At 60.6% G+C, this 55,911-nt stretch carries 57 protein-coding genes (1 of these 57 only partly in view); 24 read left to right on the forward strand and 33 right to left on the reverse strand.

Features of this window, described 5'->3' with window-relative positions; all coding sequences use genetic code 11:
* Window positions 1-178: 178 nt before the first annotated feature.
* The 4 genes from B0E51_RS11275 to B0E51_RS11290 form a co-directional block, all read right to left on the reverse strand.
* The gene (locus tag B0E51_RS11275; RefSeq protein ID WP_168172627.1) at window positions 179-637 is read right to left on the reverse strand and encodes a DUF3617 family protein; all 459 of its coding nucleotides are present in this window, start codon (window positions 635-637) and stop codon (window positions 179-181) included.
* Window positions 638-737: 100 nt separating this feature from the next.
* Window positions 738-2,003 carry a DUF6596 domain-containing protein gene (locus B0E51_RS11280; RefSeq protein WP_254424505.1) on the reverse strand — a complete coding sequence of 422 codons (1,266 nt, stop codon included), beginning with the start codon at window positions 2,001-2,003 and terminating at the stop codon, window positions 738-740.
* Window positions 1,991-2,338 carry a YciI family protein gene (locus tag B0E51_RS11285; protein WP_077445020.1) on the reverse strand — a complete coding sequence of 116 codons (348 nt, stop codon included), beginning with the start codon at window positions 2,336-2,338 and terminating at the stop codon, window positions 1,991-1,993. Before B0E51_RS11285 ends, B0E51_RS11280 begins: the two co-directional genes overlap by 13 nt.
* 403 nt (window positions 2,339-2,741) lie before the next feature.
* Entirely contained in the window at window positions 2,742-3,848 is a 1,107-nt protein-coding gene (locus B0E51_RS11290) for a twin-arginine translocation signal domain-containing protein (protein ID WP_077445021.1), read from the reverse strand.
* 100 nt (window positions 3,849-3,948) lie between these two features.
* Here B0E51_RS11290 and B0E51_RS11295 point away from each other — a divergent pair, with 100 nt between their 5' ends.
* Window positions 3,949-4,887 carry a LysR substrate-binding domain-containing protein gene (locus B0E51_RS11295; protein WP_077445022.1) on the forward strand — a complete coding sequence of 313 codons (939 nt, stop codon included), beginning with the start codon at window positions 3,949-3,951 and terminating at the stop codon, window positions 4,885-4,887.
* Between the two features lie 143 nt (window positions 4,888-5,030).
* Here B0E51_RS11295 and B0E51_RS11300 read toward each other — a convergent pair whose 3' ends face one another.
* Window positions 5,031-6,425 carry a M20/M25/M40 family metallo-hydrolase gene (locus tag B0E51_RS11300; protein WP_077445023.1) on the reverse strand — a complete coding sequence of 465 codons (1,395 nt, stop codon included), beginning with the start codon at window positions 6,423-6,425 and terminating at the stop codon, window positions 5,031-5,033.
* A gap of 432 nt (window positions 6,426-6,857) precedes the next feature.
* Here B0E51_RS11300 and B0E51_RS11305 point away from each other — a divergent pair, with 432 nt between their 5' ends.
* On the forward strand, window positions 6,858-8,135 hold the full coding sequence (locus tag B0E51_RS11305) for an MFS transporter (protein WP_168172628.1): 1,278 nt from the start codon (window positions 6,858-6,860) through the stop codon (window positions 8,133-8,135).
* Between the two features lie 30 nt (window positions 8,136-8,165).
* On the opposite strand, the gene B0E51_RS11310 is transcribed toward B0E51_RS11305, so the two are convergent.
* Window positions 8,166-8,513, reverse strand: coding sequence for a hypothetical protein (locus B0E51_RS11310; protein ID WP_077445025.1), 348 nt, complete (start codon window positions 8,511-8,513; stop codon window positions 8,166-8,168).
* Window positions 8,514-8,928: 415 nt separating this feature from the next.
* Here B0E51_RS11310 and B0E51_RS11315 point away from each other — a divergent pair, with 415 nt between their 5' ends.
* Together B0E51_RS11315 and B0E51_RS11320 are read left to right on the forward strand one after the other, a co-directional pair.
* Window positions 8,929-9,693, forward strand: a complete 765-nt coding sequence (locus tag B0E51_RS11315; protein WP_077445026.1) for a hypothetical protein — start codon at window positions 8,929-8,931, stop codon at window positions 9,691-9,693.
* Window positions 9,694-9,722: 29 nt separating this feature from the next.
* Window positions 9,723-10,769, forward strand: a complete 1,047-nt coding sequence (locus tag B0E51_RS11320) for a sulfotransferase (RefSeq protein WP_077445027.1) — start codon at window positions 9,723-9,725, stop codon at window positions 10,767-10,769.
* 28 nt (window positions 10,770-10,797) lie between these two features.
* Here the strand turns inward: B0E51_RS11320 and B0E51_RS11325 are convergent, their stop codons facing one another.
* The 3 genes from B0E51_RS11325 to B0E51_RS11335 all read right to left on the reverse strand — a co-directional run bounded on the left by B0E51_RS11325 (window position 10,798) and on the right by B0E51_RS11335 (window position 12,297).
* Entirely contained in the window at window positions 10,798-11,208 is a 411-nt protein-coding gene (locus B0E51_RS11325; RefSeq protein ID WP_217333100.1) for a DUF1801 domain-containing protein, read from the reverse strand.
* A gap of 199 nt (window positions 11,209-11,407) precedes the next feature.
* Entirely contained in the window at window positions 11,408-11,818 is a 411-nt protein-coding gene (locus tag B0E51_RS11330; RefSeq protein ID WP_077445029.1) for a VOC family protein, read from the reverse strand.
* A gap of 29 nt (window positions 11,819-11,847) precedes the next feature.
* Window positions 11,848-12,297 (reverse strand): helix-turn-helix transcriptional regulator, encoded by a 450-nt coding sequence (locus B0E51_RS11335; RefSeq protein WP_077445030.1) that lies wholly within the window; start codon window positions 12,295-12,297, stop codon window positions 11,848-11,850.
* A gap of 273 nt (window positions 12,298-12,570) precedes the next feature.
* Here B0E51_RS11335 and B0E51_RS11340 point away from each other — a divergent pair, with 273 nt between their 5' ends.
* The 4 genes from B0E51_RS11340 (at window position 12,571) to B0E51_RS11355 (ending at window position 15,000) form a co-directional block, all read left to right on the forward strand.
* The gene (locus B0E51_RS11340) at window positions 12,571-13,116 is read left to right on the forward strand and encodes a hypothetical protein (protein ID WP_143525890.1); all 546 of its coding nucleotides are present in this window, start codon (window positions 12,571-12,573) and stop codon (window positions 13,114-13,116) included.
* Entirely contained in the window at window positions 13,113-13,727 is a 615-nt protein-coding gene (locus tag B0E51_RS11345; protein WP_077445032.1) for a hypothetical protein, read from the forward strand. Before B0E51_RS11340 ends, B0E51_RS11345 begins: the two co-directional genes overlap by 4 nt.
* A gap of 431 nt (window positions 13,728-14,158) precedes the next feature.
* Window positions 14,159-14,641: a polymer-forming cytoskeletal protein gene (locus B0E51_RS11350; RefSeq protein WP_254424514.1), complete on the forward strand. Its 483-nt coding sequence runs from the start codon at window positions 14,159-14,161 to the stop codon at window positions 14,639-14,641.
* Window positions 14,638-15,000: a hypothetical protein gene (locus B0E51_RS11355; RefSeq protein WP_077445034.1), complete on the forward strand. Its 363-nt coding sequence runs from the start codon at window positions 14,638-14,640 to the stop codon at window positions 14,998-15,000. The genes B0E51_RS11350 and B0E51_RS11355 overlap by 4 nt, the downstream gene beginning before the upstream one ends.
* Before the next feature lie 43 nt (window positions 15,001-15,043).
* On the opposite strand, the gene B0E51_RS11360 is transcribed toward B0E51_RS11355, so the two are convergent.
* Window positions 15,044-16,393, reverse strand: coding sequence for an SGNH/GDSL hydrolase family protein (locus tag B0E51_RS11360; protein WP_168172629.1), 1,350 nt, complete (start codon window positions 16,391-16,393; stop codon window positions 15,044-15,046).
* Between the two features lie 95 nt (window positions 16,394-16,488).
* A complete protein-coding gene (locus B0E51_RS11365; RefSeq protein WP_174570649.1) occupies window positions 16,489-17,430 on the reverse strand; it encodes a hypothetical protein in 942 nt (313 codons plus the stop codon).
* A 15-nt stretch (window positions 17,431-17,445) separates the two neighbouring features.
* Between B0E51_RS11365 and B0E51_RS11370 the strand changes: the two genes are divergently transcribed.
* Window positions 17,446-18,375, forward strand: a complete 930-nt coding sequence (locus B0E51_RS11370; protein WP_077445036.1) for a winged helix-turn-helix domain-containing protein — start codon at window positions 17,446-17,448, stop codon at window positions 18,373-18,375.
* Window positions 18,376-18,398: 23 nt separating this feature from the next.
* Here B0E51_RS11370 and B0E51_RS11375 read toward each other — a convergent pair whose 3' ends face one another.
* From B0E51_RS11375 to B0E51_RS11385, 3 genes are all read right to left on the reverse strand, one after another.
* Window positions 18,399-19,040, reverse strand: a complete 642-nt coding sequence (locus tag B0E51_RS11375) for a YceI family protein (protein WP_077445037.1) — start codon at window positions 19,038-19,040, stop codon at window positions 18,399-18,401.
* A 546-nt stretch (window positions 19,041-19,586) separates the two neighbouring features.
* Window positions 19,587-20,264, reverse strand: coding sequence for a thiol:disulfide interchange protein DsbA/DsbL (locus B0E51_RS11380; protein WP_077445038.1), 678 nt, complete (start codon window positions 20,262-20,264; stop codon window positions 19,587-19,589).
* 196 nt (window positions 20,265-20,460) lie between these two features.
* Window positions 20,461-20,976 carry a DinB family protein gene (locus B0E51_RS11385; RefSeq protein WP_077445039.1) on the reverse strand — a complete coding sequence of 172 codons (516 nt, stop codon included), beginning with the start codon at window positions 20,974-20,976 and terminating at the stop codon, window positions 20,461-20,463.
* Window positions 20,977-21,090: 114 nt separating this feature from the next.
* On the opposite strand from B0E51_RS11385, the gene B0E51_RS11390 reads away from it, so the two are divergent.
* Both B0E51_RS11390 and B0E51_RS11395 read left to right on the forward strand, forming a co-directional pair.
* Complete coding sequence (locus tag B0E51_RS11390) at window positions 21,091-21,780, forward strand: TetR/AcrR family transcriptional regulator (protein WP_077445040.1); 690 nt, start codon at window positions 21,091-21,093, stop codon at window positions 21,778-21,780.
* Between the two features lie 57 nt (window positions 21,781-21,837).
* Window positions 21,838-22,593, forward strand: a complete 756-nt coding sequence (locus tag B0E51_RS11395) for a M90 family metallopeptidase (RefSeq protein WP_077445041.1) — start codon at window positions 21,838-21,840, stop codon at window positions 22,591-22,593.
* Between the two features lie 208 nt (window positions 22,594-22,801).
* On the opposite strand, the gene B0E51_RS11400 is transcribed toward B0E51_RS11395, so the two are convergent.
* Both B0E51_RS11400 and B0E51_RS11405 read right to left on the reverse strand, forming a co-directional pair.
* Complete coding sequence (locus B0E51_RS11400) at window positions 22,802-23,023, reverse strand: hypothetical protein (RefSeq protein ID WP_077445254.1); 222 nt, start codon at window positions 23,021-23,023, stop codon at window positions 22,802-22,804.
* Window positions 23,024-23,058: 35 nt separating this feature from the next.
* Window positions 23,059-23,526 carry a hypothetical protein gene (locus B0E51_RS11405; protein ID WP_077445042.1) on the reverse strand — a complete coding sequence of 156 codons (468 nt, stop codon included), beginning with the start codon at window positions 23,524-23,526 and terminating at the stop codon, window positions 23,059-23,061.
* 553 nt (window positions 23,527-24,079) lie between these two features.
* Here B0E51_RS11405 and B0E51_RS11415 point away from each other — a divergent pair.
* Window positions 24,080-25,069 (forward strand): hypothetical protein, encoded by a 990-nt coding sequence (locus B0E51_RS11415; RefSeq protein ID WP_254424506.1) that lies wholly within the window; start codon window positions 24,080-24,082, stop codon window positions 25,067-25,069.
* 54 nt (window positions 25,070-25,123) lie between these two features.
* Here B0E51_RS11415 and B0E51_RS11420 read toward each other — a convergent pair whose 3' ends face one another.
* Together B0E51_RS11420 and B0E51_RS11425 are read right to left on the reverse strand one after the other, a co-directional pair.
* On the reverse strand, window positions 25,124-25,606 hold the full coding sequence (locus B0E51_RS11420) for a DUF3455 domain-containing protein (protein ID WP_143525893.1): 483 nt from the start codon (window positions 25,604-25,606) through the stop codon (window positions 25,124-25,126).
* A gap of 293 nt (window positions 25,607-25,899) precedes the next feature.
* Entirely contained in the window at window positions 25,900-26,154 is a 255-nt protein-coding gene (locus tag B0E51_RS11425; protein ID WP_077445045.1) for a hypothetical protein, read from the reverse strand.
* Between the two features lie 668 nt (window positions 26,155-26,822).
* Between B0E51_RS11425 and B0E51_RS11430 the strand changes: the two genes are divergently transcribed.
* The 3 genes from B0E51_RS11430 to B0E51_RS11440 all read left to right on the forward strand — a co-directional run bounded on the left by B0E51_RS11430 (window position 26,823) and on the right by B0E51_RS11440 (window position 29,545).
* Complete coding sequence (locus B0E51_RS11430) at window positions 26,823-27,179, forward strand: metalloregulator ArsR/SmtB family transcription factor (RefSeq protein ID WP_077445046.1); 357 nt, start codon at window positions 26,823-26,825, stop codon at window positions 27,177-27,179.
* Window positions 27,180-27,258: 79 nt separating this feature from the next.
* Window positions 27,259-27,756, forward strand: a complete 498-nt coding sequence (locus B0E51_RS11435) for an SRPBCC family protein (protein ID WP_077445047.1) — start codon at window positions 27,259-27,261, stop codon at window positions 27,754-27,756.
* Window positions 27,757-27,952: 196 nt separating this feature from the next.
* Window positions 27,953-29,545, forward strand: coding sequence for a tetratricopeptide repeat protein (locus B0E51_RS11440; protein ID WP_168172630.1), 1,593 nt, complete (start codon window positions 27,953-27,955; stop codon window positions 29,543-29,545).
* Between the two features lie 189 nt (window positions 29,546-29,734).
* On the opposite strand, the gene B0E51_RS11445 is transcribed toward B0E51_RS11440, so the two are convergent.
* On the reverse strand, window positions 29,735-30,529 hold the full coding sequence (locus tag B0E51_RS11445) for a hypothetical protein (RefSeq protein ID WP_143525895.1): 795 nt from the start codon (window positions 30,527-30,529) through the stop codon (window positions 29,735-29,737).
* 488 nt (window positions 30,530-31,017) lie between these two features.
* Entirely contained in the window at window positions 31,018-31,509 is a 492-nt protein-coding gene (locus tag B0E51_RS11450) for a hypothetical protein (RefSeq protein WP_143525896.1), read from the reverse strand.
* An 82-nt stretch (window positions 31,510-31,591) separates the two neighbouring features.
* Here B0E51_RS11450 and B0E51_RS11455 point away from each other — a divergent pair, with 82 nt between their 5' ends.
* Entirely contained in the window at window positions 31,592-31,981 is a 390-nt protein-coding gene (locus B0E51_RS11455; protein WP_143525898.1) for a DUF6404 family protein, read from the forward strand.
* Between the two features lie 155 nt (window positions 31,982-32,136).
* A complete protein-coding gene (locus B0E51_RS11460) occupies window positions 32,137-32,781 on the forward strand; it encodes a glutathione S-transferase family protein (RefSeq protein WP_077445052.1) in 645 nt (214 codons plus the stop codon).
* A gap of 18 nt (window positions 32,782-32,799) precedes the next feature.
* On the opposite strand, the gene B0E51_RS19760 is transcribed toward B0E51_RS11460, so the two are convergent.
* From B0E51_RS19760 to B0E51_RS11475, 3 genes are all read right to left on the reverse strand, one after another.
* Complete coding sequence (locus B0E51_RS19760; RefSeq protein WP_077445256.1) at window positions 32,800-32,982, reverse strand: hypothetical protein; 183 nt, start codon at window positions 32,980-32,982, stop codon at window positions 32,800-32,802.
* A gap of 53 nt (window positions 32,983-33,035) precedes the next feature.
* Entirely contained in the window at window positions 33,036-35,015 is a 1,980-nt protein-coding gene (locus B0E51_RS11470; RefSeq protein ID WP_143525900.1) for a patatin-like phospholipase family protein, read from the reverse strand.
* A 383-nt stretch (window positions 35,016-35,398) separates the two neighbouring features.
* The gene (locus tag B0E51_RS11475) at window positions 35,399-35,635 is read right to left on the reverse strand and encodes a hypothetical protein (protein ID WP_077445054.1); all 237 of its coding nucleotides are present in this window, start codon (window positions 35,633-35,635) and stop codon (window positions 35,399-35,401) included.
* Between the two features lie 115 nt (window positions 35,636-35,750).
* On the opposite strand from B0E51_RS11475, the gene B0E51_RS11480 reads away from it, so the two are divergent.
* Window positions 35,751-36,038 carry a helix-turn-helix transcriptional regulator gene (locus B0E51_RS11480; protein WP_077445055.1) on the forward strand — a complete coding sequence of 96 codons (288 nt, stop codon included), beginning with the start codon at window positions 35,751-35,753 and terminating at the stop codon, window positions 36,036-36,038.
* A gap of 74 nt (window positions 36,039-36,112) precedes the next feature.
* Window positions 36,113-36,754 carry a hypothetical protein gene (locus B0E51_RS11485; protein ID WP_077445056.1) on the forward strand — a complete coding sequence of 214 codons (642 nt, stop codon included), beginning with the start codon at window positions 36,113-36,115 and terminating at the stop codon, window positions 36,752-36,754.
* Window positions 36,755-36,810: 56 nt separating this feature from the next.
* Here the strand turns inward: B0E51_RS11485 and B0E51_RS11490 are convergent, their stop codons facing one another.
* The 8 genes from B0E51_RS11490 to B0E51_RS11530 form a co-directional block, all read right to left on the reverse strand.
* On the reverse strand, window positions 36,811-38,151 hold the full coding sequence (locus B0E51_RS11490) for an AAA family ATPase (protein WP_077445057.1): 1,341 nt from the start codon (window positions 38,149-38,151) through the stop codon (window positions 36,811-36,813).
* Window positions 38,148-39,104, reverse strand: coding sequence for a reverse transcriptase family protein (locus B0E51_RS11495; protein ID WP_077445058.1), 957 nt, complete (start codon window positions 39,102-39,104; stop codon window positions 38,148-38,150). Before B0E51_RS11495 ends, B0E51_RS11490 begins: the two co-directional genes overlap by 4 nt.
* A 768-nt stretch (window positions 39,105-39,872) precedes the next feature.
* Window positions 39,873-40,286 carry a hypothetical protein gene (locus tag B0E51_RS11505; RefSeq protein WP_077445060.1) on the reverse strand — a complete coding sequence of 138 codons (414 nt, stop codon included), beginning with the start codon at window positions 40,284-40,286 and terminating at the stop codon, window positions 39,873-39,875.
* 92 nt (window positions 40,287-40,378) lie between these two features.
* On the reverse strand, window positions 40,379-41,326 hold the full coding sequence (locus B0E51_RS11510) for an RDD family protein (RefSeq protein WP_168172632.1): 948 nt from the start codon (window positions 41,324-41,326) through the stop codon (window positions 40,379-40,381).
* 151 nt (window positions 41,327-41,477) lie between these two features.
* Entirely contained in the window at window positions 41,478-42,245 is a 768-nt protein-coding gene (locus B0E51_RS11515; protein WP_077445062.1) for a hypothetical protein, read from the reverse strand.
* 273 nt (window positions 42,246-42,518) lie between these two features.
* A complete protein-coding gene (locus B0E51_RS11520) occupies window positions 42,519-46,190 on the reverse strand; it encodes a methylmalonyl-CoA mutase family protein (protein ID WP_077445063.1) in 3,672 nt (1,223 codons plus the stop codon).
* Window positions 46,191-46,432: 242 nt separating this feature from the next.
* A complete protein-coding gene (locus B0E51_RS11525; RefSeq protein WP_077445064.1) occupies window positions 46,433-47,365 on the reverse strand; it encodes an alpha/beta hydrolase in 933 nt (310 codons plus the stop codon).
* An 11-nt stretch (window positions 47,366-47,376) separates the two neighbouring features.
* Window positions 47,377-47,979 (reverse strand): TetR/AcrR family transcriptional regulator, encoded by a 603-nt coding sequence (locus B0E51_RS11530; protein WP_077445065.1) that lies wholly within the window; start codon window positions 47,977-47,979, stop codon window positions 47,377-47,379.
* 181 nt (window positions 47,980-48,160) lie between these two features.
* Between B0E51_RS11530 and B0E51_RS11535 the strand changes: the two genes are divergently transcribed.
* The 5 genes from B0E51_RS11535 to B0E51_RS11555 all read left to right on the forward strand — a co-directional run bounded on the left by B0E51_RS11535 (window position 48,161) and on the right by B0E51_RS11555 (window position 52,198).
* Window positions 48,161-48,490, forward strand: a complete 330-nt coding sequence (locus B0E51_RS11535) for a YXWGXW repeat-containing protein (protein WP_077445257.1) — start codon at window positions 48,161-48,163, stop codon at window positions 48,488-48,490.
* Window positions 48,491-48,594: 104 nt separating this feature from the next.
* Window positions 48,595-48,939, forward strand: a complete 345-nt coding sequence (locus B0E51_RS11540; protein ID WP_077445066.1) for a YXWGXW repeat-containing protein — start codon at window positions 48,595-48,597, stop codon at window positions 48,937-48,939.
* A 136-nt stretch (window positions 48,940-49,075) separates the two neighbouring features.
* A complete protein-coding gene (locus B0E51_RS11545) occupies window positions 49,076-49,429 on the forward strand; it encodes a YXWGXW repeat-containing protein (RefSeq protein WP_077445067.1) in 354 nt (117 codons plus the stop codon).
* Between the two features lie 252 nt (window positions 49,430-49,681).
* Entirely contained in the window at window positions 49,682-50,785 is a 1,104-nt protein-coding gene (locus B0E51_RS11550) for a Glu/Leu/Phe/Val dehydrogenase dimerization domain-containing protein (protein WP_077445068.1), read from the forward strand.
* Window positions 50,786-51,040: 255 nt separating this feature from the next.
* A complete protein-coding gene (locus B0E51_RS11555; protein WP_077445069.1) occupies window positions 51,041-52,198 on the forward strand; it encodes an isovaleryl-CoA dehydrogenase in 1,158 nt (385 codons plus the stop codon).
* Between the two features lie 4 nt (window positions 52,199-52,202).
* Here B0E51_RS11555 and B0E51_RS11560 read toward each other — a convergent pair whose 3' ends face one another.
* On the reverse strand, window positions 52,203-54,074 hold the full coding sequence (locus tag B0E51_RS11560) for a beta-galactosidase (RefSeq protein WP_077445070.1): 1,872 nt from the start codon (window positions 54,072-54,074) through the stop codon (window positions 52,203-52,205).
* An 85-nt stretch (window positions 54,075-54,159) separates the two neighbouring features.
* Window positions 54,160-55,911: the 3' portion of an enterotoxin gene (locus tag B0E51_RS11565; protein ID WP_254424507.1), read on the reverse strand. 342 nt of this gene lie beyond the right edge of the window; 1,752 of the gene's 2,094 nt are visible here — the last part of the coding sequence; the start codon falls outside the window, past its right edge; the stop codon is at window positions 54,160-54,162.

Consider the following 55,911-nt stretch of genomic DNA (forward strand, 5'->3'; position numbering starts at 1 on the left):
AGACCGATGCACGAACTATCGCATATCCCGGTGCGGGTGACGCCCGGACTATGTTCGCAGGCCGCTGGGGCAAGGTCATGTCGGCCCCGCCAAAATCGGGCACCCCTGCACCTTCGATCTTGGAAATTGCACCCTAGCCCCTGTTTTGCCCCCCTTACGTTTGATGTTGCCTTTGTGGCTAATGCACGATGCCCGGCTTCACCCCTGCCGGGCAGCTGCCCAGGTATGTCTGGTCACTGATCATCGTTTGATCCGTTTCGCCATTCATGGCGGGGGTGTAGCTGACATGGGATTCGGAGTGCACTGCGGTGTCACTCTGGAATGTGGTCGCTCCCTTCGAGTCAATCACCATACCTGCGATGGCACAATGCATGGCGAGGGAATACACATTGCCGCTGAGGCTTTCGTTGCTGATGGTGCAACCCTTCATATTTCTCATCACTGCCTCTCCCGCTTTCTCGGAAGCATGGTCGCGGCAGACCTTCATCGTGTCCTCGGACTTCTTGCCGCCCGGATTACCAACGGTCTGGGTCCGGACCAGCCAGAGTCCTTCCTTGGTTGGCGGGTGATCGATGGCATAGGCGGCCCCAATCGGCATCGCGAGCACAGCCACAACACAAACCATCAGCTTGTTCATCACGATTTCTCTCATCACAGGGCAAGTGCTGCGTACCCTACTACTGATCATGATCAAAGCGGGTCAGCGCCCTTTTCCAATCCAGGGTACAGGGACCGACTCAACGTGGTAATTCAGCCTGACGTCCCTGCAGAAAGCGACGGACGGCCGGATCACTGGCGAGGCCGGTCGCGATGTCGAAGGCAGCACGAGCCTCGGGGTAGGCCTGGGTTCTGGCCAGGAGTGCCGCGCGTGCTGCCCAGTAGGGTTGGTAATCGACGAGCCGGCCATCGGCACCGAGTACATCCACGATCTCGAGTGCAGCGTGCGGCCCTTGCAGCTCCGCGATCGCCAGCGCGCGGTTGAGGGCGACCACCGGCGAACCGGATAGAGCGAGCAACGCATCGTAGATCTGCACCTCGGGCGTCCAGTCCGTGCGCCCGCTGCGGCGGCGCTCGACATGCGCGGACTGCAGCGCCGCTTCAAGCTGATAACGGCCGATGCGGCCCAGCGTGCTCGCACGCAACAGCAGCGCTTCGGCCTCGTCGATCATCGCCCCATCCCATAGCGCGACGTCCTGTTCGGCCAGCGGCACGTAATCGCCGTCTACATTGCGGCGCGCGCGACGCCGTGCCTCTGCGTGCAGCATGCCGGCCAGCAGACCCAGCGCTTCCGGTTCCTGCGGCAACAGTCCGGCCACCAGGCCGGCGAGGAACAACGCCTCTGCGGTGAGATCGCGCCGGATCACATCGGTGCCGCCGGGATCACTCCAGCCTTCCGCAAAGGCGGCGTATATCGCATCCAGCACGCCGGCCAGCCGTCCGGCCAGCTCGTCGCGCGCAGGGATGGCAAATCGGATGCCGGCCTGGCGGATCTTCTGCTTCGCCCGCCCGAGGCGTTTGCCCATCGCATCCGGTGACGCGAGAAACGCCGAGGCGATGGTCTTCGCATCCAGCCCGAGCACAACCTGCAACATCAACGGTGCGCGGATGCCGGCATCGATCGCCGGATGCGTGCAGGCGAACAGCAGCGCCAGACGCTGATCCGGAATGGCCGCGTCATCCATCACCGTCGATGCAGCCTCGTCGAGCTCGGCCAGTATCTGCAGCTGCACGGCCGCTGCTTCACCGCTGCGGCGACGCCGGATGCCATCGATCCCTTTGCGCCGGGCCACGGTCAGCAACCACGCTTCCGGATTTGCAGGACAACCGCTGAGCGGCCAGTCCGCCAGCGCCGCGGCAAACGCTTCCGACAACGCATCCTCGGCCGCCGCCACATCACGCATGGCGGCGGCCAGAAAGGCGACCAGCTTGCCGTAGCTGCGACGCGCGACGGCGTCCGCGGTACTGCGCGCCTGCGCCGCGCCATCCAACCCTACATGCTCCACACCGGCCGCACTTCGATCGTGCCATGGCTCGCACCGGGGCAGCGTGCCGTCCAGGCCAGCGCCGCATCCAGGTCAGGCACATCGATCAGGTAGTAGCCGGCCAACTGTTCCTTGGAGTCGATGTAGGGGCCATCGAGCACCTGCGATTTGCCGTCCGCCACATGCACGGTGGTTGCGGTCGTGCTGCTTTGCAGGCGGTTCGATCCGACCAGTACACCCGCCGCCTTCAGCGCCTGCGTATATGCCCCATAGGCCGCTACGCCCTGTTCCTGTTCGGCCGGTGTCATCTGCGACCAGCCGTTCTCGTTCGAATACAGCATCAACAGGTATTGCATCGGGATTCTCCAAAAATGAGTGATAGCGGGCAGTGTGCGCCGCCATTCCCATGACGCGCGAGACTTGGCAATTTGGACAGGACCGATCTTGTCAGGAGATCGACTCGGGCGCATCGGCCGATCCCTTTGCTCCCTGGATACTGCCGACGCTCTGCCACGACGTTGCGAAAGTCAGCTTCGGCACGATCGCCTCGAAGAAGAATGTCGGGGTCAATTTCAACGGGACAACCAAAAATTGTCCTTGAGACGAATGGCACTTAACTTAAGCATAAAGCTCCAATTTTCGTCATTCCTGCGAAAGCAGGAATCCAGTGACTTCAGGCTGTCAGAGGCGTTGGATCCCCGCTTTCGCAGGGATGACGAGCTTAAGTAAGCGCCATTCGTCCCTGAGGCCATTTTGGGCTCAGGCCGTTCGTGTGAAGTCGCTGACCCAGTTCAGCTCCCAGGTCGCACCACCGTCCGCCGAGCAGGACTGCTCCCAGCGCGCCGAGTGCGGGGTGATGTGCGACCAGACCACGCGCGTCTTGATCGGACGGCCATCCAGCTGGTCGTCGCCGATGAAGGTGCCGATGTCGCCCATGCGGCGGCCGCGCACCGGTGGCTCGATGACCGAAGGCGTCCTGCCGTCGAGCCACCAGCTCCGCCACTGCCCGCTCGCGTGATCGAAGGCGCGCAAGCCGATACCGCGTATCGTGCCGGAGGGCAAGGCCATGACGTTGTCGCCCACGTTGCCGTACCCGCCAAGCACCGGCCAGTTGACCAGCGTACCGCCGAAGCTGTCCCAGTCGTGGTTGCCGACCAGGCGATGGCGGAGGCGGCGGTGCCGCACGTTCCATGACCCCACCAGAAAATCGAAGTCGTGCGGTGCATCCGCCAACCTGGGCAGTGGCGTCGGCATCGCTGACGTGCGCGTGAAGTAGTTGCGCCAGTTGACCTCCCAGCTGGCACCGTCGTCGGCGGAGAACGCCTGCTCCCACCATGGCCGCGAGCTGTGGATGTCGCTCCAGCGGAAACGCATCGTGATCGGACGACCCTTGAAGGTGTCGTGGCCGAAGAACAGACCGGTATCGCCGTGGAAACCACCCAGTACCGGTGGATCGATGCGGGTTGGGTTGCGCCCGTCGAGCCACCAGATCGACCACTTGCCGGTACCGGGGTCGAATGCGCGCAAGGTGAGTCCACGGTAGGGATCGTTGGGCAGCTCGATCACGTTGTCGTCGATCGTCCCCAGGCCGCCCATGGTCAGCCACAGCGCGCTGCGGCCTTTAAACGTCTGCCAATGCGTGTCGCCGACCAGACGCTCCTTCAACTGGCGGTGCCACACGTCCCAGTTGCCGACCAGCCAGGCCCAGTCGCGCGCGTGATCGGCGGCGGCGCCACTTGCCGACGCGCGTGAATCTGGCCACGCGCTGGCCCACTCCGGCAGGCCAAGCGCCACGGCTCCGCCGGCCATTGCCAGGGTCCTGAGAAACGCACGGCGCGAAAACGGGATGGCGCGATTGGGAGGCATGGATGGATCCTTGCGGGAGGCCAGGAGCGGGAGCCTGATGATCGCGAATGCACCACACGGTTGACCACGCGAAAGCGGACCCTCAGCATAAGGCAGACTTATGGTCGCCTCGCACCGCTTCCCGTCCCTGTTGGCCATCCGCGCGTTCGAGGCCGCGGCCCGCCTCGGCAGTTTCGCGCGGGCGGCGCAGGAACTCGACACCACGGCGGCATCCGTCAGCTACCACGTGCGACGCCTTGAGGAGCAGATCGGCGTACGACTGTTTGTGCGTTACCCGCAACGGGTGGAACTGACCGAGCCTGGTCAGCTGGTCGCACACGAGGCCATCAACGCCTTCGCTGCTTTACGCGCCAGCTTCATCCAGGCCGCCGACGTGGACGAATCGCGACTGGCGTTGACTACCTTGCCGACCCTCGGCACCAGCTGGCTGACACCGAAGCTCGGCCGCTTCCGCGCAAAACATCCGGAGATCGCGCTCGACCTCGACCTGTCGCCAGACGCCCAGGACCTCAGCAGCGGCCATTTCGACGCGGCCATCCGCAACGGCCACGGCCGCTGGCCCGGCCTGCGCACGACCGAATTGTTTCCCAGCATCTTCATGCCGCTGTGTGCGCCGGCGCTGAAAGAAGCCGCCGCAGGCATCGCCGACCCGCGATGCCCGCTGGACGTCCCGCTACTGGGCCGGTCCGATTGGTGGACGTTGTGGTACCGCACGCGGGGTTTCAACGACGTGGTCCTGCACGGCCGCTTCGGCACGCATCTGTCCGCCGAATATCTGGACATCGCTGCAGCGGTGGCCGGCCATGGCATTGCGATCGGCTCGCCGATCCTGTTCCGCGCCGAGATCGAGGCTGGCCGACTGGTACCGGCGCATGATGCCGTCGCCAGCGATGGCCGCGCGTTCTGGTTCACCTTCCCCGTCGCCCGACAGCACAGCCGCAAGATCGCCAGGTTTCGTGAATGGCTGTGCGACGAAGCAGCGCACGACCGCGACGCCGCACGCCACTATCTCCGCAGGGCGGTCATCGCCGAGCCGTGACAACGGCTAGCGCCGGGCTGGCCGAAATTTCCGGATGGCTCCGCGTGATAACCGCCCCGCGCTGGATTCAACTTCCTCCGCCCCTTCACCCCTGAGCCGCGTATCAGGAATTGTCCGTGGCACCTTTCTACTGCTGTTTCACTTCAGTGCGTTACGGCAGGCGGCGAGCGTTCGAAACTGCCCACGTAGCCGGGAAACACCACCGGACTTTCGTAACCATCGGCAGAGACGGACGACACACCGAAATACCAGTCGTCGATCACCACGTCCTTGATGACGGCGTGGTCGACATCGCCGACAGCCCGCAAGAACTGCCATTGCGGCGCGGTCGTGTCGCGCCAGTGCACGCGGTAGCCGGCTGCCGCAGGCACCTTGTGCCATGTCACCGTGGTGTCGGTAGCCAGGGAACCGGCGATATCGACACCCGTGGGCGGCGCAGGCGCCCGGCTCAAGGCTGCCATCGCGATTGTGTTTAGCGCCGTAACGCGCGCCAGGTAGCGGAAGTCGATGCCGTCGATCGTGTCGCCGTAGTGGATGCCGCGATCCTGGTCGGTAGTGCCGACGCGCAGATCCTGATGCTGGCGCGTGTAATCCTCGTGGCCCTCGCTGACGCGTACCGCCGGGAAGCCCGTTTCGAGGAACGGCACCTGATCCCCGCCGCGGCTGTAGCGATCGGTGCGATAGACCATGCGCACGTGGAAGTCCGGCAGGTACTGCTCCGCCAGCTGCGACATCATGCGCGCGAGATTGCGCGAGGGCGAATCCACCTCGCCACCATGGTAGCGACGGTAATTGGCCTGCGCGGGCATCTCGTTGCTCTTGGTGCCTTCGGAGAACACGCGCACGGTCGTGTTGTCGCGTACGCCGTTCTGGCCCCGGCTATTGCCGACGATGTCGTTGTTGAGATCGGCCTCGACGTTCCAACCCTGCGCGACCGCGTAGTCGGCCAGTACCTTGCCGCCATACAAACCCTGCTCTTCGCCGGACAACGCGGCAAACACCAGGGTGGCCTGATTGTCCTGCTTCGACAGCAGACGTGCCGCCTCGATCAGCGCGGCCACGCCGGAAGCATCGTCGTTCGCGCCGGGTGCATCGCTGGTGGCATTCATGATGTCGGTGACGCGTGAATCCAGGTGCCCGGTCATCACGATCACCCGATTCGGATCGGTGCTGCCGCGCTTGATCGCGACCACATCCATCACCTCGGCGGGCTGCGGTACGCGCTTGCCGGTAAACGTCTGTGCCGGCGTGACCACCTCGATGCAGCCACCGCAGTCACGTGCGATCTGCTCGAAGCGGGCCTTCACCCAGCGCCGCGCGGCACCAATGCCACGCTTGTCCGACCGGGTATCGGACAAGGTGTGGCGCGTGCCAAAACCGACCAGGTGGGCAATCGTCGCGTGCAGCTCGGCCTCGCTCGGTGCCGCCGCCAGCGCATACAGTTGCGGCTGTTCGTGTGGCTCGGTCGACATCTGGGCTTGACTGGCGAAGACAGCGCCAAGCAACACGAACGGGAGCAACCGCAGGCTACGGATCATCGGGAACCTCCACCGGTAAAGCTCCGACCTTACTACGCCGGCGGTCCTCGTCGCACCGTCGTACAACCTGTGCACATCCACACTGGCCAGGTCGGCAAGAATGGTGTCAGGAATGAATGGCACTTACTTGAGCGCTCAAGCGTTGTCATCCCCGCTTTCGCGGGAATGACGAAAAGTGAGGTTTCGCGCTTAATCAAGTTGAGTGCCATTCGTGTCAGGAATAATTGAAATGACCCGGTGGCCGGCCAACCAGCCGCGCCGGGAGCCATGACACTCTTCGAGTCACGCGCATGACGATCAGTGCAAGCCGTATGCTGACTTCATTCCAGGAGCCCGCTTGATGTCCGTCATCGTCCCCGACACCTACTCGCTTCCGGCAACCACATGACCTCGACCGAAATGCACAGCGCCCCCGAAGTCTCGCGTGCCTCGATGGTAGTCGCCGCGTTGTCGACGGTGGTGGAGTGGTACGACTTCACGCTCTACCTGTATTTCGCCACGGTGCTGTCGCGGGTGTTTTTCGGCGGCGGTGACGGCTCGCTGCTGGCCACGCTCGCCGGGTTCGCCATTTCCTACGGCATGCGGCCGCTGGGCGCGATGGTGTTCGGCCATATCGGCGACCGCATCGGACGGCAGCGCACGCTGGTGCTGTCGATGATGCTGATGACGCTGGCGATGCTCGCCACGGCCTTGCTGCCCGACTATGCCGCGATCGGGCCGGCAGCGGGCGCGCTGCTGTTATTGCTGCGCTGCTTCATGGCGTTCTCGGTCGGTGGCGAATATACGGGCGTGGTCGCCTACCTGCTGGAAGGCGCGCGCGAGGACCGGCGCGGCTTGATCACTTCGCTGGCCTCCGCCGCCAGCGAAGTCGGCGCGTTGTTGGCCGTGGCGATCGCGGCACTGACGGTCGGCGCGATGAACCCTGCCCGTCTCGACGACTGGGGCTGGCGCATTCCGTTCTTGGTGGGCGCAGCGTTGGCCGGCTGCGTCTGGTTTGCACGGTCCACCATGGAAGAATCGCCGGATTTCCTGCGCCAGCTGAAGCAACACACCGTGCCCGAGTCCCCACTCCGCTACACGCTCATCCATCACCGGCCCGCGCTACTGCGTACCTTCGCCATCTCGGCGCTGGGGTCGATCACCTATTACGTCGGCATCACGTATGTGCCGGCTTTCCTGAGCTCGTCGGGCATCCTCCCCGAAGGCCGTTCGCTCTGGCTGTCGACCGTTGCCGCGGTGGCGGTGATCCTGGTCACGCCGCTGGTCGGCACGCTCTCCGATCGGGTCGGACGCAAGCCAGTGCTGATCTGGCTGGGTGTCGCCGGCATGCTGCTGCCATTGTCGATGTTCGGCCTGATGGCCGGCGGCGGCGAACTGCCCATCGCCGCCGGTGCGATCGTGCTGGCCTGCCTCGCCGGTGGTGTGAGTGCGGTAGGCGCACCGGCGACCGCCGAGCAGTTTCCCGGCGAAGGCCGACTCAGCGGATTGGCCCTGGGTGTGACGATGGCAACTGCCATCTTCGGCGGCCTGACCCCCTTCCTCGCCGAGCTATTCGTCCAACTGACCGGATGGACCGCCCTGCCCGGTGCCATGATCGCCGCCGTCGCCTTGGCCGTGATACCTGTCTTCCTGACCATGCCGGAGACGCAGCCTTGTCTGGTCAGAGCGCATGCTCGGGAGCGGGCAGCAAAAGAGTGCCAAGACATTTGACCAGTGCGGGAAATGCCTCTTACCGCTATTTCACGGTTTCGGCGCTTTCGGAAGCGCGGTCTGCATAAAACCTTCGATGAAGTCTGCTCCGGCATATCCTGCGGCCAAAAGAGTCATCACCGTCTGGCCATCGATTGCGGCCACGGTCGCTAATTTGCCAGCAACGACCAAGCCGACCATGGCAAAGACGCCAGCGATGAAACCGATCAGCAAGCTGATGCCAAGTTTTGCTCCGCTGAACTGGTCCGACAGGGATTGACCATTGCTCGCGGCTGCGTCACTTGCCTTCTTGAGGCCAACGACGGCACGGGCGCACTGACCAACCATGCCAAGAAATCCGCCAAGCACCAAAATGATCAACCATGTTTGTGCGTTCATGAATTCATTCCCTCTGCGCGAAATGGTCGGCCCGACACCTCGTCCCAGACATCAGGCCGAAAATGTAAATCGCTATTGGCGAATCGGTAAACTGCCTGCTTAAGCTTGGCTAGGCGGACTTCGCCACAGACATGCGACGAGAGTGTTGGCGAATGGAAGCTAGCCGCGGATTCCCGATGCGTCCCCCGCACCCTCCGGCTATACAGCTATACCACCATGGTTAAGCCTTGGAAAGTCATTCACCGGCGACGCATCCGCGCCTGGTCAAGGCCTGTACTCACGAGCAGTTAGCAAAGAGGTCCGAGAGAATTAAATCGCAGCCCCCTTTCATTGCGACGAAAACTGCTCTACTTGTGTCTGCCATCGCGCTGAGCACCACCGGTGACACAACTCACACGTCAACAGGAACAAGACTATGACAAGGACCCTTTTTCGCTTCGTACCTCTCGGCCTGCTTCTCGTTACCTCAACAGCGACCGCAGGATGGTACGAAGTCAAAAATTACGTGGGCACGATCGGCAATCTGCCGGTGCATGTTTCGCTGCAAACCTTCGACTCCATCAATCACGGTGAGCCGAGCCAGTGGCACGTCGATGGCGGCTATTACTACGACGCGCACCGCACTCCGATTCCGCTGCAAGGCAAGCGCCAGCCAGACGGCCACATGACGTTATGCGAAGCGGCAGCACCACTTTCGAGCGCCGAATCGCCCATCGTGCCAACCCGCTCAGCGGCGCATCCGGTGCCCTGCCCTATCTCGCTGAAGATCGCCGACGACGGCGCCACCGGCGAATGGAACGACGGCAAGAAAGCACTCCCGATCACCCTGCATCAGGTCGGCAGCCTGAACGACACTGGCGACACCGAGCATCCCGTCACAGGCGTGGTCGAGATTCCCATGTGGTATCACACCAAGACGCAACTGCTGCTCGGTATCTACGAATCTGCCCCGGATTGTCCCGCATCAATGCTTCACCTGAGGCTCGTCAACATCGCCACCGGTCACATCGACAACGACATCACCCTCGACTGTCAGGCCGGCATGATCATGACTCCCATCTACGCCAACGTCTCCAAGAGTTCAGCGCCGCACAGCGTCACGGTGGGATTCGCGGGCGGCAAGATGGGAAGTGACGAAGACATCGATATCGAGTCGCACGCCAGTCAAGGAAAGAAATAGGCGCCCGACAGCTAGGCTGGCATCCTGTCATGACCGAATCGCCCCAAGCCCCTCTCTTCATCGTCAGCACGGGCCGCTCCGGCTCGACGATGCTGTCCGAGCTGCTCTCGCTGCATCCGGATGTCCTGAGCCTTTCCGAGCTGTTCAACGCGCTCCACCCGTTCGGCTTCCGCAAGGATCCCATCGACGGCCCGGACTTCTGGTCCGTGTTGAGCGAGCCGCGCCCCCGCCATACCGCCTGGCTTCGTCTCATGGAGCGCGGCCTCGCCATCGACGAGTTTCGCTACCCGTTGGCCTCCGCTCTGCGTTTCCGCGAGACAGGCATTCCACCGCTGTTGGCGATGACGCTTCCACCGCTCACCGAAGACCCCGACGGGTTGCACGAAGAGCTGCGCGTCTTCGTGCAGTCATTACCGGAAGACCGCATCCACCGGCAGTACCTCCGGGTCTTCCAGTGGCTGTGCACGCGCTTCGGTCGCCGGTTCTGGTGCGAACGATCGGGCGCGTCGCTCGGCCTCGTCCATCCCTTGTCGCACTTCTTTCCGACCGCCAGGTTCATCCACGTCTTTCGCGACGGTCGCGAGTTCTCGGTCTCGGCGCGCCGGTTTGCTCCGATGCGGATGGGCATGATCGGCACCCTGTTCAAGCAGAGGTTCGGCGCGGCCCCCTATCTCACGCCGACGTACCAGATACCCGAGGACCTGCCGCCAGCGTGGCGTGGACTCGTACCCGAGAGCTTCGATGTCGACGTGTTCCAGCGCTTCGAGCTCCCGATCGAGCCGATCGGCATGGCCTGGTCCGAGATGATCACCGTGGGCCTGAAGCTGCTGGAGAACGTGCCTGCCGAGCGGGTACTGCACGTGCGCTACGAGTCGATGCTCGATGCGCCCCACGCCGAGCTCCAGCGCATCGTTCGCTTCATGGACCCCAGCCTGGACGATCCTTCGTGGCTTGCGCAGGCGGCCGGGCGCGTGCGGAAGAACCCGCCGAAGTGGGTGAACCTGCCTGCCGATGAGCGGGCGCGCCTCGAGTCGGCTTGCGCGCCCGGCATGGAGCTGCTTCGCCGCCTCTCGTGAATCATTCGTGCATTGGCTACGACAGCGATTAGTTTGCCTTGGACGCGTTCAGTGCCCCTGCGGCGCAGATGAGCGCTTTAAACGCCTTCTGATCGATCTTGTCGCCTTCATGGAAATCGATGGCGCGCCGGGTATTGCCTTCGAGGCTCGAGTTGAAGAGGCCGGAAGGGTCCTCCAGCGAGGCGCCCTTGGCGAAGGTCATCTTCACGGAGTTCTTGTATGTCTCGCCGGTGCAGATGATTCCGTCGTGGTACCACACCGGCACTCCGCGCCACTTCCACTCCTCGACCACGTCGGGGACGGCCTGCTTGATGAGCGCGCGAACGCGGGCGAGCATCTCGCCACGCCAATCGCCCAGCTCCTTGATCCTCGCATCGATCAGCTTGGAGGGAGCATCATCTGCGCCTGCTTCTTTCGAGCCGCTCTTTTCGTTCTTCATTGTGGCCGTCCCTTTCTTCACGATTGCCGTCGCTCGCCCGTCGTCAATTAAGAAGCCGTCATCCCAGCGAAAGCTGGGATCCGGCGACTCTAAAGTTGCGGAAGACCAAGACTCTGGGTTCCTGCTTTCGCAGGAATGACGAGCAAAAAAACGGGTATTCGATGCGCTATCGCGAATTGAACCGCGATCGCCCAACGACTCAACGCCGCTCCTGCACACGCAGCAGATTGCCCGCGGGGTCGCGCACGGCGCAATCGCGAACACCGTAGGGTTGCTGGGTCGGCTCCTCGACGATCTCGGCGCCGCTGGCCTGGATCCGCTCGAAGGCGGCGTCGAGATCTTTGGTGGCCAGCAGCATGATGGCGTAAGTGCCCTTGGCCATCATCTCGGCGATGGTGCGTTTCTCGTCGTCGGTAACGCCATGGTTGGCGGCCGGTGGGAACAGGACGATGGACGTGCCGGGCTGGTCGGGCGGCCCGACCGTGATCCAGCGCATCCCGTTGTAGCCGACATCGTTGCGCACTTCGAAGCCGAGGGTGTCGCGATAGAACGCCAGCGAGGCATCCGGGTCGGTTTGCGGAAGAAAGCTCGCGTGAATATTGATGTCCATGGTAGTCGTACTCGTTGTGGGTGGAGTCGTCATGCTAGGTCCGACTCGGGAGCCGATGCTTCTCGATTCCTGACCGGTCGCGTCACCTGTCTCGCCACGCAGGACGGCATCCCCGCCGTCGCGGCCGCCGCGTCGCGCCGATAGACGCTGGGCGGTACCCCGGCCAGCTCGGTGAAGCGCGTGCTGAAGGTACCCAGCGATGCGCAGCCGACCGCGAAGCAGACCTCGGTGACGCTGAGGTCGCCACGACGCAGCAGCGCCATCGCGCGCTCGATGCGCCGGGTCATCAAATAGGAATAAGGCGACTCGCCGAAGGCGAGCTTGAACTGGCGACTGAGATGCCCGGCCGACATGTGCACGCCGCGAGCGAGCGCCTCGACATCCAACGGCTGCGCGTATTCCCGGTCGATCCGGTCGCGCACGCGGCGCAGCCGGGCGAGGTCGCGCAGGTGCTGTGCAGCGGCGGGTCGGCTGTTCATTGGCACGATCGTCCCACGAGGTACCGGAGCGCTCAAGTCCGTTGAGCGAGTGGGATCAGATTTGTCGGAAATTGCCCCTGACACCCAGACCGTTTTTCCCTAAGAAAAAAAGGGCTGCAGGTAGTCAAATCGCAGCCGAGCAGCCCGACTTGAACTACCCATGCCCGTTTGCTTCCGAATGCTTGCCATTCCTCACCACGCCAAATATCTTGGGGCGTCGCGTGCGCAGCTCGCGGCTTATCGGCTTTTCGAAAATAAACAGGGGAAAACTTGATGCAACGCATAGGGATGGCAGTTCTCTGCCTATTGCTTGGCGCGTGTGGTGCAGTCGCACCGAAATACACGCCTTCTGCGGAAAATCAGCTGGCACTTCGCAATGGTGATCTTGTCCATGCGAACGTCGGCACCATTGGCGCCAGTTCGGAGGCCATCAACAAGGTGACGTTGCGTGGCGGAAATTTTTCCACACCGTCGGCTTCCTTCAACGCGTATCTGCACGACGCAATACAGACAGAGCTGTCCCAAGCGGGCTTGCTGGATCCGGCGTCTCATGACGTTATCGGCGGCACCATGACACACAACGCTTTCGACGGCTCCGGCTTCTCGATCGGCACCGCCGACCTGGCAGCGGATTTCTGGGTGGATCGGGATGGCCAGCGCATCTATCACAGCCAGAAGACAACTCACTATGAGTGGAAATCATCCTTCGCCGGCATGACAGCTATTCCGGCAGCAGCCCAAGGCTATATGGAAGCCGTGCAGAAGCTGGTACATGAACTGCTCGCTGATCCAGACTTCCAGAAGGCCCTGCACAAATGATCAAACTCAATGCTGCTTTCCCCGCTCGGCTACTGGCACGCATGAGCATCATCGGCGCCATATTGGTCTTGGCTGGCTGCGCACATCCCGTGTCAGTACGCGCCGACGTGAACTACCCTTCAGATCAGACCGTTGATACGTCGGTGGGTTATTTCATCAGCGACGCCAACCGCAAACTTGAAGTGACCACTCCGGCAGGCGGCGGCGACAAGATGCGGTATTTTCCATACCGCGATATGGAGCCAGCAATTCTCAATACGCTTGGCAGCGTATTCCGCAAGGTCTACAGCGTCCCGGAAGCTGGTCGTGCCGCCTACATCTCCGATCATCACCTGACCTTCGTGTTCGAGCCGATCCTGACGACCAATTCATCGGGCAACAGCGCGATCTTCTGGCCAGCGAGTGATTTTGATCTCACGATCAAGGTCACCGCTTTGAATGCCAGCGGGCAAACGGTGTGGAATCGTGATTTCACCGGCCACGGCCATGTCGAGAAGAGTCGCTCGCTTATCGATGTGCCACCTGCCAAAGAAGCGGCAGCAGAGGCTTTCGGCAAACTGCGCAAGGCTCTGATGGAAGATCCTCAGTTCCAGGGTTCGGCTATCCACTGAATTAGCCACGGGCACGACGTGCTGGGCATACCTGACACGTCGCGCCCGTCCTGGCTGGGCACATACCGCAGCCGGACACCCTGACTCGACTACCAACGTCCCCTTTTGCTGAGCGGTTGCGCGTATTCCCGATCGATGCGGTCGCGAACGCGGCGTCGCCGTGCGAAGTCACCAAGGCGCTATGCAGCAGTGGGTCTACTGGTCATATGGGCGATCGTCCCACTTGGCGTCAGGGTGCTCAAGTCCATAACAAACAGCCAATTAGGAAGTGAACCTGAACCAAACCCTGCTTTTGCATAACTAAGTGATCCTGACCCCGTTTTTGCGTGCCGTTTGAGGGGTAGGCTGACCCTCCGTCTGCTGAACCGGAGTCCCCCATGGCCCTGTGGAAAGAACCCGTCAAGACCTCTCCCAACGCAACGCCCGAAACCATGGACCTGGCGCGCCACGGCTTCCCGGAGACCAAGCCCGAAGCAGAAGCGCCGGTGCAGCCCGCATTCCGTCCCGCGCCCACGCCTGCATCCACCCCGGGCAAACCCAAGGCCGAATCGCTGATCGCGCCCGATATCACCATCGAGGGCAAGATCGAAGGTGCGGGCCACGTGCGCATCGCCGGCAGCTTCAAGGGCGACGTCAACGTGCGCGGCGACCTCACCATCGAGGCCGGTGCCCGGGTGACCGGCAGCGTACGCGCCGAGAAGGTCACCATCGCGGGCGAACTGATCGGCAACATCGAATCCGCGGTGCACGTGGACTTGCAGCAAAGCGGTGCGCTGACCGGCGACCTGAAGGCAGGATCGCTGAGCGTGGCAGCAGGTTCGCGCATGCGCGGCCAGGCCGAGTTCGGCTGGGACGATGCGAAGGACGGCCACAGCACGCACAAGACCCACGGGCAGAACGGCACAGCTCCGTGACCACCGCACAACCGGGCACGGCCGGGGCGACGCGCACCTGCCCGCACTGCCGGGAGACCATCCTGGAAAGTGCGGCGGTGTGCCCCGCCTGCCGCCACAAGCTGCGCTTCAGTGAGCCAGCCAGCGCGATCGCAGCACCAGCGTCCGTGCCACTGCGCGTCGAAGGCAGCTTTCGCAACCCTGTCGACAGCGGTGCGTGGGAATACTCGATGGTGCTGACCATCCGCGACGAACGCGGCGAGGAGATCGCGCGCAAGCTGGTCGGCGTCGGCGCCATGCAACCGGACGAACAACGCACCTTCACCTTGAGCGTCGAGATGAACTCTGCCAGCGCGGGCGGCAAGCGCACACGGCATTGATGTCCGCATCGCACTCTTTGGCTACATACGCATGGATTGCGGATTACATATGCGACTTGGCTCTAACCAAGCCAACGGCCAATTTGTCGATCGTCTCCAGTGGGAGTGCCGAAGCCACCGCGCGATAGCCTGCGTCGTTGGGATGCAAGTGGTCGCCGCTGTCGTACGTCGGGAGCAGCCGTGCGGGGTGGGACGGGTCGTGCAGAACCTGATCGAAGTCGAGCACGGCATCGAATTCGCCGCCATGGCGTATCCACGCATTGACCTGCTGGCGAATGACATCCTTCGCGGGCGTTGAATAGCCCGGCATGGCGGCGTTTTCGGACGGAGGAATCGTGGTGCCGATAATGCCCAGGCCGTGTTGATGGGCCAGCGTGGCAAGCCGCCGATAGCCGGCGATCAGGTCATGGGCATCGATGGATTCGCCGGGTGGCGCCAACCCGTGCAAGAAGCCGAGGTCGTTGCCGCCGATACGCACAATGACGACTTTCGCACCGGCCTGATCGAGCGCATCGCGGGAGAAGCGCGCGAGTCCTGCCTCCCCAAGCGCCGCACCGAACGTGCTGCCACCCGGGCTGCCATGCAACAGGCGGTTGCCGATAAGACCTGCGTTGAGCACAGCCACATTCCGACCGGCTTGCTGCAATCGCGCGGCCACGGCATCCGGCCAGCGTCGGTTGGCATCCGCGGTGGAACCATCGCCGTCCACGGTGGAGTCGCCAAAAGCGATCACCGCAAACGTGGGCGGCGTGGCCGCCACGTCCACGCCGGTGAGAAACGGCCACATATCGATGCGTCGGGCGAGCGGAAAGTGCGTGGCCGCCGTGGCGTCACCTGGCTGCGATACGTAACTGGTCTGCTGAGCGAGGATGTGGACGGTCGTGGCGGCGACGCCCTTCGGCAAATACAGGCTCACGGACAGGTCGGTCAATGCGGGCACCTCCAGGCGTGCGGGATCACTCAGCACCGTTGCATGCGCCGGCACCACGATGGATGTGCGTCCGCCAAAAGTCAGCGCGCGGTCGTGGGCCGGATCGATATCCGCACCGCTGGTACGACGGGCGATGCGTGCCGCACCGATCGCCAGCGGCGCGTTGCCATAGAGGTTCGACAGGCGAATGCGAACCTGCGACCCGCCTGCGCTGACATGCACGATCAGGCGCAGGCTTTGGGCGCGGTAATGATCGACTGAGCTCGGCAAGGGCGGTTGCGGAGCGGCGATCCAGGTGCTTGTCCACTCTGTCCCCGGGCGGGCGGCATCGGCGCTGGCGACGCCCATCGACAGGCCGAACGCCAGTAGCACCCGCGCAAATCGCCTCAGCGCATGTAGCGCCCGGCGATAAAAGGTTTCTCCAGCTTGTTTCATCGGCAGCAACTCCGTCAGTCGTGTCATCCGTTTTCTCCCAAACACCGGGTGGAGGCATCCAAGCTCACGGAGCGCCTGCAAGCATCGTCCGGATCGATGGCTGTGCGCATATCTCAGGCGAATCATGCGGTCCATTGCATGATCCGGTGGGTAATCATCAGCCACGGCGACGGCGCGGCGAGCATCAGGTATTGCGCAACCACCTGGCCGGCGATCATGCATGGCAGTCCATAGCGGTAGACCACGTGGACACGTCGAGCGACCAGCAGGTCGCGTAACACGCCCAGCAGAATCAACAGGTCGACGCAGGCGTAAAAGGCATTGCCAGGAACCATGCTTTCGGGGAATCGAGCGAACGCCGCCCCGGTCAGGCAGCAGGTGGCGATCAGCATCAGGCGCCGATGAAACTCCGGTCGCCGGCGCCAGTAGATGGCCAAGCCGAAGGCGATCGAGAATGCAAGCATGTCGTTGAAGGGAAGGCTCAACGCCGCATTGTTCGAACCATCGAGATGGCCATGCCAATGCTGCATGACCAGGGCAGTCGTTATGCCGAGAAACGGAAGTATTCCACCGAGGATGGCGCCAAAGATGCCCAGGCGCCGATGCAGGGTGACCTTCGATGCCCGCACCAGGGCGGATTGCGTGATGAAAAGCACGACCCAACCTGAAAAGACGATCGCATGGATGTGCAAGATCAAGGGCCGTGGCCTGTCGGGATGAAGCAGGTTCGCCCCGATCGTATGGCTAAAGCCAAAGATCGCCACGGCAGCGACAAGCAAAGACATGCCCAAATAAAAGAAGCGATCCAAGAACTTTCGAAGGTAGCCGGCCATGGCATCGTTGTTACGCAAGGTGTCCATAGGCATCGTTGCGGCAGCGCTTTCCCGAACGCTGACGGGTTGCTGATTGCCTGAAACATGGGCGCCGCCGCTTTCACGCATGATGTAATCTCCGACGAGAGGATGCTGTTGCTTCGACGATGCCAGCGATGGGCTGCGGAAGTCCTGAAGCCGTTCTGAAGTTCTGCTGAAAAACTCTGAAAACCCCCCAAGTTCAGCCACCATCGACCGCCGAGCCGCATGGACCAGCCTCGAAACACCCCCTTTCGCGTTGGCACATGGTTGATCGATCCAGCGTGCGGCCAGATCAGTCGCGATGGCGACGTGGTCAGGCTGGACACACGTGCGATGCGGCTACTTCAGTGTTTGGCCAGACGTGCCGGTGCCGTGGTGAGCATTGATGAGCTGCTCGATGAGGTCTGGGCTGGCATCATCGTCACGCCGGACTCGGTGTATCAGGCGGTGGCGTCTCTGCGTCGTTCGCTGGGAGACGATCCCAAGCAGCCCACCTACATCGCGACGGTACCGCGGCTTGGTTACAGGATGGTCGCGCGGGTGGAGCCGTATGCAGAAAGCACGGCGACAGTCACTGATCCCACGCCGGCTGCGACCCACTCAACACCTCTCGTGGGCCACAGCTCGACACGTGGACAAGGTCTCAAATTGTGGATGGCATGGGCTGCCTTTGCTTTACTGGCGATGGTAGGCGCCGCCATATGGCTAACCGTCCACAACGATGCAAGACCCCGGGCTGTAACGGTCGCGGTTAAAGCACAGCCGGATGCGAAGTCGGTTGCGGTACTGCCATTCCTGGACCTGACCGACGACATGAAAGAGGAGCCGTTCGCCGATGGCATGACCGAGGAATTGATCGACAAACTGAGCAAAGTTCCCGGATTACATGTTCCGGCTCCGACCTCTTCGTTTTTCTACAAAGACAAGCAGTTCACGATTGCCAATATAGCCAGAGCCCTCAATGTGGCTTACGTTCTCGATGGCAGCGTGCGCAAGTCGGGGACGACGCTACGCGTCGCGGCACGCCTGGTACGTGCCGACGACGGGTTTGTCGTCTGGTCGGAAACCTACGACCGTTCGTGGAGCGATAAGTTGATGATCCAGGATGACATTGCCAGCGAGGTCACCAAGGCGCTCGAAACATCCATCCATTGATGCCGCACATGGGCCAAGCGCGTCTAATGCGCATCATCGTCCGCGCCCATGAACGCTTCGACCTGTATCTGGACATGGATATCGTCGCCGACCAGGTCTTCGTAAGCGTTCAAGCCAAACTCGGAACGCTTGATCGTGGTCGTTGCACTAAAGCCTACCGATGGTTTCGAGTTGACCGCGTTGGCCCCGAGCTTGTTGAGCTGCAGTGGAAATTCCACCTGTCTGGTGACGCCGGCCAGCGTCAGGTCGCCGTACAAGGTGCCGTGCGCATCGTCCGTCTTTTCGAGCCGCGTACTGCGAAAGGTGATCGACGGGTATTTGAAAAGGTTTGTCCAGTTATCGTCGCCACGGATTTGCTGATTCCAGGTCGCATCGCCCATGTCCAGGGTTTTGGTAGGCATGCTCAGCATCACCGCGGACTTCGACCAGTCCTGCTGGTCAAACGTGAAACTTCCCGGCGCCAGTTTCAACGTGCCGAGCACCTGGATGAAACCCTGGTGTTCCATGGTGAACGAGATGCGCGAGAGCTTCGTACCAACGGTATAGGTGACCGGATTGCCATAGGCCGCACCGGTCAAAAACATCAGCACCGCCGCGAGAACGATAGGCCGAAAACGATTCATACATGCTCCTGAATAGATGAGAGACAAGACAAAGCCCGACATGGGCCCTGACCCGCTTTGGCTCGGCGTTCCGTCAATACACGCACGGATGTGCACGGAGCTTTTTGCGAGTGACTTTTTACCCGCATCCGATTCGGGAAGTCCTGAAATTGCTCTGAGAAACTTTGAATAGTTCTGAAGTTGACAACCTTCTTGACCGGTCAGTGCATGCGCCTGGACATCATCGGCTCACACAAGTGATTGAATGCCAGCCATCGGCACCTGCGTGCGGGCTTTGCAGTTCGGTTAAAGCAGGTCAGAGCCCCTTCTCGGCTGTCGCCAGCGCCCCGCTGGCCAGCGTCGACGATGCGCCTACCGACTGCTGCGCGATGAGGACAGGGCGCTATATCGCGCCAGGCTCGACGGACGTGACCGCGTGCTGGGACCGGAAGACGTGGCGACCGACGATCGCCTCACTTCGGCATAGGCAATCCCGTCAAAGCGCATCAAAGCGGACCAGAGTGATCTGGCCCGTTTTTTATTGGGCGTAAGTGAACCGAACCCCGTTTTGAATATCCGCGTATGGCGTGACCGCCCGGCGACCGTCGATCAGTGTCTGCCGCTTGATTTCTCATCCAGCTCGCGCTGCGCCAGCCACTTGGCCAGATCGGCAAGCTGCTGGAAGCTCGTCACGTTGTTACTGCGGTACTTGCCATCGACCACAATCGTGGGCGTGCTGTCTACGCCCCACTTCTTGATCAGTTCGAAATCGCTCTTGATCTGATTGGTCACCTGCGGCGAGTTGGCGATACGCAGAAACTGGTTCCGATCGACACCGTTGCGCGCATAAAAATCGGCGATCTCATCCATAGTGCTGATCGGATAGTGCTCCTGGAACTTCGCCTGGAAGAAAGCCAGATGCGTACGCTCGGCGACACCCATGATCTTGGCGGCGTAGAACGCGCGCGCAAAGGTGACCCAACCCTCGTTGAAGACAGCGGGAACCAGTTTGAATACCGCACCCGGTGGCAGCGACTCGGCGAGTTGATTGGCCAAGGGCGAGAATTCCGCGCAATGGATGCAGCCGTACGAAAACACTTCCACCACTTCGACCTTGCCGGTGGAGCTGTGACGCTGGTACGGCGCCGGCAGCGTCACATACTGATCGCCCTCGGTATAAGGCGCGGGAGCCGCGGCCTTTTTGGCGGCATTCGCCGCGCTGCACGTGCTGGCGATCAGCAAACCGCAAAGCACCAAGGCGATGCGACGTCGGGTAGTCATGAACATGTGATCGTTCCTGCGTAGTGACGGCTGTTCCGAACCGGCGATGATGGAAAAACAAACGTCTCACTCTGACCAAGTTACCTCCCAAACTGCGTCTGTAAAGGGGTCTGATCGCATTCACTTCCGAACTCGATACCCGTGGGAAGCTCGAATTCGCACACAGCCATCGATTGCGGTTGCCCATGAAACCGGGACCCGATCAACCCCGCGCGACAGTCCGCCCTCGGGCCGACGCCTCCGCCTCATGCAGATAGGTCGTGAAACCATCCTTCGCCGGTGCAACGGCATTGAGCAGCATGACGGCGCTGACCTGTCCGCGATGACCGGTGCCGTGGTTGATGACGTGCATGAGCATTTCCTCACGGGACATGCGACCCGGTGCGCCATCGGCAAACGCGAAATCGATCCGTTCCGCCAACTGGACACGATCGAGCGTCGATACATAATCGACATACTCCTGATCGCTTTTTCTGATGTCTGCAGACAAATCTTTCAGCGTCGGCATTTCGCTCAAATTGGCCGAGGTGTACGCGTGAGCCTCTCGCCTCATGTGCGCGGCGAAGATGCGGTCGACTACATAAGTGTGGCTGAGGGCCTTGATGGCTAGTCGGGTAATGGTAAGTCGCCGCACGGCCCCAAACCTGGCCAGCGTGGTCAGCAGCTCGTCGTTCGCCCAGGCTTTGTATCGGAACAGATACTGCAATGTGTCATGCATGTCGTGGCCTCCTGAGGGATTTGCGCGTTGTGCAAGGCATTGCCTTGTCTATCCAAGGCGAACAGAATATGAGCGATCATTCGCTTTTTAAACTCGCATTGGCGGCATGTGAAAATGGCGCGCAAACTGCTCACAAAACCCAGGAAAACCGCCTCTCAGGAGCGATCGCGCGCGACCGTCGATGCGCTGTTTGAAGCAACCGCTCGCATTCTCGTCAAGGAAGGCTTCGACAAGGCCAGCACCAACCGCATCGCGGAGGTGGCGGGGGTGAGCGTCGGCTCGCTCTACCAATATTTTCCCAGCAAGGAGGCGCTCGTTGCCGCCGTCATCAAGCGCCACCAGCACAAGATCATGCATACAGTCCGGGGCGAGTTGGCGGAGGTTTTGGCCCAGCCGGTGGAGAAGGCGATACGCAAGCTCGTCGCGGTCGCGGTCAAATCGCACCGTGTCGATCCCAGACTGCATCGTGTGCTCGCGGAGCAGATTCCGCGCGTGGGCGAGCTCGAGAAGCTGGAAACCTTCAATCGCGAAAACTACACCCTGTTCAGGACGTATCTCGAGAGCCACCGCGACGAACTCCGTGTCGATGATCTGGAGCTCGCATCATTTGTATGCGTGACCTCGATCGAGGCGTTGACGCACAACGCAGTGCTGCACTATTCCAAGACATTTTCGGACGAAACGATGGAAGCGCTCATCGACGAAGCCGCCTACCTCGTGACCGGATATCTGATGGGCTCGCGGAAAAACGAAGCAGGTTCGCTTTCTGACCAGCGCCATGCTGGCTTGCACTCTCCTTCTTGAGAAAGTGCACTTCGGCCCTGATGTTCCTGACCTTGCGACTCCCTCCAGCATGTGGCCATGTTCGACAAAATCAGAAACTGGCGCGTGCGGCGCACCGTCGCCCGGCACCCGATCGCCGAGCCGCTCTGGCGAGACGCACTTCAGCGCTGTCCCGCAGCACGTCGGCTGGGCGCTTCCGACCAGGCCGCACTGCGCGTGCTGGCAACACTGTTCCTGGACAGCAAGTCGCTGGAGCCGACTCAGGGGCTGCAGCTTGACGACGCCGACCGTGTCTTGCTCGCGGCACATGCCTGCCTGCCCATCCTGAAACTGGGCCTTGACTGGTACGACGGTTGGCACAGCATCATCGTGTACCCGGACGCGTTCGTTCCACGTCGTCCAAAAATCGACTCAGCGGGTGTGGTTCACCAGACCAGCACCGTGATGGCCGGTGAGGCATGGGGGCGTGGGCCGGTGATCCTGTCGTGGGCTGAGGTGCTGAATGGCGGGAAGAAGCCGGGGCACAACGTGGTCATCCACGAAATGGCACACAAGCTCGACATGCTCAACGGGGACGCCAACGGCTTTCCGCCCTTGCATCGGCGCATGGATCGCCGCGTGTGGTCGAATGTCTTCTCGAGTGCGTGGGATCACCTGCAGGAAGAGCAACGCAACGGGGCCGAGTTGCCGATCGACCCGTATGCTCTTGAAAACCCGGCCGAGTTCTTTGCGGTGGCCAGTGAGCAATTCTTCGAGGCGCCGGCAACCTTGCGCCAGCACTTGCCGGACGTCTATCGGCAGCTCGAGCAATTTTATCGGCAGCACCCGTTCTGAGCGCCCAGTATTCAAGAACGGGCCTCGCAGCCCCAACAGGGTCACGGGCAATTGATTCGATTCAATTCCCTTCGTCATCCATAGCCCATGTCCACGTCTTCATGGCGGACAAGCCACGCCGAAGTCGTCGAGCGCCATTGCCAAGACCACGCCCACTCGTCTCTGCGAGAACAATGAACCTGGGCCTCATCCCTTCTCGCAAGCAGGCTCAGTTACCGACCAGTTCATCGTAGGGCGGCAAGTTGAGCACGGTTCTGGCAGCGTGTTCGTAGGCTCGCTCCAGATCTTCTGCGGCCTCCATGCGGTCCTCAAGCAGCTGGTGTTCCTCTGGTTCCGCCTCGCCGCTGATCACGGCTTCACGCAACGCGCGGATCTCGGCCGCGATGGCCTGGATGGCTATGATCAGTGTCTGGTTGCTTATCTCAGGCACGAGCGCCCTCCTGACAGGAATTGAGTCGCGTGCATTCAGACCTTCGCCAGTCTGCATTGCTGCACGACTGCCGCCCGCGCCATGTTGTCGAGCGCACCCTTGAATGCTGCGACTGTCATCCGCGTACGTGGCTCGAGCTGATAGTGATAACCCTTGAGACCGGGGTTGGACGGGCAAGACTTCTGTTTGCCATCCTTGCGGATAAATATTTCGTCCGAATATTCAGTACCGTTTGGTATCCAGAATTCCTTGGTGGGGAACCAGCCCGACACATCGTGGAGTGAAGTGCCTCCGCCAGCCTCTACCTCCGGTCCGTTCGCGCCGCCGATCACGATATTCACATCGGCCTTGCTGATAACGTCCCGATTCAGCTTCTTGCTGAAATACGTAGTCGCTTCCCAGCGCGGATCGAGTACACCGTCGCCGGGATAGACGCCGACCTTGATGCTCTTGAAATTTTTGTCCATGACTGAACGGTAGAGATCCGTATCCGTGGTGGCCATGATGGCCCTCCTGAATCCTGTGTCCGGGCAGGTTACTTGCGGCGAGGAGACGAGGCAAGGTGACCTGCCCGAAAACGGAAAAACAAAAAGGTGCTACCTGATGTCCTGCTATCGCTACGTCGAGCTCAACCCGGCCCGCGCTGGCATGATCACTCCACGCCAGGACTATCTCAACTTGGATCCGATCCCCTCGTGCGCCAAACCGCCTATCGCGAATTGAACCGCAAGCGCCTGGACAACCACAGCTCGCCGCCTTGCGCCAGCACACCCAGCAACAATGCGCCTGAGGCAGCGACCGCTCTTCCGCCAGCAGATCGAAGTACCAACCCAGCGAGCCGCCGGCGTCAGACCTCGCGGACACCCAAGAAAACCCACCAACGCTTTGGGATAATGAACCTGACCCCCTTTTGCTTGTCTATCGGGGTTGGCCGCAACACGCGCTGACGGTATGCGCAGGTTTCGTGTAGGTAGTTGGCTTGAATAAGGCAGTGTCATCGAACGTTCCGGGAAGGTCCGACATCGACAGGAGGGGGATCGTGTACGCGGTCTGGCCTTGCTCGACAGCGAAACGCGCGAGACCCTGGGTCGCAGGCGCTGGCGACAGCCACCGCTGACGCGCCCGGCGCTGGCACTCGCGCTGGCTTCGGTCCTGGTACTGCACGCGCTGTTCGCGCTGGCGCTGTGGTACGAGATGCAGCTCAAGCTGCCGCAGCAGGCGGTGGCACATACCGATATCGATCAGGTGCTGACCGTGCGTCTGATCGATCATTCCAGCAAGCCGCGCGCCGCACAGCCGCCTGAGCCACCCACACCGCCCAAGCTGGTGCCGCCGCCGCAGGTGGTGACCTCACGCGTTCGCCCCGTGACGCACGAGAAGTCACCTCGTGACGCGATGGTCATGCAGGATCATGAAGCGACACCTGCGCCGGCGGCCTCCACGTCGTCCGCCATCAGTTTCCCGGTACGGCTGCCGCCCACGACGGAGACCTATGCGACAACAAGCACCAAGGCCAAACCGGCCAAGTCCGCGGATGATCGTCAGATCATGCAACACGACAGCAACCGGATGCAGTACAAGGCCACCCGCTTCGAAAAATATTTCCCGCCGCCGAACGAGACTGCCGGCGGTGCGGTGGGTCGCCATATAGGCGATGCGCTCAAGGCGATGGCCAAAAGCATGTGCGATCCCACCAAGAGCAGTACAGCTTCCAACTTGCTGTGCGACGCGCCTCCCCTGCCGCCTTCACCCAAGGACCGCGACGAGCGCCTCAACCTGCCACCGCCGGCGCTCGCCGACGATCCGAATCCGCCCACGCCGCCGCCACTGACGAGCTGTATCGCCGAGTACAAGGCAGACAAGCCACTGTCGGACGGCTGCCCGATCAACACGCCCGATCTGGCCTTCAAGGCCGAGATGCGTGAATGCATCGATCTGTTCCGTGCAGGCAAGCGCCTCAAGACATGGTGCCCGCTCGATACACCCAAGCGCGCAGCGGCCGAGTCGTCGATGCCAGCGGCTTCCTCAAGTGCGGGTTTGCACTGAGCACCGTCGAAACCTGACCCGGTTACGTGGGAACCGGGTGCACCTGCACAAGACTCAGCCCCGGAAAAACAGGTACATCGCGCTGTACGGCACGCGCACTTCACTGCCCGCGTGGCCCGCATCGCAACCCGACGTCGGCGCCATGCCGCCCTCGGTGCGTTCGCGCACGATGTATTGCACCGTTGCCATGGCGCCGCTGCCGGTATGCGATTTGGCGTGCAGCACCAGCCAGGGGATGGCGCCGGCATCGGGCGAAGGCGAGGCATTCAAGGGCTCGCCCACCACCGTGCTGCCATCGTTCGCCTGCCAGCTCGGCCCGGCGAAATGTTTGCCGATCGCCTTCCCACTGGCATCCGCGAGTGTGGCATCCGGTGCCTTCAATAACCACGCATAGGTTCCGCCGGAAGCCTTGCAGGCATAGATCTGCACGCCCTTGCCGAACGCTTCGATGGCGGCGACCTTCGGCGCCTCCTGGGCATGCACGGCGCCCGCAAGCGTCGCAACCATCAAGGCACAGCACTTCAATGATTTCCGCATGACACGTCTCCCGAGAACCTTGAATTTTCCACCATGCCCGCAGGCACTGCGCCATGCCAAAGCATGCCCAGGCATTCATTGAAACACCAACACGAGCTTTTCTTTCGAAACAAGCAACAGGTATCAGGGACGAATGGCACTTACTTAAGCGCCGTCATTCCCGCGAAAGCGGGAATCCAGTGACTTCAGCCGTTTCAGGTCATGCAAGGCACTGGATCCCCGCTTTCGCGGGGATGACGAAAAGTGAGGTTTCGCACTTAAGCAAGTGCCATTCGGGTCAACGCCCATTCCGCCTATTTTCCAGCCGCCTCGATCTCCGCCGCCTTCTGCGCGAGTTCCTTGATCCTGAGCACACGCAACTGTTCGGACTTCTTGAGTCCTTCGCGCGCCTCCTTGATCACTTCATGGGCCAGATTCTGGCTGGTGTGATGCCGCTTCGCGTCGATGGCGGCATCCAGCCGTTGCTGGGCTGCCTTGATCGCCTTGTCGACGCGGTAGAGGGGAGCATGCGGGTTCGTGGTCAGCGGTGGGTCGTAGCTTTTCGTCATGGTGTTTCTTCGTGATCAGGACGGCACGATAGCCCGGTTGACCCCGCTCCGCTCATGTATCGTCGTTACCTGTTTGAATCAAAGCGGGTAAGGTAATCATCCCGAATTAATCACCTCCATCCCCTTATTCATCACTGGCAGCTTGCACGCACGCCCTATCTGGCCGGCGCGACCTTCACGGCTGCCGACATTTCGGTGACCTACGCGTTGGAGCTCGCCCAACGAGCTGGCGGCGTCACCCTCGGCGAAGCAGAGCAGTCCTATATGGCCCGCACCAGCGCACGCGAAGGCTACAAGCGCGCCATGGAAACCTGTAAGTCCAGGAAGGCATGGCTCGCTGAGGCGCCCGTTCCATAACCGCTCGATCAAAGCAGGTCGGAATCACTTCCGGCACACCCGCCATCGCCCCTCATCACGTCAGCCGCTGCGAACCACGTCTGCAAGGGGTTCTGACCTGGTCAGCTTTGCACTGAGCACGGTCGAAACCTGACCCGGTTGGCTCTTCTCGTTCTTGTTCAGAGCCTCTGTTCTTCGACCTGATCGAAGACGTCCCGCAAAACAAGGGGGTCTGAGGTGGCCCGGCTTTTTCGGACCCCTTTTTCGCAAAGGTCTTGACCGGCCTGTTCCCGGCTTTATATATTACCTATAAGTTATGGAACTAGACGGCTATGCAAACCTCGGAACGTCTCAACCTCACCTTCGCCGCTCTGGCCGACCCCACCCGCCGCGCCATCCTGGCGCGGCTGGCCACGGGAGAGGCCACGGTGACGGAACTCGCCGAGCCGTTCGAGATGAGCCAGCCAGCCATCTCCAAACATCTGAAAGTGCTTGAGCGCGCCGGCCTCATCTCGATGGACGTCGATGCGCAACGGCGTCCACGCAAACTGGAACCGAAACGATTGCAAGAGGCCGTGGATTGGATCGAACGTTACCGCGAGATCTTTGAACAGAGCTACCAGCGCCTCGATGCGTTGATCGAGCAACTCCAGGCCAAACCGTCCGGGCGCAAACGAGCAAAAAAATAGCGCGCACATATCGGTGCGCTGTTCGCCCGTTCATCCTCATGGCGGCGCGCCATCACGACGAAACACCAAGGAGAAGACCATGCCCAAGCCCGCAGAAGTGACACTTCCCAGTGATCGCGAAGTCCGCGTCACGCGTACCTTCAACGCACCCCGCCAATTGGTGTGGGATGCGCATACCTGCCCCGAACTCGTGCGGAAATGGCAGGGTTATGACGGCTGGGATATGCCGGTGTGCGACATGGATGTCCGCGTCGGCGGCAAATACAGATGGCAGTGGAGAAACCGCGAAGACGGCAAGGGATTCGGCTTCCTCGGCACTTTCACCGAAGTCAACGGCCCGTCGAAGCTGGTCCACGAACAATACTACGACCCGGGCGATATGGACTTCGCCATGCCAGCGGGCGATCCATGCATCGTGTCACTCGAACTCAGCGAGCAGAACGGCGTCACTACGCTCGTCTGCAATCTGACGTTCGCTTCGAAGCAAGCGCGTGAAGACGCGGTCTCCACCGGCATGACCGACGGCATGGAGCACAGCTACACCCGCCTCGACGACATGTTCAAAGCTGCAGAGTGAAGGAGAAGACACACGACAAAGGGGACGGAGTGGACTCCCGTTTTGGCTGACCCGCTTCGACTTTGAACGCGTCTGACTCAAGACAGGCCAATTGGCGAGATGCTATCGTTTCTGCGAAAAGGGGTAAGGGAGTTCGACTCAGACCGCGACGCGGTGCATCGTGGTGCATTTATGCATGTCAGGACCGGGGGAGAATATGGACGATTCAAATCCGCGCGACGCCGACACAGTCGGCGAGAGCCGTTCGTTCAATCGGCGACAACAAATACTTGGCTTGATCCTCGCAGTACTGGCTGTGGCGTATGGCGCGCATGCTTTCGTGGGCTGGCATAACGCCAAGGCCGAAAGAAAAGCCAGCGATGACTACTCAACGTTCGTAGCTGCTGTGGCCAAGGCCGACGCCATTGCCGATCCATTGCAACGCTGCCTTGGCTCCCCCGATTTGCCCGACAGCCATTGGAATGAAGAAACGACTCGCGCTTACTGCGGACTTCGCAATCACAGAACCATCCAGCTGTCGGATATCGAGGCATTGCTGAAACAAGGGAAGGCTGACGAGGTGGATCGTGTGTTTCGGAGCTATCTGGATACGCAGCGCAGCGATCCCAAACAGCCGGGCTTGTTGGACATTGCTTTCGTAAACGCCGGTTTCGACGATGCTAGCGATAGTACGCGTCGAGTCATCGACATGTGGAAACAACAGTCGCCCAATAGCGCATTCGCATTCGCGTCAAGCGGCGTGCAATACGTCGATGCCGCACAGCAAGCACGAGGCGGTGGCTGGAGTAGAGATCTCTACGATCAGCAAGTGGATGGCATGACCCAGCAACTTGCGTTGGCGATTAAGGATCTCGACCGTGCGGTATCGCTCGATCCTTCCATTACGGCTGTTTATTCCTCCATGATCCATGCTGGTGGTATGGAGGGTGATGATGAATACATGTACAAGTCCGCCGAGTTCGGCTTGAGGGCCGACCCATCTAATTTTGGCATTCGCTTGGAGATGATGAATCACGCGCAGCCAAAGTGGGGCAACAATTTCGGTGGCGTCGATGCGCAAAGTGCAGAAGACCTTTCGCTGGCGATTAAAAACCCGCTGTTGCGGATGGTGGCGCAAGACCCTGCTGTCGATCGGGCCACCTGTGATTGCAACGGCTCGCAAGCGCAAACCAATCGACTCGTTATGCAAGCTGCCGACAAGAATCTGAATGCAGATAACTTGATCGATCTTGCCGACGCGGTCTATGACACGAATCGACGTCTGGCCGTTGAGCTCTACAGCGAAGCGATTCGTTTCGATCCCGCCCAAGTTGACGCGTTGCGGTGGCGCTCGCAAGAGATGATCGCGCTCGGCGACAAGTCAGGCGCTATAGCCGCCTTTGTCGCGGTGTCGCAACGCTTTCCGGCGGACAATGCCATGACTACCCAGCTTGGCAACATCTATGCCCAGGCTGGCGACGTGAGGCAGGCCGAAACAACGCTGCTCGCTGCACTTCAGCGCGATCCCGATAACTACCACGCGATGGGTATACTGGGTGATCTCTACAATCATGCCGGACATCAGCCCCAAAAGGCCGAGGCGCTGGCAGACGCCATGATCAACAAATACCCGGACAAAGCGGATGGCTATATCGTGCGCTCCTGCGACCAGATGGATCACAATCTTCCGGGCGTTTACAACACCATTCACTACTTCATCGATCGCTTCGGCGACGATCCGCAATGGAAAACGCAGACGGCCGCGATGCGTGCTTACCTGGTCAAGCATCCGGAAAAAGTCGGAACATGAAGAAGCTAACCGCAACCGGACAGGGTCAGGTTCACTTAGCCATGGCCGGCAACCGAATCCCATCCGATTCCGCAACCAAGCCGCGCCCGCAAGTGAATCTGGCCCTGTTGGCTTGGTCGACTGGATTCGCTCAACATGGGGTCGGTCATCCCGTTCGATGCCAAGAATCCCTGACAAGGCCTGGGCATTTCAGGAAGGCGGAAGAGAACGAAGGTGAGCTCGCACGAGCGCCGCAGCATCCGTCACGTTCAATCCACTGAAATCCTCCTGGGTCGCCAGCAACGTGAGCAGGGTGAACAGGTTGCCTGCGTTGTTCAACCAGCGCACGCCCGCCTCGTGATCCTCCGGCATGGGCATGCCTGTGGGCGGCCGCTCGCATTCGACTCTCAGATTGATCCAGACAAACGCTTGTGATTTGGCGGCGAGATGTGTGTCGAGAGCGCGGTTTCCGGTGATGCGCGGCGTGCGCTTCGGTGAATTGTAGGGAACGCGCTGCGGCTGGAAGCCCACGAACTGTCGCCCTTCGTGCCTGGCTCGACTCACCAGGTTTCTGGTGAGGGCCAGCATGCAGCCCTCGATGCCGAGCACGGATTCCTCCATGCCGTTTTCCGGCTTGGTCAACACGATGAAGTTCCAGCCGGCGCCCTGGGCGAAGAGGCTTCGCAGCAGACTCTTGTAGGTTTGCGTTCCGCCCATGCCACCCATGATCAGAAACGTGATGTTGTCCTGCGTGGCAAGCCTGCTGATGGCGTCGCTGGCATGTCCGAGACCCTGCTCGATCATGCTGCTGTTGACGTGGTTGAAATAGGCCCAGTGGCCACCGGAACCTGTCCTCTGGATCGCCACGATGACCGTGCAGCCGGTTTGTCCCCAGGTGGATAAATAGCCCGACGGAGCCTCTCCGCCGTAATCCATGTCGACGATCCGCAGGCTCTCCGCCGCCACGCTCACCTGGCCGTGCCGGTTGCCATCGATAAGGCTCAACCAGGTATCGACGTCCGACGGACCGAGCTGCAGTTCGGTGACTTTTCTCGACTCGTCCGGGGTGTCCAGGAGATAGCTGCACATGGCGAGGTTTCCGTACGCGTTGGAGAACGGGATACGGCACGAGCAACGGTGCCGCCACGGCGAAAAAGTGTACTCCGTACCTGCGATCTGCAGCCCGACAGGGCCGTACGCGAGACAAAACCCTCACGGATGAGGTTCACTCGTCTCAACGGTGAGTCGCATCGGCTCATGCGTGAGGTTCGAGGAAAAGGTATCAGGGATGAATGACACTTACTTAAGGACTTAAGCGCTGTCATCCCCGCGAAAGCGGGGATCCAGTGTCTTGTGTGACCTGAAACGGCCAAAGTCACTGGATTCCCGCTCGACCAGCTTCGCTGTTGAGAAGCTCCTTGCGGGAATGACGAAAAGTTAGGTTTCGCGCTTAAGTAAGTGTCATTCATCCCTGCCACTTTTTTCACACTTTCCTAAAAACCGTGCTCGTCTGTAAGTCCCTCCTGGCCTGCCCAGAACACTTCGACTGCATCGATATTCGTGAGCCCCCACCAGAAACTGCCCAGCCGCAGCCACCCGCTGCGGATGCGATGGATACTGTCGTCATAGACGCGCATGCGCACGATCAACTGGTTTCTGCTGGTGGTCAACGTGACCATGATGGGCGGATAAGGAGGGAAAGGCATGACGCTGTAATCGAGTACCTTCAGCCCGTTGTTTTCAGCCCAACGGTTGACCATGGTGCGGGTTCGATAGAACCACCAGGTGGTGTAGGCGATGATGCCAGCGATCATTACGATCATGATCATCACGTTTTCCCCTTGATACGTGGTCTTCACTGCGATGACCATCCGGCATGTCATCCAAGATAACGCAATTCGGCGCTTCGTTAGCTCGCTCTGGCCACATACCAGTCGTGAATTAGCTGAGTACGTCGGAATGGAATAGGTTCGCAGCTGCGACATGGCAGCTCGTTTCTCGGCCGTGAATCATTACGCTAGACTGCCGTGCATGAGGGCCGGACTGTCCGTCCAGACATGGATACGCATGAACCAGCAAGAGCGTGTCGATCTGTACAGGGAGTACATGGCTTCCAGGGGTATCGCTCCAAAAACATCGGTGCCGCCCATGTGGGATTTTCTGTGGCGTCTGGGGCTCGAAATTCCGCCGCCGCCGTTTATCAACCCGGCCGTGTTGGCCTTGGTTTTTATCCCACTTGGCGCGCTCCTCCCGCCCGTTCTGGGGGTGCTTTTCTTCCTGCTCAACGCTGGCCACAGGTTCTATTGGCTGCCATGGCATTTGATGGAGGCGATGATGGTCGGATCAGCCTTGTTGTTGGGGCTAGGGACGCCCGTGTACTACCGTCAACTGGCTCGTCGCTGCGGCCTGGGCTCGTGGTCGACATTTATTGGACACAGGCAGCGTCCGCTGCCTTGAAGGGCTGCGGACTGCTTTATGCCAACAGATCCCGATAAGCGAACCTGATCCCGTTCCTGCAGCACGGATTCCGCCAGCGATGTCGATTTTCGATGTGCCCGTTCGTCTTTCCGATGTAGGGCCGACAAGGCCGAATCCAAAAAAGGGCTGCGAAGATGATCACCGTCTTTGGCGAAGGAAGAGGCTTCCGGGTCGTCTGGCTGCTGGAAGAGATGGGGCTTGCGTACCGGCTGCGGCCGGTGGATCTGCTGGCCGGCGTCGAGAACGACGCGGAGTTCCTGGCCATCAACCCGGCCGGTTTCATTCCGGCGATCCAGGACGGCGACGTCACCATGGTCGAGTCCATTGCGATCATGGAGTACCTGATGACTCGCTACGGGCCGACGTCGCTCGCGCCCGACCCGCACGATCCTGCCTTCCCCGCCTACCAGCAGTTCCTCCACCTCGGCGAAGCCGGCCTTGCAGCCTCGATCTACTTCGTCGTCGGCGCCCGAAATTTTGCGCCGGAGTCCGAGCGGCAGAACTGGAGCGCCGACCAGGCGCTAAGCGTTTTCGAAAGCCGGCTGACGCTGGTGACGCGGCAGCTTGCACGCACGCCCTATCTTGCCGGCGCGACCTTCACGGCTGCCGACATTTCGGTGACCTACGCGTTGGAGCTCGCCCAACGAGCTGGCGGCGTCACCCTCGGCGAAGCAGAGCGGTCCTATATGGCCCGCACCAGCGCGCGCGAAGGCTACAAGCGCGCCATGGAAACCTGTCCGTCCAGGAAGGCATGGCTCGCTGAGGCACTCGTTCAATAACCGCCCGATCAAAGCAGATCAGAGCCTCTGTTCTTCGACCTGATCGAAGACGTCCCGCACGGCAAGAGCCGTGTTGAAGATGGCCTCCCCCAGCGTCGACACGCTCTGGGGATGCAAGGCATCCGCACTGCAGATCGTGACCATGTCTCCATTGGCAGTGATCGTCCGGAGCAGACTGTTGAGCTGGTCGATCTGGTCGATGGTGACTCCGAAAACAAGGCGATCGTGCGTCGCACCTCCGCACGCCCTAGAAGCTACGCCGCCTTCATGACGCCTCGAACGCATGTTGAACCCACGGCTCGCGGGTTGACTTGCGGACGGTTCATTTCCTTCTTCGAGAATGCTCGCAGCCTCGGCTGCAATCTCTCCTCTGGAATCGTGAACTGTGATGTATTTGGATCCCATTTAACCAGTCGACCAGCTTCGCGGCCGAGTTCACGAAACGCCCAGAACTGGTACGTCGTTGCGTGCGTCGTTAGTCCTACCGTTGTCATCTGCGGAAAGAGCATCCACTTATCAACATCGTTGTGATTGCAAGCGTTCTCGCCGTAGTAGATCGTCAGAAAGCAGGACCTGTCGTCATTTGCCGTCTCGCAATCTTGGTGGTTAAGAGAGTCTCGATAGGCGTTCTCATCCCAACCAAGTTTAATGTAGACCAAGTGCACGGTGTTCCGCAGTCGATCCTCGGCATTCTCCGATGTCGTTGGTTCATCGCGCGTCGGGTAGATCTCACCGACCATCACAGGATTCAGCCAAGCGGAAGTGTTGTATCCATTTCTAAAGTTGTGATGGGCCTCTTTGTCACAAGTGTCCTGCAGAGACTCCAAGTGATCTATTTCCAGCTTCCACCCCATGGCATTGAGCGCTGCCCAGTTTCTACAAAGCGCCGTCAGCTGCCCTTGAACATCCTCCTCGCCGTCCACAACGATGATATTTGGAACGCCGCGCCGGACCAGACTATAGAGTCCGAGGTTTTCCTCACCACCACCATCACTTAGGTGGTACTTCCGCCCGTGCGATCGCTGCTTTAAGCCTGGTGTTGTTACATCCTCGCCCCAGTCAAGGTCGCCCAAGGTTAGCCATTTCCCAAGCGTGGCACCGATATTCAGCCCAGAGAACACCGTCGCGTTTTGCGGATCGAGGAATGCTCCCGACAGTTTAGTAGCCTTGATCAAATCGACACCTGGCAAGTGCCCCGTAGCGTAGTTGGCCTCACCGCTGCCGTATGCGTAGGGTGTTATTTCGAAGACATGACTAAAGTTTGGGTCAGTGGCCGTTTGGCCGGAATTTGTATTGATGATCCAAAACGGCACGGTTGCGTCAGCCCTAGTGAACACCTCAAGGTCGTCGAACGAATTTAGCCTCGGCCCAGGTCGCGGGCTCCAATCAATGGGTACCGATTCTAGGGCTCGTGCCTTGGCATAGGCAGCTCGGTCGGTGGGATATTGACGCGGTTCAGGTGCTTCCCACCACACCCGTTTTATGCCTTCCTCGTACCACCCGCCAGATGCATTCTTGCCCTGAAGCTCTGCCTTAATCATTTTCTCGATGTAATTCGCGGTGAACATCGTGTAGTCGGGTTGGCGATCACCCGTAATGGTCAGCGGCCTACCCGACATTAGGTTCGGCCAACGCGCGAGATACGCCTGCCAGAGGTAGGGATCATCAGGTCTTTCGTAGTGAACAGTGTTGTATTTGTCGCAGGTATTCTTTAGTCGGCGCTGTGATCGGTTCGCACCGCCAGGATCATTCGCCCCTTGTGAGACTGCCGCTCGATAGATTAGCCATTTGGTCTTGTCTACCTCTCCCTGATTTCCGGGATTTGGCGCGAGCCAAGCTGGAAAGCAGTCCGCAAAAATTGTGTGGTAGTCCCAGCCTTGTTGGCTTGCTACGTATCGTTTCGAGTAATACCAGAGCGCGGTGTATCCACCGCCCGACACAGACGAAATGGCATCTAGATGATTAACAGTCCCGCTATCGTTCAGTCCTGCAAGGACGCCGAGGGCGAAGTAAGCGGCCCGTGTACCACCACCGGAGAGTGCGATGCCTAGCTTAGGCCCTTCCCGAGCGTCCGAACGCTCTTGCTGATAACCCAAGGCCAATTGCTCCAGCGTCGAGTCTTGGCGCAACTGCGGAGGTTTAAAGGGCCTTGGGTCGGTGCCCGCCGCGCTGGTATTTGGCGAGGGGCCAAGCAGAGCTACAAACAGCAATAGCATAACCGTCGAGTATCGCACGATGAATTCCCCCTGATAAATTCACGACGAATGGCCACAAATGGAACCACCAGCCTGTGCATTTCGGAACTTCACCCTGACTTCGGTCGTGACCCTACACCCACCTGCGGCGATGATTCAATCTAATTGAGTCAAATTTTGAAACGAACGAGGTCAGGCTGGACTATCCCCGTTTTGCCAGCGGCTACATAGCAGTTTGGACTATCGCTCGCCCGAAGTGTTTGAGAGCATGGCGCGGGTGACCAATTAGTCCACTCCGTCCCCTTATTCGGACTTCCTGTTGTAGGGCCGATAAAGCCGAACCACAGGAGGATGACTAACAATGAGCACTAGTCTTTGGCGAAGGAAGAGGCTTTCGGGTCAGCGTGAGGTAGCCAACCCAGTTAGCCAGAGGCCCGTTCCTGTTCGAGCCTCTGCTCGTTGACCTGATCGAGAATATTCCGCACGGCAAGCGCCGAGTCGAGGATAGCCTCCCCCAGCGTCGATACGCTCTGGGGCTGCAAGTTCTCCGTATCGCAGAACGTCATTGCGTCACCATTGGCCGTGATCGTCCGGAGCAGAGTGCTTAGCTGGTCGATCTGATCGATGGTGACTCCGAACACAAGGCGATCGTGTGTCATGGCATCCCTCCTCCGGCGATCTAGCGGACATGGCCGTCCGCCCGACAATAATATCCGTTTTTCAGATATTTGAAAAGCAGATATAGCGTCATGCCGGTTTCCACGGAAAGTCGTCATGCCCGCCAAGTCCATACACAAAAGCGAGTACTTGGTGCTGCTGAGCCGCCTGCGCGCACTTCGCATAGCGGCCGGCCTGACCCAAGTCGATCTGAGTGCGGCATTGCAGCGTCCTCAGTCCTATGTCAGCGACGTCGAACGTGGTTCGCGTCGGATGGACCTGCTTCAGTTGCGGGAGTTCTGCAATGCTTGTGGACAATCACTGACCGAATTCGTCGATGAATTCGAGCAAGAGTTGGGACAAGTAAAACCAATACGCAAACCGCCAAAGCGACCAGCCCGATAAGTGAACCTGAGGTGGTTCGGTTTTTTGGGCAAGCAAGTGAACCTTGCCAAAGTTTCAACAGGGAGGGCGCAGAAATGGAATCATCGGCACTCACGTTCGTAGCACTGAACGAGAAGATCGAGGCGTTGCCGCTGCATCCGTCCTTTCAGATCTCGCCATCCCGCAAGGCAAAGTGGGGCATCGCACTTGTCGCCATCGCAGGGGTGCTGGCACTCATACTCGGCAAGGCACTCCCGGCGAAACCCTGGGTATTGGCGCTGGTCATCGTGCTGCTGATCGTCGAAATCATGGGACTCGTCCTTGTCGCTATCGCAGAGCTGCCCGGCATGAAGCTCACACCCGCCGTCGATCGACGCGAATTCGCCGAGATCCTGGACTTCGACATGCCACATCACGACAGCCTGGTCGCCTGGCTGCGCACATTCCCACGCGAACGTCTTGAAGCAATGAGCGCCTTCGCCAGCCTCCGCACCCTGCGAATGCAAAGCAAGCTGCCCCTGCTGACTGGCAACTTGGACAAGCTGGGTGCCCTGCCCGTCTTCGCTGCTCTCATTATCCAGTTCAAAGATATGCATTGGCCGCCACAGCCGAGCTGGAGTGAAGTCATCCTGTTCGGTGCGCTGATGTTCGTCTATTGGCTAACCATGTTGCAGGTCGGGGCGCGGCTTCGGTTGGAGCTGTACGACCTGCTGTTGAAGAAAGCACTGACGGCATGACAAGGCTGCAATCGCGGTCGGAAAATAAGTGAACCTGACTCCAGTTTTTGGCCAGCTCAGATGTGAGGTGGCGGTAGGAAGCCAGATAGATTTTCTGCGATTTCTTGAAAATGTTCTTCGTGTCTGTCTATCAGGTAATCGAAGATCTCTGCCTGGGCGGCGATGCCCTGCTGTTGCAAGTCGTTATTAAGGCTTTTTCCGCTCGTGTAATCCGGTTTAGGAATTTTGAACGGGAAGTCGGGATCGTTCCTGCTTGCATCAAGAAGAGCTTCTTCCACGCTATCGAGCGGGATCAAGTGAATGCTTGCGTGGCTCGCATACTTCTCATTCTTCTGATCAGCATCAAGGATAGCAATCACTTTTTCGGGGGAGGCCAAGAACTCCTCGGCCTCATTGCCTTCGATGAGTCCGGCTACTTGAGATGCTCCGCCGATGAAGATGACTTTGTAGCGAAGAATGGTCGTGGGGCAGTATCTTTTGACGAGGTGATGAATGAAGGAAACCAGCATCTTGTCCTCAGTCAAAATGTATCTGTCACACCCCACAAATCCGAAAAGCCTCGCCATTGCGTGGCTGTAGGAGGTAGGGCTGATGGACACTTGGCCATCCTGCTCTTCCATGTAGAAGAGCTCGTCAACTTCTAGCTGCCGCATGAGGGCGAGCGAATGGGTAGTGAAAATAATCTTGCACCCATATTGAGCACAGAACCCCCTTAGCCAAGTTGGGAGGTTTGCTTGGGCTGCCGCGTCTAGAGATATGTCGATCTCATCAATCACCAGCAGTTTTGCGGGGCCTTTTATCGTTCGATAAAGGTTGATTAGAAAGTGTTCCCCGGAACTGAGGTAGTCTTCGCGGATATAGGTCCCGTCCGTCCTAACAAGCGCGTAGTAGCTCTTCCCCTTAGCTTTGACTTCCGCCATCGTCGAGTAACGGGTCGATTCGTAGACAGAGTTGAGAAAGGAGATTAGTTCCTCGGGTTGTCCATAGGTTCCCAGCGCAATGGTTTTCCGAATGTCTAAATCCGCCTCGCTCGCACTCTGAAAAGAGTTAAAACGAGCTCCGTGTGGCATGGGGAGCTCAGCTGCAACGAGATTGCGCAACTCGGGAGGGATTGGGTCACGACAGTTAAGTGAGCGAATTCCAACATCGTAGGCAAAGGTTACGCTTATGTCATCGAGGGTATAGACAATACGACTGCTTGCCGAGAATGCGTAGGGTGTGGCTGTTCTTACAAACGTGTCAGCGTTCGATAGATTCTTAAAAGCTCTCACCAGCGTCGTTTTTCCTGCCCCATTCCGACCGACAAGGCACATCAGTCCATTCGCCGCGAGATCTACATCGAAGTTAAGGTTGGCCACATGCTGGATGGCCTCAAGTGTTACCTGAAGGCGGCTCATTGAGCAGACCTGTGCAGGAGGCTATCAATGACGGTGGTACCAAACTTGGACCTTAGCTTCTCAAAATAGGCAGTATCCGCTGCATGCGCATAGCTGATAAGGCCGCTGAGGCGCTCCAAGCCTTCTTCCATTCCCTCGCCGCGCTCCTCTTCAAAGATTTTTGCCAACCGAGAGCGGTCGCGAATGTAGAAGTGAATCCAAGACTCAATCCGGTTCCTGACACCTCGGTCGATGACGATGGAACCCGTGGGCAAAATGACCAAGCCCAGCAGCTTAATTTTTCTGCCGATTGTCGTTAGCTTACTTTTGCTTTGATTGAGATTGAAGCCATCTCCAAGCTCGGAGGTAAGGCACTCTTCGATGACAGTGCTCGCATCTGCGATCTCTACACGATCACTTGCAGAGATGATGATGTCATCTGCGTATCGCGTATAAATCCATTCGCGCCTTTGGCTGATTGAAGCCAAGCTGTGGTCAAAGCCCAGCAAGCAGGCGTTGCTAAGGAGTGGAGAGGTTGAATAGCCAATGGGGAGCTTCCCGTTGATAGTGAGCAGCGCCAGAATGTGCTCGATGTGGTCGGAAAGGTCCGTTACGGGTGTCTGGTTTCCCTGAAGCACACTCCGAACCAGTGGCGTGGTGATGCTGTCGAAGAACCGCTCCAGATCCGTCTGAAAAAAGGCGCGGCTTCTGGAGTGCGGACTCACCGCCTGCAAAGGGGTCGATCCTTTGCGATAGGCGAATGACACAGCCGTGTTGACGGGAAGGTGTTCAAGGACAAACCCATTCAGGAAAAAGTGGAAATCCTTCAGAGTCTTGGAGGGCTTATAAATGGTTCGACTATTCCAGCGCACTGGGCTGTAGTGTTCCTCTGGCTTGAGTGCCAGAAATTCTTCGAACCGATATTTCCCGTGATACATGGCGTCGAACAGCTGTTGAAGTGGCCGTGGGGTCATAGATCACTTGCCTTGCGCAGTCTTCAATTGAGTGAAGCGTAGCCGATCGCTAGTTCTGAAACGCACATACGAAATGCCCGGTCGGGCCTGAGCCTGCGACCGGGCATACGTAAGTTCATGAAACGCCCTAGGGACCAGACATTAGACTGGAGCTACTCCTAGTCGCTGGTATGAAAAAATGCTAGCACTGTCGTTTGAGGCGGGCAAGTAGGGCCATGTAATGACCCAGCGGATCGTGCACCAAACCAGGGGTCATAGGTAGGTGTCAATCAAACCCGGGCATGCTCATTTTCCGTCGTCCGCCTTCTCAGGGAGGGTAATCTTCCACGCTCGCGAAAGGGAAGTTCGCACGTCGGCACCGGCTTCGTGTTCCAGCGCAGTGATGGAACCCAGTCGCTCGGCAACGAAATCACGCGTACTGGGCGCGCAACCGGCAACGCATACCGCAAGTGGCTCCATCAACGCGAGAAGTACTTCGCATCCTTCGGCTGTCTCGAGTAGAGGTTCGACGATGTATCGCACGGTATCGTCAGCCTTATCCCTAAACTGAGCGGCCTCGATGAACTTCTCGCCACCACGTTCCATCAAATTCGCGAGATTGGATACAATTAAAGTAATTAAAGGGGACGTGGCTAATTAATTTCGTCGACCATGCTGGCTGACCATGCCGGTATGCTGTATTTAATTGGCCACGTCCCCTTTGTTCCGGCGCAAGCAGCCATTGGATAGGCCTGCAGACTCGATCCACCCGTTTGCAGGTCTGCTGATTCATCGTGCGGCCGCTAGCTTCTTGCGGCCTTTAAACCAGGCATCGCTCGAATAGCTGAACAACAAATACATCGCATAGAGCAGCACGATTACTCGTACCACGCTTGTCACCGCCATCACGGGGTCATGACTGAATTCAACCGACAGACCACGAACTGTATACGCGATGCCGAAGAGAAGCAGGATCAAATACGTGGCTCTCGCCCAGTTACGCCCCTGCGAAATCTTGTAGATGAAGAACGCCGAGAACAGAAAGGTAAGCAGGAATGTCGAACCCAGGATCGCCAGGGGAAGCTGGGTTCCAAATCGAAAGATGTGCGTGATGCTGTTGATCAGCCCCAGCGCCAACGCAGCCCAAAGGCAAAGAATGCCGAGGCGAACTTCCCTTGGCTTGGCAGATGCCTGCGTCTCCATTCCCCTACCCCCGATCTGTCCCTTGCTTCGCAGCGAACTGATACGTGCCCACTATCCGACGAAACTCTCTATCTTGCCGAGAGACGACTGACTTACTGCAACTCACCCGGTTTGAACGAATACCCATGCTTCTTCCAACCCGACGCGATGCCCATGTCGTAGCCGTAGATCAGCGTCACCACGACCACATCCTCGTTGGCGATATCCGGATCGGTTTTCGCCATCAGCTGTGCGATGTGCTTGGCCATGTCGCCATCTTCAGTCAACGGCGCATCCAGCCATAGCGACGACTGCAGAGAGTGCGTGGTTTTGCCGCCATTGAAGGATGACCACCCGCGCACGACCTGCGCCGTCATGACATGGGGCTGGGTCGACAGCGTCTGGTACAGCGGCAGGATGCCTGCGAAAGTCTGGGTCTGCGCGAATCGACTTGCCACCGCTGGCGCGCTCAGGGCGATAACCGCGAGCAAAGCCACCACGACGACATGCCCACGCCACATGATGGGAAACGGTACTGGCTGGGCCGCGCGATCGAAACGCTCCACGTACGAGCCCACCGCCAGGTCGTGCAGGGATTGCCGCGTGCGGCGATTGAACAGGTAGAGGTAGATGATGGCGAACATGCCACCGAATACGACGAGGGCAAGCAGGTAACCCAGCGGCGTCGACATCGCCAGCTTGGGATCAAGCGGCAGGCCATTGGCAAAGAACGGAATGCCCAGCACGACGTAGCGCAGCAGCGAGCGCGGCAATGACAGCAACTGGTCGTGGCCATCGACGACACGTACACCCAGCCAGCGTTTGCCGAGCGTCTGTCCGCCGCTGATGCGGCTGTTGCAGATACCGAAATACGCCAGCGCGATCGCAAAACCGATCAACTTCGCATAGGCACCCATGTGTGCCAACGTATCGAAAAGCAGCGCGCCCAGAATCCAGCCGACCAAGCCGAGCAGGATCAGGTCGATCACGAAGGCGCCCAGACGACGCCAGAAGCCGGCTATCTCGCGATCCGGCCCACCTTCCCCATGCAATGCGTCCATGTACTTCCCCCTGAAGTCGAGACATCTTGCAGCAAGAATCATCGGGAGGCGAGGTGCGCTGCGGCAAAGGCGCACATTGACCGCCCAACAAAAAACCGCCCTCAGGCGGCCTTTTGCCAAGAACAGAAAACCCGTCCTGTTCTGCAACTCGTTACTCGACGGTAAACGACGCGATCTTTGCTTCGTTGATACCAGCCGGCGATTCCACGCGCGCGGCAACGGCTATGCCGTATTTTTCCAGATAGACATACGTCCATTTCGATCCAAGTACGCCGTTCTGGTTGAAAAACTGGCAGGTCATCTTCCAGGATTCGCCCGAGAGTGTCTTGTTCAATTCCGAAGCGGACTGCGCACCATCGCGCACGCATGACACGCTACCGTCGTGGAAATTCATGATCTGCACGGTAGTGCCCCACTTGTACGTGTATTGGAGCCCGGTCTTCAGCGATGAAACAGGATCGAAATGTTCAAAGCTTTTTATCTGCATTTCCATCGGAGCGACGTTGGCACCCAGGTTCATCGACTGCACTTTTGTCGTCAAGAAATTCCGGTAGCTGATTCCGTACGTTTGGGAAACCGGCACGCCATTGCGCGAATTCTCCATGATGAACTGGACAAGACCGTTACCTACATTGGTAACCGTGTTTGTTTCATTCGTTTTGAATTCCTTGCTCTTGTCTTCGGTGTTGTTGTCCCAGTCGAGTTGGTACACCACACGCTTGAAGTTGACCTGCGAGCCATCTGCGCTGCTGATCGTTTTGAGCACCCCAGCCGGCAAGTTGCTCGGCGAAAAATGGCTCGTCAGAAAACCAGTCTTGTTTTGCTGAACATCCTTGACTTGCACGGGATTCAAGCAACCCGACAAAAGACTGACGGCCGCACCGCAGAGTACAGCGCGCATGGTCCATTTGAACTTCATCACTATCCCGACCCCTGAGTATTGTTGGCATCCTTGGGGCGACGCCGTTCCGCCGCGCCGGGTATCGACCCAGCCACCGCATTGCAACGTTCGTCACCCACCCCTGTTGGCGTCTGGCGACGCCAACAAAAGCATGCGCGATCCGGCAGCTACGGGAAAGCCCCTTGTCGAAAATATTTCGCCGGGTATGGAGCGTGACCTGAGCTTGGCCTAACTCCAGAACAAAAAAGCCCGTCAGTTGACGGGCTTTTTTTCTTGCGGCGCAGAAAAATTTTACATATTCCGCCGATACTCCCCACCCACGTCATACAGCGCATGGCTGATCTGCCCCAGCGAGTTGTACTTCACCGCCTCGATCAGCTGCTCGAACACATTGCGCCGATCGCGCGCCGTCACCTGCAGCACCTTGAGGCTATCTGAGGCCAGCGCATTGCGCGCCTCGCCGTAGCGCTTCACGTTGGCGATCTGCTGCCCCTTCTCTTCCTCGGTCGACCGAATCAACTCGATCTCGGTAGCGATCTCCCCGCCATGATCCTTCGGCAGGAACGTATTGACCCCGATCAGCGGCAGCGAGCCGTCGTGTTTCTTGTGCTCGTAATACATCGACTCTTCCTGGATCTTGCCGCGCTGGTACATGGTGTCCATCGCGCCGAGCACGCCGCCGCGCTCGCTGATCGCCTCGAACTCCTTGTACACGGCTTCTTCCACCAGGTCGGTGAGCACGTCGACGACGTAGCTGCCCTGCCACGGGTTCTCGTTGAAGTTGAGGCCGAGTTCCTTGTTGATGATCATCTGGATCGCCACGGCGCGGCGCACGCTTTCTTCGGTGGGCGTGGTGATCGCTTCGTCGTAGGCGTTGGTGTGCAGGCTGTTGCAGTTGTCGAACAGCGCGTACATCGCCTGCAGCGTGGTGCGGATGTCGTTGAACTGGATCTCTTGCGCGTGCAGCGAACGGCCGCTGGTCTGGATGTGGTACTTCATCATCTGGCTGCGGCTGCTTGCGCCGTAGCGCTCGCGCATGGCACGCGCCCAGATGCGGCGGGCGACACGACCGATGACGGTGTACTCCGGGTCCATGCCGTTGGAGAAGAAGAAGCTGAGGTTGGGCGCGAAGTCGTCCACGCTCATGCCGCGCGCGAGGTAGTACTCGACGATGGTGAAGCCGTTGCTGAGGGTGAAGGCGAGCTGGCTGATCGGGTTGGCGCCCGCTTCGGCGATGTGATAACCGGAGATCGACACCGAGTAGAAGTTGCGCACCTTGTTGTCGACAAAGTACTGCTGGATGTCGCCCATCATGCGCAGCGCGAATTCGGTGCTGAAGATGCAGGTGTTCTGTGCCTGGTCTTCCTTGAAGATGTCGGCCTGCACGGTGCCGCGCACCGCCTGCAAGGTTTCCGTCTTGATGCGCGCGTAGGTTTCCGCATCCACCAGCTCGTCGCCGGAGACGCCGAGCAGGCCCAGGCCCAGCCCTTCGTTACCCTTGGGCAGCTCGCCGTGGTACTGCGGGCGTTGCACGTCCTTGTAGATCGCGGCGATCTTCTTTTCGGCGGCGGCCCAGCGGGCGTCGTCCGCGCGCAGGTACTTTTCTACATTTTGGTCGATCGCGGTGTTCATGAACATCGCCAGGATCATCGGCGCGGGGCCGTTGATGGTCATGGAGACGGAGGTGCTGGGCGCGCTGAGGTCGAAGCCGGAGTACAGCTTCTTCATGTCGTCCAGGGTGGCGATGTTGACGCCGGAGTTGCCGATCTTGCCGAAGATGTCCGGGCGCGGCGCGGGGTCTTCGCCGTACAGCGTGACCGAGTCGAACGCGGTGGACAGGCGTGTGGCGGCGCCGCCCTGGCTGAGGTAGTGGAAGCGGCGGTTGGTGCGCTCGGGCGTGCCTTCGCCGGCGAACATGCGGGTGGGATCCTCGCCGCTGCGGCGGTACGGATACACGCCGCCGGTGTACGGGTAATGGCCCGGCAGGTTCTCGCGACCGAGGAAGCTGACCAGCTCGCCCCAGTCCTTCGACTTCGGCGGCGCCACTTTCGGAATCTTCTGGTGGCTGAGCGAGTCGCGGTAGTTCTCGACGCGGATGACCTTGTCGCGCACCTTGTATTCGTTGACGTCGGTGGTGACCGACTTGTACAGCGCCGGCCACTCGCGCAGCTGGTGGATGGCTTCGTGGCTGAGTTCCTTGAGGGCTGCGTTGTAGCGTTGGCGGAGGAGCAGGAGGGAGCGGTCGACGACGTGCTTTTGCTCGTCATTCCGGCGAAGGCCGGAGGAGCTTTTCAACAGCGAATGCTGGTCATCCAGGGCCTTTGAATCGTGCGCTTCGCGCGATGTATCTGACTGGATCCCAGCTTTCGCTGGGATGACGACTTCGTGCAGGTCTGCGTTGCGGTACAGCTCCAGCGGACGCGGCAGCTTGTCGTCGCCGAGTTCCTTCAGCGCCTCGTAATAGTGCTGCGCCTTGCTGGCGAACTCGGCTTGGTGCTCGATGCTGCTGTTGATGCTGCGTCCCTGCTCGGCGATCTCGGCGAGGTAACGCACACGCGAGCCGGGAATCAGCACGGTGGCGCGCGGCGACTTGAGCGTGGTGTCGAGCTGGGGTTTCCAGTCGAGCTTGGCGGAAGAGCCGACCCCACCCTGCCCTGCCCTTGAAGGGGAGGGTTCAATAGCCGCCGAGGTTCCGAGATGCAGCTTCTCGCGCATCAGGCGGCAGAGGTTGGTGAACATCCAGGTGACGCCCGGATCGTTGAACTGGCTGGCGATGGTGGGATACACCGGCACGTCTTCGTCTTTCAGCGAGAACGCGGTGCGGTTGCGCTTCCACTGCTTGCGCACGTCGCGCAGTGCGTCTTCGGCGCCGCGCTTGTCGAACTTGTTGAGCACCACGAGCTCGGCAAAGTCGATCATGTCGATCTTCTCGAGCTGGCTGGCGGCGCCGTATTCGCTGGTCATCACGTAGACCGGGAAGTCGACCAGGTCGACGATCTCCGAATCGCTCTGGCCGATGCCGGCAGTCTCGACGATCACCAGGTCGTACGGCTGGCTCTTCAGGAAATCGATGCAGTCGTGCAGCACGATGCTGGTGGCGGCGTGCTGACGGCGCGTGGCCATCGAGCGCATGTAGACGCGATGGCTGCGCAGCGAATTCATGCGGATGCGATCGCCGAGCAGCGCGCCACCGGAACGGCGACGCGTGGGATCGACCGCGAGCACGGCGATGCGCATCTGCGGGAACGCGTGCAGGAAGCGCAGCAGCAACTCGTCCACCACCGACGACTTGCCGGCGCCGCCGGTGCCGGTGAGGCCGAGCACGGGCGTGTGCTTGCCGGCGAGCTTCCACTGCTTGCGCTGGTGTTCGAGTTCGGCGTCGCTGAGCTTGCCTTCCTCGATCGCGGAGAGCATGTGGCCGATCGAGATCTCGTCGTCGATGTCGACCTTGGGCACGGCGCTCGGATTTGATCCGGCATGTTCGGACTCGGCGCGCTTCGTCGCGGCCGAGCCGGCGCGATGCATCACGTCCTCGATCATCTCGGTGAGGCCGAGCTTCATGCCGTCGTTCGGGTGATAGATGCGCTCGACGCCGTAGGCTTGCAGCTCCTTGATTTCTTCCGGCGTGATGGTGCCGCCGCCGCCGCCGAACACGCGGATATGGCCGGCGCCGCGCTCGCGCAGCATGTCGACCATGTACTTGAAGTACTCGACGTGGCCGCCCTGGTAGGACGACAGCGCGATCGCGTCGGCGTCTTCCTGCAGCGCGGCGCGCACCACGTCTTCCACCGAGCGGTTGTGGCCGAGGTGGATCACCTCCGCGCCCTGCGACTGGATGATGCGACGCATGATGTTGATCGCCGCGTCGTGGCCATCGAACAGGCTGGCGGCGGTGACGAAGCGCAGCGGCGTGGCTTCAGCCTGCGTGGCGCCGGCGGGGACGTGCTTGGCGGGGGAACTCATGGCAACTCCGACATCGTGTGCTTGAACCTCACGATTCTAGTGGATCGCCGGGGAGTGCGGAGTTTTGGGCCTTCCGGCGTGTCATCCCGGCGCAGGTGCCATCCACCGTTACGTCATCCCGGCGAAGGCCGGGATCGCATTTGCTCCTCCGCCTTCCAGAAGCGATCCCGGCCTTCGCCGGGATGACGGCAATATTCCTTGAGGCTCCCAAGGCTTGAGGTTGCCAAGGGGCGAAGGGAAACCTACACGCAGAGCGACAGATTCGTGCTGCCGATGACCCGCGTGCCAACCTGCTCGCCGCGGATGAAGGCTAGCGCCGCATCGATCACTTCGGGCGCATCGAGCACACGACGATGACCGAGCCCCTGCGTAGTGAACAGGCGCGCACCAGGCCAGTAGTGCGCATAACGTTCGCCCTCGCCCCACGGCACATCGTCGTCATCGAGGTCGTGCACGATCAGGCCGGGCGAACCCAGCGCGGGCAGATGGTGATGCACCTGCAGCTGCTCGACGCTGACGCCGGTACGGCGCAGCAGCCACAGATAGAACGCTTCACGCAGGTAGCCTGCAAGGCGCACGAAACGGAAGAAACGACCGACGGCCGCCGCCATGTCCGCGGCAGGCGCCACCAGGATCAACTTGCGCGCACGCCAGGCTTCGTCCTGCGCCAGCGTGACGGCAGCACCACCGAGCGAGTGACCGATCGCCAGCGCCGCCTCACCGTAGTACTGGCCGACGGCGTGCACGGTATCGGTGAATTCCGGCAGTGTGCACAGCTTGCCGCTGCTGTAGCCGTGGCCGGGTTGATCAAACGTGACTACGGCGTAACCCTGCGCGCGCAGCTTCGCCACCCACGGCAGGAAACGCAGGCCGAAGCTGGACCAGCCGTGTGCCAGCAAGGCGTAGGGCTGCAGTACCGGATCGCCCCAGACATAAGTGGCGATGGTTTCGCCGTTGACCTGAAGCTGACCGCGCTGCATCTCGTCATCGCCCTGCACGGCCTGCGCGCGGGTGCGGCTGCTGGCGAATGGCGTGGCGAACAGCTGCGCAGCACGCTTTACAGTGTGCTGCGGCGCCAACCGGCTGCCAAACGCAAAACCGGCACGCACGGTGCCCAGCTTGAAGCGGGCAGCCAGGCCCGGACGATTGATCGCAGCGGTGGATTTGGAGGACATGGGCGTCTTCCTCAGTTTTGCCAGCTGCGCCAGAGACGCTCGAAGGCCTGCGCGGCGCGTTGGCCGGCCTCGTCGAACCCGAACAACCCGGCATCGTGGTGCAAGCCGAGCATCAGTGCGTAGATTTCGAACGCGAGCTGAGCGGTATCGGTATCGCTGCGCAGGTGCCCTTCGGTCATGGCCTGTGCAATGGCTACCTGCAATCCACTACGCCAGTCGGCCTGCTGTGAAACCACTTTATCGTGCAGTGCACCATTTCGTCCATCGTATTCGCTGGCCGCGGAAAGCAGCACACAGCCGCTCCGGTGTTCACGCCCCCACTCAAACCAGTTGGCGACGATGGCACGCAGGCGCGGCAGCCCGCGCGGCTGCTTCAAAGCGGGCAACAACACCTTGGCCCTGAAACGCTGCGCCGCCGCCTCCAGTACCGCAAGCTGCAGTTCCTCACGGGAGCCGAAATGGGCGAATACGCCGCTCTTGGACATGTTCACGCCGGTGGCCAGCGTGCCGATGGACAAGCCTTCCAGACCGTCACTGCGGGCCATCGCATAGGCGTGGCCGAGGATCAGGTCACGGGTCGAAGCGCGTTTGCCGGAATGGGTGGCCGTAGTCATGGAAACATAAATAGCACGACCGTTCGTTCCTTTCAAGAAGCAAGGCGCTTGCTTCCGCGCGAGGCCCTTCACCTGCCCCGGCCGAAAGCTGAACGAGCGTCTGGACCAGGGTCAACACGTCCCGTTCCACTCCGTTATCGTCATCACAGCCGCGCCATGCGGTAACGACGGAGGAACCATGATGAACAGCCTGCCCCTGAAACTGGCCCTGCTTGCCGGACTCGGCCTGACCTTCGCTGGTGTGACCTACGCACCGCCGGCCACGGCACAAGTTGCGATTGGCGTCGGCATCGGTGTCGCGCCGCCTGCTCCACGCTATGAGCGCGTACCGCCGCCGCGCATGGGTTATGTCTGGGCGCCGGGTTACTGGCGCTGGGACGGGCGTTATCGTCGCCATGTGTGGGCCGGCGGTTACTGGGTACGCGCACGTCCCGGTTACCACTATCGCCCGGCCTATTGGGTGCAAGGCCATGGCGGCTGGCGCTTCCACCAAGGCTATTGGGGCCGCTGAACGCGCAACAACCTGCGAGTGACGGACGGCTGTCGCAACAGCTTCCGCACAAGCCACACTGGCGTCGTAACTTCCCATCAACCTCATCCGGAATAGACCCTGCCATGTCCATTCGTCTTGTTGCTCTCACCTCTCTCGTTGCCGTCACCGCACTGGCCGCCGGCTGTGTGGTGGAACCGGCGCGTCCTGTGGTCTACGGACCGCGCCCTGATCCAGGCTATGTGGAAGTGGTGGCACCGCAGCCACCGCCTGCCATGTTCGTGGAAAATGTTGAGCCGCGCCCCGGCTTTATCTGGGCGCGTGGCTACTGGCGCTGGGACGGCCGCCATTATGTCGCCGAGCGCGGCCACTGGGAGCGGATGCGCCCCGGCTACCACTACGTGCACCCGCATTGGGAACAGCGCCGCGACGGCTGGCACTGGCGCGTCGGCGTGTGGGCGGCCGGCTGATACGCATCGCGTTCGATCTGCAGGAAACGCCCCGTCTGACGGGGCGTTTCCTTATGGGCTGCGGCGATAACGCCGTGCCTGCGCGTTAGACTTTGCGCCGACGGCCCGATCATTCCCTGCACAGGAAACTGCACCCATGCTTTACCGCTTCGTAGCCCTTGTCTTGCTGGCCGGCGTCACTGCATGCGCTGCCGGTTGCGCCGAGCAGGCCGCCCAGGGACAACCCGTCGTCCACCATCCCCTGATGTACCGCACTTACGCGAACGATGTGGTGGCACCACGGGCACCGCCACCGTTTGTGATCGAGGCGGTTCAACCGCGTCGCGGCTATGTCTGGGTCCACAGCTTTTATCGGTGGGATGGTCATGACTTTGTACCGGTTGCTGGCCGCTGGGAGCCTGAGAAGCCCGGCTATCGCTATGTGGATGCCAGCTGGGAACAACATCGCGATGGCTGGCATTTCCGTCCGGGCAGATGGCTGGACCTGTGAGCCACGATTGATCCGAACTCCGTCTGCGCAGCTTTTCACGCATGGACGCGCTCCATACGCCGTCGACTTGCTGCGCCGCGACACCCGCTCGCGACACGACGTATTAAACTTGACGCTTTAGATTCATCGCCCCGGCTTCGGTCGGGGCGATCAGTTTTCGCTGTTTCCATACCTCGGCGGGTTCCCTGCATCCCCTCCGCCGCTCATCTGTAGATGCCCTCCGGCACCGTAAATCATGGAGTCACCGTTCCAATGATCTTTGAAACCATCGCCAAGACCGGTCACGAAGAAGTCGTGTTTTGCCACAACAAGGACGCCGGCCTGAAGGCCATCATCGCGATCCACAACACGGTGCTGGGCCCTGCGCTCGGCGGTTTGCGCATGTGGCCGTACAAGACCGAGCAGGAGGCGGTGAACGATGTACTGCGCCTGTCGCGCGGCATGACCTTCAAGAACGCGGTGGCCGGCCTGAACCTGGGCGGCGGCAAGGCGGTGATCATCGGCGATCCGAGCAAGGACAAGTCCGAGGCGCTGTTCCGCGCGTTCGGCCGCTTCGTCAACTCGTTGAACGGCCGCTACATCACCGCCGAGGACGTCGGCATCGACGTCAACGACATGGAATACGTGTTCCGCGAAACCGAGTACGTGACCGGCGTGCACCAGGTGCATGGCGGCTCGGGCGACCCGTCGCCGTTCACTGCCTACGGCACGCTGCAGGGCCTGATGGCCGCGCTGCAGTTCAAGCACGGCAATGAAGACGTGGGCAAGTACAGCTTCGCCGTGCAGGGTGCCGGCCACGTCGGCAGCGAGTTCATCAAGCTGCTGCGCGAACAGGGCGCCAAGGTGTTCGTCACCGACATCAACAAGGATGCGGTGCAGCGCTGCGTGGACGAGCTGGGTTGCGAAGCCGTGGGCCTGGACGAGATCTACGACGTCGACGCTGACGTGTATTCGCCGTGCGCGCTGGGTGGCACGGTCAACGCGCAGACGATCGACCGCATCAAGGCGAAGATCATCTGCGGCGCGGCCAACAACCAGCTGGCCACCGACGAGATCGGCGACGAGTTGCAGAAGCGCGGCGTGCTGTACGCACCGGATTACGCGGTCAACGCCGGTGGCGTGATGAACGTCTCGCTGGAAATCGACGGCTACAACCGCGAGCGCGCGATGCGCATGATGCGCACGATCTATTACAACCTGGGCCGCATCTTCGAGATCAGCAAGACGCAGAACGTGCCGACCTATCTGGCCGCCGACCGTCTGGCCGAAGAGCGCATCAACGCGATCGGCAAGATCAAGCTGCCGCACATGGGCAACAACGGCACCCGCTTCCAGGGCCGCATGCGCGGGCAGTAAGCCGCGCCGTCGCCTAAGCAAAAAGCCGCCAGTCCATCGGCGGCTTTTTCTTTGCTCCTCTGGCCGAACGACCAGTTTTTTATTTGCTCCTCCCCCTGCTTGCAGGGGGAGGCTGGGAGGGGGTGCTTTTCCCTTGACCCAATCAACCGCAAGAGCCCCCTCCCCAACCCTCCCCTGCGCACAGGGGGGGGAGCCAAGTGCTATTGCCAACCCATCACGCGCTAAAATGACCATCTGCACACCAAGGAGTTCGTGATGCGCCCGTTTCCGCTCGGAGAAGACATCGATCTGCTGCGCCATACCGTGCACGCATTTGCGGAAAAGGAAATCGCCCCGCGCGCCGACCGCATTGACCGCGACAACCTGTTCCCGGCCGACCTGTGGCACAAGTTCGGCGAAATGGGCCTGCTCGGCATGACGATACCAACCGAGTACGGCGGCACCGGCATGGGCTTCCTTGCGCACATGGTGGCGATGGAGGAGATCTCGCGCGCTTCGGGTTCGGTGGGGCTGTCGTACGGCGCGCACTCCAACCTCGCCGTGCAGAACATCTTCCACAACGGCAACGAAGAACAGCGGCGCAAGTACATCCCCAAGATGTGCACCGGCGAGTACATCGGTGCGCTGGCGATGAGCGAGCCGGGTGCCGGTTCCGACGTGGTCGGCTCGATGACCTGCAAGGCCGAGAAGAAAGGCGACGTGTGGGTCGCCAACGGCAGCAAGATGTGGATCACCAACGGCCCCGATGCCGACGTGCTGCTGGTCTACATGCGCACCGCACCGCGTCCGGCGGGCAGCCGCTGCATGACCGCCTTCATCGTCGAGAAAGGCATGAAGGGTTTCTCCACCGCACAGAAACTCGACAAGCTCGGCATGCGCGGCTCCAACACCTGCGAGCTCGTGTTCGAGGATTGCGAGATTCCGCACGAGAACATCGTCGGCGAGGTCAACGAAGGCGTGCGCGTGCTGATGAGCGGCCTCGACACCGAGCGGCTGGTGCTGTCCGGCGGCCCGCTCGGCCTGATGCAGGCGGCACTGGATCTCGCCCTGCCCTACGTGCGCGAGCGCAAGCAGTTCAATGCGCCGATCGGCACGTTCGGTGTGATGCAGGCGAAGATCGCTGACATGTATACCGCGCTGCAGAGTTCACGTGGATTTGCCTACATGGTGGCGCAGCAGTTCGACAACGGTGTGAAGTCGCGCATCGATCCGGCGGCATGCCTGCTCAATGCCTCGGTCAATGCGGTGCAAGTGGCGCTTGAGGCGATCCAGACGCTCGGCGGCAACGGCTACATCAACGAGTTCCCGGCCGGCCGCCTGCTGCGCGATGCCAAGCTGTACGAGATCGGCGCCGGCACCAACGAGATCCGCCGCATGCTGATCGGTCGCGAACTGTTCCACGGCAAGGCCTGATCCGCTAGACATGCAAGGTCGTCGCGCCATGAATCGGCGCGGCGACGGTCTGGTGCAGATCGAAGATCAGCAGTTCGTTGTCACCGTGGCGGAACCATGACGCGGGACAGTACAGCCGTTGCTGCGGACCGAGGTTCCAGTAGCGGCCGAGCAGCTGGCCGTTGACCCACAGATAGCCCTTGGCCCAGCCCGACAAGTCGATATAGCTGTCACCGAGCCGGTCAAGTCGCAGGATCGCCTTGAAGAAGATGCCCGGGCGCGACGGTGCAGCGACCACCGGTTTCAGTTGTCGGATATAGCCATCGTCCAGCGGCAGACTGTGTACATCCCAGTCTTCGAGCTCGTCACCATTGAGGTGAATGCTGCCGACGATGCCCTTGCGGTCGGCCATCGCCTGGCCGTAACCGACGTGACCGAAGCTGTCGACAAGAATGTCGAGCTGAGAAGCATCGCCATCAACGATGGCTGGGAGATCGACCCGGTTGCCTGCTCGCAGTTTGGCGTGCTGCACGCGCGAAACGTAATCGACGTAGTGCCCATCACGAAACACCGTGGCGTAATCGCGCACGCCGTCGAGCATCAGGGCTGCGGCGGCAGCAGGGATGTTCCTGCGATACAGCACCAGGCCGTGATCCTGCGCGAACAACAATTCGTTCGCCTGCGGATTTTTCACGGCCTTCGGCGCTGGCAGGTTGTCCCATAGCGAGGCATGCGCCACCGGCGTGATCGCCGCGAAACGGATCACAGGTGGTGTCGCCGGCACATCAGGCAGCGGTTGCGTTGCATGCGCGGCAAGCAGCGCGCGAAACACGTGATACTCGGACGTGGCCTCACCGCGCTCGTTGATCGGCGCACCGTAGTCGTAGCTGGTGATCACCGGCTCGAAGTGCGAGTAGTCGCCTTTCGCATTGGCGCCGGCGCTGAAGCCGAAATTGCTGCCGCCGTGCACGACATACAGATTGAACGAACGCCCCTGTTGCAGCAGCCCGCGCAGCGTTGCGGCGAAATCACCGCGCTGAAAATCCCTGTCGCCCCAGTGCGTGAGCCAGCCCGGATAGCCTTCGCCCACCCACACGGGCGCATCACCGGCGATCGTCTGCGCCGTGGCGAAACCGGTATCGCCGTCCAGACCCAGCACCGTGCCGGGCAGATAGGTGTGCTGTTGCTGGAGCTGGCCGAGGCCATCGGAAATCGTGAACGGACCACGGATACCGTGCGTCTCCCACAACGCCTGCAGCTGTTTGAGGTAATCCCGATCATGGCCGAACGAGGCGTATTCGTTCTCTACCTGCAGCATCAACACCGGGCCGCCGTTGTACGCCATCAGCGGATGGATGAGCGGCGCGATCGTGTCGATGTAGCGCCGCACCGCCGCCATGTAGTCGGGATCGTCTCTGCTGCGCACGCGGATATCCGGCTTGCGCAACAGGTAGGGTGGCAGGCCGCCGTAATCCCACTCGCCGCAGATATACGGGCCGGGCCGCAGGTAGACCCACATGCCCTCGCGCTGGCACAGCCTGATGAAGCGGACAAAATCCCGGTTGCCGGTATGCAGGTCGAATTCGCCCGGCTCGCGCTCCAGGTGGTTCCACATCAGGTAGATGGAAATCGTGTTGAGGCCCATCGCCTTCGCCATGCGGATGCGATGCAGCCAGTACTCGGCAGGGATGCGTGCCGGATGCATCTCGCCACTGCGGATCTGCAGCGGCTTGCCATCCAGCATGAAGCTGTGTGCCTTCAGCTCGAGTCGGTGCAGACGACCATCCGGGAGTTGCCCAGTCGCGGCGCCTGTCGAAACCGAGACAGCGTGACTGCGCAGGCTCAACGCAGCCAGCGGCGTCAGTGCCGTCAGGCGCAGAAAATCCCGTCGCCGCATGAGGCTTCTCTCGTCGATCAATGAACGGTGACGGCAGCCTCACGGCAGGCAGAGATTGCCCTGTCTGCCGTGAGATCCGGCGCACTCAGGAGCCGGATTTTGCCGGTGTCAGTTCCAGTGTCAGCACTTCGAATGGAGCCAGCGTGATCGTCTGCGGATGGTCCGCATCCAGTGCCAGCGAAGGCTTGCCGGCATCGGCCTGCCATGGGCTGTGCGCACTGAAACGGCGGGCCGCATTGGCTGGCAACTCCAGCTGGCGCTGCAGGTCGATCACCGCCAATTGCGGCTTCGCATCCGGATTGCGCAACGTGATGATCGCCTTGGCCGGCGACCACGAGGCCCAACCGTACACATTCAACCGACCCGGATCGCCACCGATCCAGTGCGTGTCGCGCAGCACGTCGGCATTCGCGCGCGACCAGCGCGCGGATTCGGCGAGCACGTCCCAGTCCTGCGTGCTCAGCAGCGACGGCGTGATGTACATCTCCTGCAGCTCGGTGCCGGTGCCGAAATACGAATGCACTTCGTTGGCGAAATCGTGGCCCGGATCGGTGTTGAGCTTGCGGTTCTCCTTCGCATAGATGATGCCGTGGAGCATCAGCGAATTGAGCGGGAACAGCGGCCCCTTGATGACGATGTTCTGGTAGGTCTGCAGATCGCGATAGGTGATCCAGCGCTCGCGCGTGCTGCCGACGCCGGTTTCGCTGTCGTCCTCGCCGTCACGCCAGATGGTGTCGGCGTAGCGCAGCCAGAACGGCGACGGATAGGTACCGGTGGTGAGGTTGATGAAGGTGTCCGGCTTGTCCTTGCGGATGTCCCAGATCAACTGGATCGCCGCGGCAAAATCGCTGTCGAAGCGGCTGCCGGGAAACACGCTGTCGGCATTGCCGGTGCCGTCGAACTTGAACTGGTTGATGCCGTTCTTGTCGAGCAGATCCATCACCGCGTCATGAAAGCGCTGGTAGTAGTTCGGGCCGGACAGCGCGAGGCCATCCTTGACGATTTCGTAGCCAGACTTCGCGCCGCGCGCGGCGCGTTCCTTGGCCGGCGGACCATAGCCGCCCCAAGGCGACAGCCACACACCGGGTGCGGCGCCGTATCTGGCCGCAGCCTGCTGCAGCGGCGCGAAGCCGTGCGGAAAATCCTTGCTGAAGTGCCAGCTGCCGCTGCGATCGTCCCAGCCGTCGTCGAACAGGTACGAGTCGAGCGTCACGCCACGCTTCACATGCAGCTCGTTGCCGATCGTGTTGATCCGGTCCAGCGCCTGCGCTTCCGTATACGGCGTGAAGTAACCGATGTCGTACCACGAGTTGTAATGCAGGAAGGTGCGATACGGATGTGCCCGTTCGCGTTCGACATAACCGGCGAAGTCGCGCCGCATCTGGCCGTCGCGCACCACGCCGATCACCGCCGAATAATCGATCGTCTTGCCCTGCTCCAGCGGCAACTGTCGTGCCAGGCTCAGCTTGACGTTGCTGCCGCGCACCTCGCTGTCCGACAGTGGATGCTCGAAGCCGAGATAGACATCACCGGCCGTAACCGGCGAACCCTGCACGTCACCCCTCACCTCGGCATCCGCCACCTGCGTTTCCAGCAGCGACACCTTGGCAATCTTCTCGCCCTGCTTCAGCGCCGTGATCGACACCAGCTCGCGCAGGTAAGGCGAGTCATCGCGCTGCACCAGCTGCCAGTCGACCCGGAAGCGGCCGTCGGCATCGCCGAAACTGGCCTGGATCGACTTGCCGGGCAGACGTTCGGCCAAGCGCGATGCATTTGCGTTCACCGGCAGCGCCTGCTCGCGTGGCGCGGCCAAAAGATGCATGTCGGCGGCACGGAT

Origin of the sequence: Rhodanobacter sp. C05 (assembly GCF_002001165.1) — a bacterium.
In the GTDB taxonomy this organism is placed as follows: Bacteria; Pseudomonadota; Gammaproteobacteria; order Xanthomonadales; family Rhodanobacteraceae; genus Rhodanobacter.

Excerpts from the sequence above, each read along its gene's own strand:
- B0E51_RS11275 (WP_168172627.1), bottom strand. The coding sequence starts at position 637 with ATGAACAAGCTGATGGTTTGTGTTGTGGCTGTGCTCGCGATGCCGATT.
- B0E51_RS11285 (WP_077445020.1), bottom strand. The coding sequence starts at position 2,338 with ATGCAATACCTGTTGATGCTGTATTCGAACGAGAACGGCTGGTCGCAG.
- B0E51_RS11290 (WP_077445021.1), bottom strand. The coding sequence starts at position 3,848 with ATGCCTCCCAATCGCGCCATCCCGTTTTCGCGCCGTGCGTTTCTCAGG.
- B0E51_RS11295 (WP_077445022.1), top strand. The coding sequence starts at position 3,949 with ATGGTCGCCTCGCACCGCTTCCCGTCCCTGTTGGCCATCCGCGCGTTC.
- B0E51_RS11300 (WP_077445023.1), bottom strand. The coding sequence starts at position 6,425 with ATGATCCGTAGCCTGCGGTTGCTCCCGTTCGTGTTGCTTGGCGCTGTC.
- B0E51_RS11305 (WP_168172628.1), top strand. The coding sequence starts at position 6,858 with ATGGTAGTCGCCGCGTTGTCGACGGTGGTGGAGTGGTACGACTTCACG.
- B0E51_RS11310 (WP_077445025.1), bottom strand. The coding sequence starts at position 8,513 with ATGAACGCACAAACATGGTTGATCATTTTGGTGCTTGGCGGATTTCTT.
- B0E51_RS11315 (WP_077445026.1), top strand. The coding sequence starts at position 8,929 with ATGACAAGGACCCTTTTTCGCTTCGTACCTCTCGGCCTGCTTCTCGTT.
- B0E51_RS11320 (WP_077445027.1), top strand. The coding sequence starts at position 9,723 with ATGACCGAATCGCCCCAAGCCCCTCTCTTCATCGTCAGCACGGGCCGC.
- B0E51_RS11325 (WP_217333100.1), bottom strand. The coding sequence starts at position 11,208 with ATGAAGAACGAAAAGAGCGGCTCGAAAGAAGCAGGCGCAGATGATGCT.
- B0E51_RS11330 (WP_077445029.1), bottom strand. The coding sequence starts at position 11,818 with ATGGACATCAATATTCACGCGAGCTTTCTTCCGCAAACCGACCCGGAT.
- B0E51_RS11335 (WP_077445030.1), bottom strand. The coding sequence starts at position 12,297 with ATGAACAGCCGACCCGCCGCTGCACAGCACCTGCGCGACCTCGCCCGG.
- B0E51_RS11340 (WP_143525890.1), top strand. The coding sequence starts at position 12,571 with ATGCAACGCATAGGGATGGCAGTTCTCTGCCTATTGCTTGGCGCGTGT.
- B0E51_RS11345 (WP_077445032.1), top strand. The coding sequence starts at position 13,113 with ATGATCAAACTCAATGCTGCTTTCCCCGCTCGGCTACTGGCACGCATG.
- B0E51_RS11350 (WP_254424514.1), top strand. The coding sequence starts at position 14,159 with ATGGACCTGGCGCGCCACGGCTTCCCGGAGACCAAGCCCGAAGCAGAA.
- B0E51_RS11360 (WP_168172629.1), bottom strand. The coding sequence starts at position 16,393 with ATGACACGACTGACGGAGTTGCTGCCGATGAAACAAGCTGGAGAAACC.
- B0E51_RS11365 (WP_174570649.1), bottom strand. The coding sequence starts at position 17,430 with ATGGTGGCTGAACTTGGGGGGTTTTCAGAGTTTTTCAGCAGAACTTCA.
- B0E51_RS11370 (WP_077445036.1), top strand. The coding sequence starts at position 17,446 with ATGGACCAGCCTCGAAACACCCCCTTTCGCGTTGGCACATGGTTGATC.
- B0E51_RS11375 (WP_077445037.1), bottom strand. The coding sequence starts at position 19,040 with ATGTCGGGCTTTGTCTTGTCTCTCATCTATTCAGGAGCATGTATGAAT.
- B0E51_RS11380 (WP_077445038.1), bottom strand. The coding sequence starts at position 20,264 with ATGTTCATGACTACCCGACGTCGCATCGCCTTGGTGCTTTGCGGTTTG.
- B0E51_RS11385 (WP_077445039.1), bottom strand. The coding sequence starts at position 20,976 with ATGCATGACACATTGCAGTATCTGTTCCGATACAAAGCCTGGGCGAAC.
- B0E51_RS11390 (WP_077445040.1), top strand. The coding sequence starts at position 21,091 with ATGGCGCGCAAACTGCTCACAAAACCCAGGAAAACCGCCTCTCAGGAG.
- B0E51_RS11395 (WP_077445041.1), top strand. The coding sequence starts at position 21,838 with ATGTTCGACAAAATCAGAAACTGGCGCGTGCGGCGCACCGTCGCCCGG.
- B0E51_RS11405 (WP_077445042.1), bottom strand. The coding sequence starts at position 23,526 with ATGGCCACCACGGATACGGATCTCTACCGTTCAGTCATGGACAAAAAT.
- B0E51_RS11420 (WP_143525893.1), bottom strand. The coding sequence starts at position 25,606 with ATGCGGAAATCATTGAAGTGCTGTGCCTTGATGGTTGCGACGCTTGCG.
- B0E51_RS11425 (WP_077445045.1), bottom strand. The coding sequence starts at position 26,154 with ATGACGAAAAGCTACGACCCACCGCTGACCACGAACCCGCATGCTCCC.
- B0E51_RS11430 (WP_077445046.1), top strand. The coding sequence starts at position 26,823 with ATGCAAACCTCGGAACGTCTCAACCTCACCTTCGCCGCTCTGGCCGAC.
- B0E51_RS11435 (WP_077445047.1), top strand. The coding sequence starts at position 27,259 with ATGCCCAAGCCCGCAGAAGTGACACTTCCCAGTGATCGCGAAGTCCGC.
- B0E51_RS11440 (WP_168172630.1), top strand. The coding sequence starts at position 27,953 with ATGGACGATTCAAATCCGCGCGACGCCGACACAGTCGGCGAGAGCCGT.
- B0E51_RS11450 (WP_143525896.1), bottom strand. The coding sequence starts at position 31,509 with ATGTCGCAGCTGCGAACCTATTCCATTCCGACGTACTCAGCTAATTCA.
- B0E51_RS11455 (WP_143525898.1), top strand. The coding sequence starts at position 31,592 with ATGAACCAGCAAGAGCGTGTCGATCTGTACAGGGAGTACATGGCTTCC.
- B0E51_RS11460 (WP_077445052.1), top strand. The coding sequence starts at position 32,137 with ATGATCACCGTCTTTGGCGAAGGAAGAGGCTTCCGGGTCGTCTGGCTG.
- B0E51_RS11475 (WP_077445054.1), bottom strand. The coding sequence starts at position 35,635 with ATGACACACGATCGCCTTGTGTTCGGAGTCACCATCGATCAGATCGAC.
- B0E51_RS11480 (WP_077445055.1), top strand. The coding sequence starts at position 35,751 with ATGCCCGCCAAGTCCATACACAAAAGCGAGTACTTGGTGCTGCTGAGC.
- B0E51_RS11485 (WP_077445056.1), top strand. The coding sequence starts at position 36,113 with ATGGAATCATCGGCACTCACGTTCGTAGCACTGAACGAGAAGATCGAG.
- B0E51_RS11490 (WP_077445057.1), bottom strand. The coding sequence starts at position 38,151 with ATGAGCCGCCTTCAGGTAACACTTGAGGCCATCCAGCATGTGGCCAAC.
- B0E51_RS11495 (WP_077445058.1), bottom strand. The coding sequence starts at position 39,104 with ATGACCCCACGGCCACTTCAACAGCTGTTCGACGCCATGTATCACGGG.
- B0E51_RS11505 (WP_077445060.1), bottom strand. The coding sequence starts at position 40,286 with ATGGAGACGCAGGCATCTGCCAAGCCAAGGGAAGTTCGCCTCGGCATT.
- B0E51_RS11510 (WP_168172632.1), bottom strand. The coding sequence starts at position 41,326 with ATGGACGCATTGCATGGGGAAGGTGGGCCGGATCGCGAGATAGCCGGC.
- B0E51_RS11515 (WP_077445062.1), bottom strand. The coding sequence starts at position 42,245 with ATGAAGTTCAAATGGACCATGCGCGCTGTACTCTGCGGTGCGGCCGTC.
- B0E51_RS11520 (WP_077445063.1), bottom strand. The coding sequence starts at position 46,190 with ATGAGTTCCCCCGCCAAGCACGTCCCCGCCGGCGCCACGCAGGCTGAA.
- B0E51_RS11525 (WP_077445064.1), bottom strand. The coding sequence starts at position 47,365 with ATGTCCTCCAAATCCACCGCTGCGATCAATCGTCCGGGCCTGGCTGCC.
- B0E51_RS11530 (WP_077445065.1), bottom strand. The coding sequence starts at position 47,979 with ATGACTACGGCCACCCATTCCGGCAAACGCGCTTCGACCCGTGACCTG.
- B0E51_RS11535 (WP_077445257.1), top strand. The coding sequence starts at position 48,161 with ATGAACAGCCTGCCCCTGAAACTGGCCCTGCTTGCCGGACTCGGCCTG.
- B0E51_RS11540 (WP_077445066.1), top strand. The coding sequence starts at position 48,595 with ATGTCCATTCGTCTTGTTGCTCTCACCTCTCTCGTTGCCGTCACCGCA.
- B0E51_RS11545 (WP_077445067.1), top strand. The coding sequence starts at position 49,076 with ATGCTTTACCGCTTCGTAGCCCTTGTCTTGCTGGCCGGCGTCACTGCA.
- B0E51_RS11550 (WP_077445068.1), top strand. The coding sequence starts at position 49,682 with ATGATCTTTGAAACCATCGCCAAGACCGGTCACGAAGAAGTCGTGTTT.
- B0E51_RS11555 (WP_077445069.1), top strand. The coding sequence starts at position 51,041 with ATGCGCCCGTTTCCGCTCGGAGAAGACATCGATCTGCTGCGCCATACC.
- B0E51_RS11560 (WP_077445070.1), bottom strand. The coding sequence starts at position 54,074 with ATGCGGCGACGGGATTTTCTGCGCCTGACGGCACTGACGCCGCTGGCT.